Origin of the sequence: Sphingomonas sp. CCH15-F11 (genome assembly GCF_001557005.1) — a bacterium.
GTDB lineage: Bacteria > Pseudomonadota > Alphaproteobacteria > Sphingomonadales > Sphingomonadaceae > Sphingomonas.
Map to the genome: position 1 here is coordinate 55,093 of NZ_LSKG01000069.1, position 55,004 is coordinate 110,096.

Genomic DNA, 55,004 nt, shown 5'->3' on the forward strand with positions numbered 1-55,004 from the left:
TGCAAAGCCGATCGCGGCGACGGCCAGCAGCGCCAGCAACGCGAACCGCCACACGGGTCGCCGCCGCCCCGGCCTGCGCATCCGCCGGATCGGGGGCAGGGTGGGAGCTATGCGGCGTCCTCCGCGTCGCGTTCCAGCCATTGTTCGAGCCACTTGATCGTGTAGTCGCCCGATTTGAACTCGGCGTCCTCGAGCAGCGCCTGATGCAGCGGGATCGTCGTCCTGACCCCTTCGATCACGAATTCCTCGAGCGCGCGCTTCAGCCGCAGGATGCAACCCTCGCGCGTGCGGCCATAAACGATCAGCTTGGCGACCATGCTGTCGTAATAGGGCGGGATCCTGTAACCGGCATACAGCCCGCTATCGACGCGGACATGCATCCCGCCGGGGGCGTGGAAATACTTCACCAGCCCGGGCGACGGCGCAAAGGTGCGCGGGTCCTCGGCATTGATCCTGCATTCGATCGCGTGGCCGCGAAACTCGATCTCTTCCTGGCGCACCGACAGCGGATGGCCTTCCGCCACGCGGATCTGTTCGCGGACCAGGTCGACCCCGGTGATCGCCTCGGTCACCGGATGCTCGACCTGCAGGCGGGTGTTCATTTCGATGAAGTAGAACTCGCCATTTTCCCACAGGAACTCGATCGTGCCCGCGCCGCGATAGCCCATGTCGGCCATGGCGCGCGCGACGATGCCGCCCATCCGCTCGCGCTCGGCATGGCTCAGCACGGGCGAGGGGGCTTCCTCCAGCACCTTCTGGTGGCGGCGCTGCAGCGAACAGTCGCGCTCGCCCAGATGGATGGCATTGCCGTTGCCGTCGCCAAAGATCTGGAACTCGATATGGCGCGGATTGCCGAGATATTTCTCCATATAGACGGTGTCGTCGCCGAACGCCGCCTTCGCCTCGCTTCCCGCCTGCTGCATCAGCGTTTCGAGCTGGCTCTCGTCGGGCACCACCTTCATGCCGCGCCCGCCGCCACCCGATGCAGCCTTGATCAGCACCGGATAGCCGATTTCGGCGGCAATCCGCTTGGCCTCCGCCAGGTCGCCGATCGCGCCGTCGGATCCGGGCACCAGCGGCAGGCCCAGCGCGCCGGCGGTGCGCTTGGCTTCAACCTTGTCGCCCATGATGCGGATATGTTCGGGCTTGGGCCCGACGAAGACGATGTTGTGCAGCTCGACGATCTCGGCGAACTTCGCGTTCTCGCTGAGGAAGCCGTAGCCGGGATGGATCGCGTCCGCGCCCGAGATTTCGGCGGCCGAGATGATGTTGGGGATGTTGAGATAGCTCTGCGCGGCCGGGGCCGGGCCGATGCAGATCGCCTCGTCGGCCAGCCGGACGTGCATGGCATCGGCATCCGCGGTCGAATGCACCGCCACCGTCTTGATCCCCATTTCATGGCAGGCGCGGTGGATGCGCAGCGCGATTTCACCGCGATTGGCGATCAGCAGCTTCTTGATCTGGGCCATCCGTTACTCGATCACGACCAGCGGTTGATCGAATTCGACCGGCTGGCCATTGTCGACCAGGATCGCGCCGACGGTGCCGGCGGCGGTCGCGGTGATGCGGTTCATCACCTTCATCGCCTCAATAATCACCAGCGTATCGCCGGCGGCGACCTTCTGGCCGGTCGCGATGAACGGCTTGGCCCCCGGCTCGGCCGCGAGATAGACGGTGCCGACCATCGGCGACTTGACCGCATTGGCGGCCGGTGCGGCGGGGGCGGGCGCCGCCGGTGCGGCAGGCGCGGACGACGTGGCCGGGGCCTGCGGCGCGGCGGCGATCGGCGCGGCCATCATCGCCGGTGCGGCGGTAACGGTGCGGGCGACGCGCACCTTGCGCTCGCCGTCCTGCACCTCGATTTCGGTCAGCTGCGTTTCGTCGAGTACGCCGGCCAGCTGGCGCACGAGGTCGACATCGACCCGCATCGCCCCGCCGCCGCTCGACGAGTCACCCTGTTTTTCGGTCATTCGACCCTCTGTTCGTTATGATCAAGTGCGGCGCTTTGTCAGATGCGCGCCGCCGCTTCAAGCGCGAGCACATAGGATTGCGCGCCGAAACCGGCGATCGTTCCGTGCACGCCCCGCCCGATCAGGCTGCGGTGGCGAAAGGATTCGCGCGCGTGCGGGTTGGACAGGTGCACCTCGATCACCGGCGTCGTCACCGACTTGATCGCATCAAGCAGCGCGACCGACGTATGGGTAAAGCCGCCGGGGTTGAGGATCACCGCGCGCGCGCCCGTCGCCTGCGCCTCGTGGATCCAGTCGATCAGATGGCCTTCATGATTCGACTGGCGCATGTCGATCGCCAGGTCGAGCACGCGGGCGCGATCCTCCAGCATCCCCGCGATGTCGTCCAGCGTGTCGGCCCCGTAGACGTCGGGCTCGCGCGTGCCGAGCAGGTTGAGGTTGGGGCCGTTCAGGACGAACACCGTTTCGGGCATGATCGGGCTTTCGGTTGCGATGCGTTGGGCCAGGCCTATATCCGCCCCTGTCGGGTTTACCAAAACCGTTCGTGTCGAGCGCAGTCGGGACACGGCCTTCAAGTTCAGCGTCCCTCGACCGCGCTCGGGACGACCGGAGATATAGCGTCTTGGCTCACTTGGACGGCACCGTCACCATTACCGTCAATGGCGAGCACCGCCGGGTGCGCGCCGGCACGACCATCGCCGCGCTGACGCGCGAGCTGGGGCTCGTCCCCGAAAAGGTCGCGGTCGAGCGCAACCTGGAGATCGTGCCGCGATCGACGCTGGCCGATGTCGTGATCGACGACGGCGACGAGCTGGAGATCGTCCATTTCGTGGGCGGCGGCGATCATGGCACACGGGTGGAGGAGGACAGCTGGACGGTCGCGGGCCGGACGTTCCAATCTCGGCTGATCGTCGGCACCGGCAAGTACAAGGATTTCGCCCAGAACGCCGCCGCGGTCGAGGCATCGGGGGCAGAGATCGTCACCGTCGCGGTGCGCCGGGTCAATGTCAGTGACCCCAATGCGCCGATGCTGACCGACTATATCGACCCTAAAAAGGTCACCTATCTGCCCAACACTGCCGGCTGCTTCGACGCCGACAGCGCAGTGCGCACGCTGCGGCTGGCGCGCGAGGCGGGGGGATGGGACCTGGTCAAGCTGGAGGTGCTGGGCGAGGCGCGGACACTCTATCCCGACATGCGCGAAACGCTGAAGGCGACCGAAGTGCTCGTGCGCGAAGGCTTCAAGCCGATGGTCTATTGCACCGACGATCCGATCGCGGCGAAGCAGCTGGAGGAAGCCGGTGCGGTCGCGATCATGCCGCTGGGCGCGCCGATCGGGTCGGGGCTGGGCATCCAGAACCGGGTGACGATCCGCCTGATCGTCGAGGGCGCGAAGGTGCCGGTGCTGGTCGACGCGGGCGTCGGCACGGCGTCGGACGCGGCGGTGGCGATGGAACTGGGCTGCGACGGCGTGTTGATGAACACCGCGATCGCCGAGGCCAAGGACCCGGTGCTGATGGCGCGGGCAATGCGCCTCGCCGTCGAGAGCGGCCGATTCGCGTATCGCGCCGGCCGGATGGCGCAGCGGCGCTATGCCGACCCGTCCAGCCCGCTCGCCGGGCTGATTTGACCCCCAATCGACGCGGTTTCGGTCCAATCAACCCATTTTTGGGCGTTCTGACCAGTGGACGCTGTTGCGGATCGCAATTACACGGGCACGGCAATTTGCACAGAAGGGCTAGAATCTATGAATAATGCCGATCTCGCCGACCGTCTTGCCGGTGATCATGGTCTGACCAAGACCGACGCCAAGAAGCTGGTCGATGGCGTGTTCGCCGCCATTGCCGATGCGGCCGCCAAGGGCGAGGAAATCTCGCTCAACGGCTTTGGCAAGTTCAAGGTCAAGGAAAGCGCGGCGCGCGAAGGTCGCAACCCGTCGACCGGCGCGACGATCCAGATCGCAGCGTCGAAGAAGCTGACCTTTGCGCCGGCCAAGGCGGTCAAGGACAAGCTGAACGGCTGATCCTTGTCGATCCCGGCATGACCGGGTCCAATTCGCCGCCCCCGGTACCCGACGGTGCCGGGGGCGGTGTCATTTCCGGAGAGCGCCGCGTCCATGGTCCCGCGTGAATTGATCGGTACCGCCGACGTGCCCGGCGGCGAACCGCTCCGGCTGTTCCGGCGCGGCGACGACTATATGATCGTGCTCGACCGCAACGAATTGATGAGCACGCGGATGCGCGGGTCGGAGATCGCGCTGGCGACGATGACCTGCGCGCGGCTGCGCGACCGGGCCGCGGCGCGGCTGCTGATCGGCGGTTATGGCATGGGCTTCACGCTGCGCGCCGCGCTCGCCGAACTGGGGGCGGGCGCGCGGGTCGATGTCGCCGAGCTGGTGCCCGGCATCATCGCATGGGCACGCGGGCCGATGGCGGCGCTGACCGCCGGTTGCCTCGACGATCCGCGCGTGACCCTGATCGACGGCGATGTCGGGCGTGTCATCACGGCGGCGCGCGGAGCCTATGACGCGATCCTGCTCGATGTCGACAACGGCCCCGACGGCCTGACCCGCGCCGCCAATGATTCGCTCTATTCGATGCGCGGACTGGCGTCGGCGCGCGCGGCGCTGGCGCCGGGCGGGGTGCTCGCAATCTGGTCGGCGGCGCCCGACAATGTCTTTGCCCGCCGGCTCACCGACAGCGGGTTTGCGGTCGACGAACAGGCGGTGCGCGCGCGGGAGAATGGCAAGGGCCCGCGCCACGTCATCTGGTTCGCAACCCGGCGGTGATCCGTTCTCTGCCGCGCTGGCCCAATGACCTAGTGGATTCGCGCGCGAATTGGCCTATGTTCGCGCCATCGTGATCCACGCGCTCGCCAATCCTGCCCGTTTCCTGAAGATCGCGCGGCCGCTGACTCCCCTGCTCGTCTGGGCGGGGCTGGCGCTCACCCTGTTCGGCGTGTGGGCCGGATTGACCCGGACGCCGCCCGACTATCTGCAGGGCGAAACGGTTCGAATCCTCTATATCCACGTTCCCGCCGCCTGGCTGGGCATGGCCGGATGGTCGGGAATCGCGGTGTCGAGCATCGCCTATCTGATCTGGCGCCACCCGCTGGCGACGGTGTCGGCCCGGGCGTGCGCGGTGCCGGGCGCGCTGTTCGCCGCGATCTGCCTTGCCACCGGATCGATCTGGGGACGGCCGACCTGGGGGACTTGGTGGCAATGGGACGGGCGGCTGACGTCGATGCTGCTGCTGTTCTTCATCTACCTTGCCTATATCGCGCTTGCCCGCGCCGATCAGGACCGCGGCGGCGACGGGCGCATCCCCGCGCTGTTCGGGATCGCCGGTTCGGCGCTGCTGCCCGTCATCCGTTACTCGGTGGTGTGGTGGAACACGCTGCACCAGGGCCAGAGCCTGACGCTGACGAAGAACACGATCGCGAGCGAGATCCTGTGGCCGCTTGGCTTCACGCTCTCGGGCTTCACCCTGTTGTTCGCGGGCATCGTCTTGATGCGGATGCGCGCCATCCTGGCGACCGGCCGGGTCGAGGCGCGGATGCGGCGGATGGCCGCGGCATGAGGCGGGCGGCATCGAAATGAATCAATGGGCCTTCGTGATCGCGGCCTATGCCGTGACCTTTGGCGGGGCTGGCGCGATCCTGCTGCTCAGCTATGTGACGATGCGCCGCGCCGAACGCGCGGCCGATGAGGTGAAGACGCGGCGATGAAGGCGAAGCATCAACGGCTGGTCCTGGTCGCGCTGGGCGTGACGGCGGTAATGGGGGCGAGCGCGCTGGCGCTTTCCGCGCTCAAGGACGAGGCCGCGTTCTTCTATGCCCCCGGCGACGTCGTCGGCAAATCGCCGCCGGTCGGTCGCGCGGTGCGGCTGGGCGGGATGGTCGAGGCGGGATCGATCCGCCGCCAGCCCGACGGCGTGTCGATCGCTTTTACCGTCACCGACGGCAAGGCGCGGGTGCCCGTCACCTTCAGCGGCATCGCCCCCGACCTGTTCAAGGAGAAATCGGGCGTGGTCGCCGAGGGTCAGTTCCGCCCCGACGGCAGCTTTGCCGCCGACAATCTGCTCGCCAAGCATGACGAGCGTTACATGCCCCCGGAAATGGCGGGCAAGATGGCCGCCGCCGAGACGCTGAAGCAATGATCGCCGAAGCCGGTCTGGCGGCGCTGTGGCTCGCCGCAGCCCTGGCGCTGCTGCAATTCGTGCTCAGCGTGCTCGGGCTTCGCCTCGCGCACATTGCCGGCGACCGCGACGACCGGCGCGAAACCGCGGCGCAGCTGATCGCGGGCGTGCGCCCGGTCGCCATCGTCCAGGGCGCGCTGGCGGCGCTTGCCTTCGTGCTGCTCATCACGCTGTTCGTGCGCTCCGACATGTCGGTGCTGCTGGTCGCGACCAACAGCCATTCGGCCAAGCCGCTTATCTACAAGATCGCGGGCGCGTGGGGGAACCACGAAGGCTCGATGCTGCTGTGGGTGACGGTGCTGGCGCTCGCGGGGGCGGGCATCGCGCTCATCGAACGGCGGCTCGGCGAAGCGACGCTGGTCGCGACGATCGGCGCGCAGGCGTTCATCGCGCTCGGCTTCTACGCGTTCCTGCTGATCGCCTCCAACCCCTTTGCACGGCTCAACCCGGCGGCGCCCGAGGGGCAGGGGCTGAACCCGCTGCTCCAGGACCCCGGCCTCGCCTTTCACCCGCCGACGCTCTATTTCGGCTATGTCGGCCTGTCGGTCGCCTTTTCCTTCGCGGTCGGCGCGCTGGTAATGCGCGATGTCGGCCCGGCCTTTGCGCGCGCGATGCGCCCGTGGGTGCTTGGCGCGTGGATTTTCCTGACGCTCGGCATCACCGCGGGCAGCTACTGGGCCTATTACGAGCTCGGCTGGGGCGGCTGGTGGTTCTGGGACCCGGTCGAGAACGCGTCGCTGATGCCTTGGCTGGCCGCAACCGCATTGCTCCATTCGGTCAATGTGCTGGCCGCGCGCGACGGTCTCAGGTCGTGGACGATCATGCTCGCGGTCATCGCCTTTTCGATGTCGATGATCGGCACCTTCCTGGTGCGATCGGGCATCCTGACCAGTGTCCACGCCTTTGCCGTCGACCCCGAGCGCGGCAGCTTCATCCTCGCGCTGCTCGCCATCTATATCGGCGGCGCGCTCGCCTTGTTCGGCCTGCGCATCGGCAGCGTGCGCCAGGGCGCGACGTTCGAGCTGGTCAGCCGCGAAGGCGGGCTGGTCTTCAACAACCTGTTGCTCTCGGTCATCCTGGGCATCGTGCTGATCGGCACGCTCTATCCGATCGTGGCGCAGGCGATGGGTACGCAATTGTCGGTCGGTCCGCCCTTCTTCAACAAGACGACCGGGCCGATCGCGCTCGCGCTGATGGTAGGCATGGCGGTCGGGCCGATGCTGCGCTGGCGGCGCGACGATGGCGGCGCGGCGCTGCGCCGGGTGGTCATCCCCGCCGGGGTCGCGGCGGTGGCGGGCGTCGTGCTGCTGATCGCCGCGCCGGGTGCCGGGCCGTTCCCGATCCTGGGGCTGGCGCTCGCGGCCGGGCTGGCGGTGGCGAGCGTGCTGCCGCTGTTCCGCCGCGACCTGGCCCGCGTGCCGCTGTTCACCTATGGCATGATCCTGGCCCATCTGGGGGTCGCGGTGTCGATCGCGGGCATGGCGAGCGAGCGCGCCTTCACCGTCGAGCGGCTGGTCGCAGTGCGCCCGGGCGAGACGACCCGGGTCGGGCCCTATGCGGTCACGCTGATCGGCATCGCGCCGGCGATCGGCCCCAACTGGTCGGCACTGGAGGGGCGTCTGCGTGTCCAGCGCGGCGACGGCACCCCGTTCGTGATGGGGCCGCAGAGCCGGTTCTTCTCTGCCCCGCCGACGGTGACGAGCGAGGCCGCGATCCTGACCGTCGCCGACGGCCAGCTCTATACCGTGCTCGGCCAGCTCGACGGTGCGGGCCGCGTGCAGCTCCGGCTATGGTGGAAACCGTATGTGACGCTCATCTGGCTGGGCGGCGCGATGATCGGGCTGGGCGGCCTGCTCGCCCTGATCGGCCGCTTGTGGCGCGAGCGGCGCGGCACCCGGCGTCAGGCCCGGCAGGAGGCCTGGGCGTGAGGCGGCTGCTCATCTGGCTTCCGCTGCTCGTCTTCGTGCTGCTCGTCGCGGTGGCGCTGCGTGGCTTGCTTGCCCCCGCCGACCCGATCGTGCGCTCGGCGATGGTCGGAAAGCCGCTGCCGGCGTTCGACCTGCCCCCGATTGCACCGGGCAAGCCCGGCCTGTCGAGCGCGTCGTTCCGGGGCGGCGAGCCGCGCCTGCTCAACGTGTTCGCCAGCTGGTGCGTGCCCTGCATCGCGGAGGCACCACAGCTGCTGAAGCTTAAACAGGCGGGCGCGCGCATTGACGCGATCGCGATCCGCGACAAGGGACCGGCGATCGCGCGCTTTCTTGCCGAACATGGCGATCCCTATCAACGCATCGGCGACGACCGGGAAAGCAAGGTCCAGCTGTCGCTGGGCTCGTCGGGGGTGCCGGAGACCTTCGTGATCGACGGGCAAGGGGTGATTCGCGCCCAGCATGTCGGCGACATCCGCGACGACGATGTCGGAAAGCTGCTCAAGGCGCTGGAGGAGGCGCGGTGAGGCGGGCGATCATCGCGCTCAGCCTGCTCGTCGCCGGCCCCGCGCTGGCCCAGTCGGACCAGCCGCCCGCGCGCATGGCCGACACGCAGCTCGCCGATCGGGCGAAGGAGCGCGAGGCCAAGGCGCTGATGGAAACGCTGCGCTGCCTGGTCTGCCAGGGCCAGTCGATCGCCGACAGCGACGCGGAAATGGCCGGCGACATGCGCGCGCTGGTCCGCGAGCGGATGCAGCAGGGCGAAAGCGCGGGTCAGGTGCGCGACTGGCTGATCGAACGCTATGGCGACTATGTCAGCTACGATCCGCCGGTGACGGAGGCGACCGCGCCCTTGTGGATCGCGCCGATCCTCTTGCTGATCGCCGGCGTCGCGGTCGCCGCGCGCAGCTTCAAGCGCAAGGCGCGGAAGCGTTGATGACGGGCAAGGCTCCGTTGGTATCGCGCAGGGTCTGCCGCTGATGGGCTGGGTGGCGCTGGCGGTTCTGGCACTGGCGGCGGGCGCGCTGCTGTGGCTGTGCGGTGCGCCGCGTGCGCTGACGATGATCCTGGCCGCGGCGCTCGTGCTCGGCGCCGCGGGCTACGCGTGGCAGGGGCGACCGACATTGGCGGACAGCCCGCGTACGGCCCAGGCGCGGCAGCTGGAGATGGAACCGGGGCTTGTGGCCTTTCGCGCCGCCATTCTCGGCACGCGCAATCGCGGCGCGTTCAGCACCGCCGATGCCGCAATCCTGGCGGGCCGGCCGGACGAGGCGGTCGCGGTGCTGATCCGCGCCGTCCAGCGCGCGCCCGACGATTTCGCGGTGTGGACCGCGCTCGGCACCGCCTATGCGATCAACGACAATCAGCAAATGTCGCCCGCCGCCAGCTTCGCCTTCGCCCGCGCGGTCAGGCTGGCCCCGCGCGAGCCGGGACCGCCCTTTTTTCTGGGGCTCGCGCTCGTCAATGCGGGCGAGCTGGAGGCGGCCCGTGCCGCCTGGGCCCGCGCGTTGGCGCTGTCGCCGCGCGATGCGCCCTATCGCCGCGATATCGAGGAACGGGTGCGCCTGCTCGACGGCTTCATCGGCATGATGGCGCGCCCCGCGCCACGATAGGCGACGCGCTGCTGCGCGCGCTAATTTCGGCTTCCGAACCTACAGGGGGCTATCCTACGCGGGGCCGCTGGGCCTATGTCCGGGACATGGCCTTGACCGTTGTCCGCATCGCCCCGTCCGACATCGCTGTCGCCCCGAACGATTGGGTGCGCGGGTGTGAGCATCGGCGCGCACAGCCCGCAACTTCCGCAACTTCGCGCGCATGATCGCGCATCTGACCGGGGTGCTGGCCAGCGCCGGCCTGGACAGCGCGGTGGTCGATGTCGGCGGCGTCGGCTATCTGGTCGGCGCGTCGGCGCGCACGCTGGGGGCGCTGCCGCCCGTGGGGTCGACCGTCACGCTCCACACCGAAATGCTGGTGGGGGAGGATTTCATCCGCCTGGTCGGTTTCGCCGATGCGGGCGAGCGCGACTGGTTCCGACTGCTGACCGGGGTGCAGGGCGTCGGCGCGCGCGTGTCGCTCGCTATCCTGTCGGTGCTGTCGCCCGATGAGCTCAACATCGCCGTCGCGCGTCAGGACAAGGCGATGGTCGCGCGCGCCAACGGGGTCGGGCCGAAGCTTGCCGAACGCATCGTGCGCGAGCTGAAGGACAAGGCCGGCGGGCTGGTGATCGGGCCGGCCGTTGCCGGGGCCGCGGCCGCACCCCCGGCCGGCGCAGCTGCCGATGCCGCGTCCGCGCTGCTCAACCTCGGCTTTAGGCCCGCCGAAGCCGCTGCCGCGGTGCGCGCCGCCGAGGACGAACTGGGTCCCTCTGCGACCCTCGACGCGCTCGTCCGGCTGGCGCTGCGCAAGGCGGCGAAATGAACCTGCACCGCTCACCACGACGTTGGCGCGTCGCGTGTAAGCAGCTATGTTACACGTCATGACCGACTTGACCCTTTCGCTTCCGCCGGCCCTGCAAAGCTGGATCAACGCGCGTGTCGCCGACGGTCTGTATCTTGATGCCGCCGACTACCTACGCGATCTGGTTCGCCGCGATCAGGAGTCGGCGGACGCCGATACGCGCTGGGTGCGCGCCATGATTGAGGAGGGGCTGGCATCTGGTATTGTCGACCAGGATCCTCGGGATATCGTTCGCGAATTGATTGACCAAGATCCTGATCTTCGTGACTAGTTTGCGCACGACGGCGGCGGCACGCGCCGACATTCGGAACATCCGTAGCTACAGCAAGACCGCCTTCGGTCCGCAGCTCGCACGCGACTATCTCGACGGCCTGGCTGCGGCGTTTGACCGCATTGCCGCGAAACCCCAGGTGGGTCATCCAGAAGCGGCGCTGGGAGATCTGATCCGCAGCGTGAAGTATCGGTCGCAACGCATTTATTATCGTGTCGAAGGCGACGGCATCCTCGTGGTGCGCGTCCTGCATCACGCTCGAGACAGGCCGTCGACTGTCGGAAGCAGCCAATGACCGACGACCGTCTGCTCACCGCCGCCCGCCGCCCGGAGGATGTCGACGCCGCGCTGCGGCCGCGCGCGCTCGACGACTTCGTGGGCCAGCAGGGCGCGCGCGACAATCTGCGCGTGTTCATCGCTGCCGCGAAAGCCCGCGGTGAAGCGCTTGACCACGTGTTGTTTTTCGGCCCGCCGGGGCTGGGCAAGACGACGCTGGCGCAGATCATCGCGCGCGAGATGGGTGTCGGGTTCCGCGCCACCTCTGGCCCGGTCATCGCCAAATCGGGCGATCTCGCCGCCTTGCTCACCAATCTCGAGGACGGCGACGTCCTGTTCATCGATGAGATTCACCGCCTCGCGCCGGCGGTCGAGGAAGTGCTGTATCCGGCGATGGAGGACCGCGCGCTCGACCTGATGATCGGCGAGGGGCCGTCGGCGCGGTCGGTGCGGATCGACCTGCCGCGCTTCACCCTGGTCGGGGCGACGACGCGGCAGGGGCTCCTGACCACGCCGCTGCGCGACCGGTTCGGCATCCCGGTGCGGCTCAATTTCTACACGGTCGACGAGCTGGAGCGCGTCGTCACCCGCGCCGCCGGGCTGCTCGGACTCGCCATCGCCGCCGATGGTGCGCGCGAAGTGGCGCGGCGTTCGCGCGGCACGCCTCGCATCGCCGGGCGGCTGCTCCGCCGGGTGCGCGATTTCGCCCACGCCGCCGGGCACGAGGTCGTCGATGCACGCGCCGCCGATGCCGCGCTCAACCGGCTGGAGGTCGATGCGCTCGGCCTCGACGCGATGGACCGGCGCTACCTCACGATGATCGCCGACATTTATCGCGGCGGCCCGGTAGGGGTGGAGACGCTGGCGGCGGGCTTGAGCGAACCGCGCGACACGGTGGAGGAAGTGATCGAGCCCTATCTGATCCAGATCGGCATGATTGCCCGCACCGCGCGCGGGCGCTGCCTCAACGGGCCGGCGTGGAAGCATCTGGGGCTCGATCCGCCGACCGGCGGACAGGACGGGCTGTTCGACTGACGAAACGATCGTGGTCGGGCGGCGATGCCCTGTTCATGCGCCGCCGGCTTGGTTAAGGCCCCGGCATGAATGACGCCTGCGACCTTCAGCCGGTCAGCGGCCGGTTCGTCGGGACCGAGCATCGCTACCCGGTGCGCGTCTATTTCGAGGATACCGACCTGTCGGGCGTGGTCTATCACGCCAATTACCTGCGCTTCATGGAGCGTGCGCGTTCCGACATGCTGCGTCTCGCCGGGGTCGACCAGCGCGCCGCGCATGAGGCGGGCGAGGGCGCCTATGCAGTGCGCGACGTGGCGCTGCGCTTCCACGCGCCCGCGAAACTGGACGACGCGCTGGTCGTTGTCAGCCGGCTGATCCAGCTGCGCGCCGCTTCGGTGGTCATTCATCAGAGAGTCATGCGCGGCGACACGATATTGACCGACGCCTCGGTCGAGGCGGCGTTCGTCGCGCCATCGGGTCGGCCGCGGCGCCAGCCTGCGTCATGGGTGGCGGCGTTCGAGCCGCTGGTCTGGAAGGGGAATTGATGGATTTCGCGTTGAATGCCGACCCGGCGACGCTGTCGCCACTTGCGTTGTTCCTTCAGGCCGACTGGGTGGTGAAGGCGGTGATGCTGGGCCTGCTCGCCGCCAGCATCTGGACATGGGGGATCATCATCGCCTTTCTGACCCGGCTGGGGGGCGTGCGCAAATCGATCGCGCGCTTCGACGCGGACTTCGACCGGGCGGAGGACATCGACGCCTTCTACCGCATTCATTCAAAGGGCGAGACCGCGATCGAGCGCGTTTTCGTCGCCGGCGTCGATGAATGGCGACGATCGACCAGCGGCAAGGTGATCGACCGCGAAGGCACGCGCGAGCGCCTCGCCACCGCGATGGGATCGCGCGTCGCCGCCGAAATCGACGCGCTGGCGGATCGCTTGAACGTGCTGGCGACGGTCGGTTCGGTCGCGCCGTTCGTCGGCCTGTTCGGCACGGTGTGGGGGATCATGCGCAGCTTCACCGCGATCGCGCAGGAACAGAGCTCGTCGCTCGCGGTCGTCGCACCGGGGATCGCCGAGGCGCTGTTCGCGACCGCGATCGGCCTGTTCGCAGCCATCCCGGCGGTGATCGCGTACAATCGTTTCGCCCACCGCATCAACGGCGTCGAGGCACGGCTGAGCCGTTTCGCCGACAAGTTCCACGCCCAGCTCAGCCGCGCGCTGGAGGGGTAGGGCGATGGCGATGAACCTGCCGTCATCCAAGGCGAAGGGGCGGCGCGCGCCGATGGCCGACATCAACGTCACCCCGCTGGTCGACGTGATGCTGGTGCTGCTCATCATCTTCATGGTCACCGCGCCGCTGCTCACCGCGGGGGTGCCGGTCAACCTGCCCGACAGCCGGGCCAAGGCGCTCGACCAGGACCAGCAGCCGGTCCAGGTCGCGATCGACGCGGACGGCCGCATCTTCGTCGACAAGGACGAGGTGACTGAGGCGATCCTGCCCGACGTGCTGGCGCGAATTGCCGCGCGCGGCGGCCCCGATGGGCAGCCGCCCCAGGTCTATCTGCGCGCCGACCGCTCGCTCGGCTATGGCCGGGTGATCGGGGTGATGGGCGAGCTCAACCGCGCCGGGCTCAATCGCGTGGCGCTGGTCAGCGCGAGCCGGGACGGGCGGTGAGCGCGGCGACGGCAGGTCCCGGGCGCGCGGAATGGGCGGGGATCGCGGTCGCCGCGATTGCCCATGTCGCGCTGTTCGGCCTGTTGTCGCTCGGCTTCCTCGAAACCCCCAATCCGCTCAATCTGAAGTCCAAGGCGATCGACGTATCGCTGATCGACGATGTGGCGCTGGAGGCCGCCGCCCCGGTCACCGCGGACGCGCCCGCAACTTCGATCGCGCCCGATGCCGGCCCGCCCGAGGATGCCGCGCCCGCCGAGCCGGTGCGGCCACTGCCCGAGCCCGAGCCGGTTGCCCCGCCCGCACCCAAGGCCGCGCCGCCGCCCCGGCCCGAGCCTGCGGCCAGCCCCAAGCCGCCGACCCCCGCCAGGGCGGAGCGCAAGCCGGTGCCGGCCAAGGCGGAGGCGAAGCCCGCACCCAAGACGACGACCGCCAAGGCGTCGGGCAGCGATCCGGCAGCAAAGCGCCCGCGACCGACCGGGGCCCGGCTGGGCAGCGATTTCCTGAAAGGGATCGTCGATCGGCCGTCGGCGGGCAAGGCACAGACGCCGCGCGCGGCCAATGTCGGTGCCCAGGCGGTCGCGGGCCTGGCCGACGCGATTGCGCGCCAGGTCCAGCCCTGCGCCAACCGCATCCCCAATCCGGGCCCCGGCGCCAACCTGATCCGGTCGCGCATCCGGCTCCAGATGAAGCCCGACGGGACGATGGCGGTGCGCCCCGAGCTGCGCGGCCAGACCGGGGTCAATGACGGCAACCAGCGTTATGCCCAGCGCGTCGCCGAACTCGCGATCGCCGCGTTCATCCAGTGCGCGCCCTACACGCTGCCGGCGGAGCTTTACGAAGGCGGCTGGGAAGACATCATTATCAATTACCGGCTTCCCGAATGATGCCGATGCGAAACGAACTTGGATCACGACCGTTCAACGCCCTAACGACGGCGACGAAGAGGATGAGGACCCCGATGCGTAATTCGATCGCCCTTGCGCTTGCTTTGTTCGGTGTGGTCGTTGCCACGCCAGCCTTTGCCCAGGTAGAGGTCGACATCGTCGGTGGCATCAGCGCACCGATGCCGATCGCGATCCCGCCGATGCCGACGCCCAGCGTCGCCTCGACCGCCGCCGGCTCGACCGACGCGCTCGGCCGCGAAGTGGCGCAGGTGGTGACCAACGACCTGCGCAATTCCGGCCTGTTCCGCCCGCTCGGCCCCAATGTCCTGCGCAACGTGACGATGGCGGAGGTGACCGCGCCCGATTACGGCTATTGGGGATCGACGGGTGCACAGGCGCTGATCGAGGGGTTCGTGCGCGCCAATGGCGACGGCACGCTGACCGTCGGCTGCTATCTCTACGACGTATTCGCCCGCACCGAACTGACCCGCCAGGGCTTCGTCGTCCAGCCTGCCGAATGGCGGCGCGCCGCGCACAAATGTGCCGACGCGGTCTATACCCGCCTGTCGGGCGAGGGACCCTATTTCGACAGCCGCATCGTCTATGTCTCGGAAACGGGGCCGAAGAACAAGCGGATCAAACGGCTGGCCATGATGGACCAGGACGGGGCCAACCACCGTTTCCTGACCAACGGCCAGTCGATCGTGCTCAACCCGCGCTTCTCGCCGTCGGGCGACACCCTTGTGTTCATGAGCTACGAGAATGACCGGCCGACGATCTATAGCTACAATCTCGCCACCCGAGCTCAGAGCGCGCTGGTGACCAATGTCAGCCTGGCCTTCGCGCCCAAATTCTCGCCCGACGGCCGCTATGTGCTGTTCTCGATGGCGCGGGCGGGCAATACCGACCTGTACCGCGTGCCCGCCGGCGGCGGCACGCCGCAGCGGCTGACCACCGCGCCCGGAATCGACACGTCGGGCACCTATTCGCCGGACGGGTCAAAGATCGTGTTCGAAAGCGACCGTTCGGGCGGCCAGCAGCTTTACGTGATGAACGCCGACGGGTCGAACCAGCAGCGCATCAGCTTTGGCGGCGGGCGCTATGCGACGCCGGCATGGAGCCCGCGCGGCGACCTGATCGCGTTTACGCGCGTCGGTGGCGGCAAATTCTCGATCGGGGTGATGAGCCCGTCGGGCGGCAACGAACAGATCCTGACCGACGCTTGGGGCGACGAGGGACCGAGCTGGTCACCCAATGGCCGCGTCCTCACCTATCTGCGCACCGCGCAGGGGTCGGGCCGCGCCGAAGTTTGGTCGGTCGACCTGACCGGGGTCAATGAGCGGCGCATTCCGACCCCGCTCGATGGATCGGACCCCGACTGGGGACCGTTACGCAAATGAGCCTGCGGGCGCGACGCAACCTATCTCACAAGGAGAAACGATCATGGCCAAGACGATGACCAAGCTGGTGCTGCTGGCGGCACTCGCCGCGACCGCCGGATGCGCGAAGAAGCGTCCCGACGTGCTGCCGCCCGCCGCGGGCGAGGCACCCGCCCAGACCACGCCGGAAACCACCGGCCCGGTCGGCAACGCCGTCGTCCCCGGGTCGGCGGAGGATTTCCGCCAGACTGTGCGCAGCGACACGGTCAATTTTGCGCTCGACCAGTATGAGATCGACGCGACCGCCGGCGGCATCCTCGACAGCCAGGCGGCGTGGCTGTCGCGCTATCCCAATGTCCGCGTGACGATTGAAGGTCATGCCGACGAACGCGGCACGCGCGAATACAACCTCGCGCTCGGCGACCGCCGCGCGAATGCGGTCGCGACCTACCTCGCCAATCGCGGGATCGCGGCCACGCGAATCACCACGATCAGCTATGGCAAGGAACGCCCGCTGGCACTCGGCTCGGACGAAGCGAGCTGGGCGCAGAACCGCCGTGCGGTGACCGTCGTCGTCGAGTAAGCCAGACGCGGCGCAGCGGGAAACGACGCTGCGCCGCGCTTTTTCATCGCGGTCAAAACGCGTTCCAGTTCGCGAGACACTGTTAACACCCTTCATCATCTCTTTACACTAAGTCATTAACTTGACTGGGCAATATGGGATGGTGGTTCCGATGCTCTTTCGTCTTACATCGACTGCATTTGCGGCGGTTTCGCTGGCGGTAGCGACCCCGGTTCTGGCGCAGTCGCGCTCCACGACGATGGCGGTTACCGCCACCGTGCTGGAGAATTGCAATATCGCGGCGACGCCGATGGCGTTCGGGACGCTGGGTGGCGTCGGCGGCACCGATAGCGACACGACCGCATTGGTCACGCTGACCTGTACGCCCAACGCGGATTTCGAGGTCGCGATGGACAACGGCCAGAACGCCCAGGCGTCGCAGCGCCGCCTGCGCAGCGTGCTGGGCACCGAATATCTGCCGTACCAGATCTATCGCGACGCGGGACGCACCCAGGCGTGGGGCAGCACGAGCGGGCTCAACACCCAGCCCGGCACCGCACCGCTGGGTCTGGCGACCTTCACCGCTTATGGGCGCATTCCCGCGAGCGCGACCCCGGTCACCGCGGGCGTCTATACCGACACGGTCACCGTGACGGTCAATTTCTGAACATGCGATGGGAACGCGTCGCCCCTTGACGATTGCCTGCGGTGCCCCGCCGCGGGTCGATCACGGGTCTGCCGGATCACGCCGGCGCGGTTCCGGCCGGCCGCGGCGCATCCGGACGGCGGCGGCGATCGGGCTGGCACTGCTCACGGTTGCGACCGCAACCCGCGCCGCGTTGCCGGGGGGCCTGGAGATGAGCCCGTTGCGGATCGACCTGACCCCGGAAATCCCGGCACAGCGGCTGACGCTGCGCAACGGCGGCGATCGGCCGGTCGCGGTGCAGCTTCGCGCGTTCGAGTGGCAGCAGGACGGGCAGGGCGACGTCTATTCGCGCACCGATCGCCTGAGCGTGACGCCCGCGATCGTCGAGATCGCGCCAGGCGCGACGCAGCTGTTCCGGGTTGCGCCGCGCGCCGCCGCCGATGTGCCCGAGCAGCGGTATCGCGTCGTCGTCGACGAGTTGCCCGCCCCCGAGGCCACGCCGGTCGCAGGCATGGCAACCCGGTTGCGGATCACCGTGCCGGTGTTCGTGGCTGCCCCGGCGGCACGCGACAGTCGCCTGCGCTGGACCCTGTCCGCAGCGGGGCTGCGCGTTGCCAACCTGGGCGACCGAAGCGCGCGCCTCTATCCCGGCAGCATCGTGAACGCGGCCGGGCAGACCGTCGCGACAATGGCCGCGCCGCCGCGTTACCTGCTGGGCGGCAGCGCGTTACCGGTCATGCTCGACCGGGTGCCGAGTTGCGCGGCGGGGGAGCTGACGCTCGTTCGCGCCAACGCGGACGGCTCCTCCGATGCACCCCAGCCGATCCTGTGCGGCTAAGCTTGCGCACGCCCTGTCCCCGGTGTCGCTACTGGTGGGCTTTGCGGCGGCGTGGCCGGCGGCGGCCGCCGACCGGGACGATCCGTTCAGGCTCAATCCGCTCGAACTGAAACGCGGATCGACCGGAGCGACCGAGTGGCTGGTCGAGGTCGAGATCGACGGCGACCGCACCGACACCCTGGTCGCGTGCCGGGTGACGCCCGAGGGGCTGCTCCTCGCCGCGGAGGATGCCCGGCGCATCGGGGTGTCGGGCATAACGATTCCCGGCGGGGTACTGTTGCGCGCGGGCGCGCCGGGGTGGCGGCTGGATCGTGCGAACGGGGTGCTGATCGTTACGACCGCCGATCGCGTCCAGCAGATCGACCTGAGCGCGCCGGCGCAACCGCAGGCGACGGGGCGGGCGCGGGCGGTGGTCGCGGTGATTGCCGACTATGATCTCAACCTGATCGCCGACCGCGACGGCGTTCGCCCAGCAGGTCTGGTCGCCGGAAGGCTGGCGCGCGGGCCGAGCGCGCTCGACACCGGATGGGCGATCACGGCGGGTCCGGGCGGCGGCACGCGGCTGGCGCGGCTCGACACCAGTTTCTCGACCTTCTGGCCCGATCGCACGCTGGGCATCCGGATCGGCGACTTCATTTCGCGGCCAGGCCCGGCGACCCGCGCGCTGCGGCTGGCGGGCGTCCAGTTCGGGACGCGGTTCAACGTCGCGCCCGATCTGATCACCCGGCCGGTGGCCGAGCTGTCGGGATCGGTCGCGGTCGCCTCCACGCTCGACCTGCTGCTCAACGATCGGCGGGTACGCCGCGACCAGGTGAGCGGGAATTACGCGCTCAGCCGCGTTCCCCTGGTGCCCGGGCGCAACCGGATCGACGTCGCGCTGACCGACGTGACCGGGCGACAGGTGATCCAGACGCAGCGGGTCTACAGCCTGAGCGACGCGCTGGCCGCGGGGCGCACCGACTTTTCGATCGAGGCCGGCCTGATCCGCAGAGGATATGGCTTCCGCAATCCGCGCTATCGGGGTGCCGCCGCCAACATGGTCGTGCGCCACGGCCTGAGCGATCGCATCACCGGCGAGATCAACGCACAGCTTGCCGGTGACTTCGCCTCGATCGGCGGGGTCGGTCACCTCACGATCGGGGGGCTCGGCGCGCTCAGCCTGGGGACGCAGGCGAGCCGGTCGGCGCGCGGGGGCCGGACGCAATCGGGCGCGGCGTTCAGCGCGGCGTTCGAATCGATCGGCCCCGTGGTGTCGGGGCGGATCGCGGCGCGACACACATCGGGCGACTATGCCGACCTTGCGCGATCGGCGGGTGACCCGCGACCCGAAGCCTTTGTCGTCGGGACCGTCGATTTCGACCTGGGTCGCCTGGGCGCGATCGACCTTCAGGTGGCGGAGCGGAGCGGGCCGGGAATCCGCCGGCTTGACGATGCGCCGCCGCGCAACAGCCGGGGTGTTTCGATCGGGTATCGCCAGACGCTGGCGCGCCGGATGAGCCTGTATGTGCGGGCAGACGGGCGGCGCGACGCCGGGTGGCGCTTTTCGGCGATGGCTGGGCTGTCGGCGGCTTTCGGGCCGCGCACGACCGTGTCCGCATCGGTCCTGGCCGCGCAGGGCGGGACGCTCGCCACCGCCGGCGTCTATCAGGGCGACACCGCTCCGGGCGAATGGGGGTATGCCGTCCAGGCCGTGACGGGTGGCGTCGATGCGGCCGAGGTCGCCGTCGCCCGGCGCTGGCACGGCGTGCGCGGCGAGGCCGGACTGCGCCTGGTCGAGGGGACGGCCCAGGGTCGCGTGAACGCACGCGGCACCGTCGTGTTCGCCGATGGCAGCGCATTCGCGACGGCATCCAGCCATGGCGGCATCGCCATCCTGCGGACCGGTTCGCCGACCGCGGTGCGGGTGATGCATGAAGGGCGTCCCGCCGGTGAGGCGAGCGCGCGGCGTCCCGCCATGATCGCCAACGTTCCCGCCTTCGTTCGCTCACGGTTCGAGATCGACCCGGTGAGCATTCCGCCCGATGCAGTGGTGCGTCAGGCCGGTGTGGTGGCGTCGGTGCCCGACCGCGGCGTGATCGCGGTCGACCTGGCGGTCGAGCGCTATGTGGCGGCGCGGCTGGTCCTGCGCGATGCGGACGGCAACCCGATCCCGCCGGGCACCGCGCTTTACGCCTTTCCCTCAGGCGCACGCTACCGGGTGGGTTTCGATGGCGAGCTGGAGATCAACGCGGCGCTCGCGGATGCTGAACTGCGCGTCCGCTATGGTCCGTCGACTTGCTTCGTCGCGCTCGACGGCCGCGCGAATCCTGTCGCCGACACGCCGGCGGTGCGGACATGCCATCCCCGGATCGCGGACACGCGCGGTTCGGGTCCGCGCTAGCCGAAATGGCTTGCCCGCCACCGATGCATGATATAAAAGTGATATCACATTAACGGGAGGCAAAAGCATGAATACGGCGAACGACCGCGCGCTGCGCATGACGTCGGAACGCGAAATCACGACGCGAAGCGGCTATGGCATGCTGGCGGTGGCACTGGTCTTGAGCGTCGCCAGCGTCGGGGCGACGACGATGGTGCGCGCCGCGCCGGCGCCGGCGGTGACGGTCATGGTGATCGCCGGGCTGCTTACGATCTTCGTCCTGGCGGGCTTCTACCTGCTCCAGCCCAATCAGGCGGCGGCGATCCTGCTGTTCGGCGATTATCAGGGGACCGATCGCACCACCGGGCTGCGCTGGACCTGGCCGTGGCTGTCCAAGAAGAAGGTGTCGGTGCGCATCCACAACATCACGTCGGAAAAGCTGAAGGTGAACGACCTGCGCGGCAATCCGGTCGAAATCGCGTCGAACGTGGTGTGGCGTGTGGCGGACACCGCCCAGGCGCTGTTCGACGTCGACGATTATCGCGAGTTCATCAACATCCAGATCGAGAGCGCGGTGCGCGCGATCGGGTCGCGCTATCCCTATGACGATTTCGATGCGGACAGCGTGACGCTGCGCGGCGACGGCGATCATGTCGCCAACGAACTGCGCCGCGAGCTGCAGGAACGCGTCGAGATGGCGGGCATCCAGATCGACGAGTGCCGGCTGACCCACCTCGCCTATGCGCAGGAAATCGCGCAGGCGATGCTGCGCCGGCAACAGGCCGAAGCGGTCATCGCCGCGCGCGCCAAGCTGGTCGAGGGCGCGGTGTCGATGGTCGAACATGCGCTGGAACAGCTGTCGAGCAAGCAGGTGGTCGAACTGGACGACGAACGCCGCGCGGCGATGGTGTCCAACCTGATGGTCGTGCTGTGTTCGGAGCGCGACACCCAGCCGGTGGTGAACGCGGGTTCGCTGTACCAGTAAGCATCGAAAGGTGGCCGTTCCCCCCAAAAAGGCGTTTCCGCTCAGGCTCGACCCCGCATTGTTCGCGGCGATCGAGCGGTCGGCGGCGGGCGACCTGCGCAGCGTCAACGCGCAGGTCGAGTGCCTGCTGCGCGAGGCGCTGGCGCGGCGCGGCGTGCGGCTGGCTCCGCCCGAGCGCGCCCGGCGGGGGCGGCCCCCCAAGGAGAGTGAATGATGCGCGGAAATTCGTGTTTCAAGTGCGGCGGCTCGATGACGGAGGGGTTCACCTTTCGCACCAATCACAGCGGCCAGCATGCCGTGGCGGAATGGATCGAGGGCGCGCCGCAGAAAAGCTTCTGGAACGGGCTCAAGCTCTCCGGTCGCAAGCGGATCGACATCCAGACCTATCGCTGCAGCCGCTGCGGCCTGCTGGAATCATATGCCCGCAGCTGAGGACCCCAAGCTTGCGATGATGCGAACGTGCCGGCGACTTGGGTCGCCGGGCAAACCGGGAAGGGGACGGACGATGCGATCGAGACTGACGGGCCTGACCAGCGCCTTGCTGGCGATGGCGACACCCTGCGCGGCCCAAGGGGCTGATCCGGCCGCGCCGGTCGAGATCGCGACCGCCGGCCCCCGGGGGCCGCTGGCCGGCACGCTGATCCTGCCGGCGCCCGATCGGCCGGTGGTGCTGATCCTGCCCGGATCAGGTCCGACCGACCGCGACGGCAACAGCCCGCTGGGTATCCGGGCGAGCAGCTACCGCCTGCTCGCCGAGGCGCTGGCACGGCGCGGCATCGGCAGCGTGCGCGCCGACAAGCGCGGCCTGTTCGGCAGCAAGGACGCGGTCGCCGACCCCAATGCGGTCACCGTCGCCGACTATGCCCGCGACGCGGGCGGCTGGATCGACACGATCAGGAAACGGACGGGGCGGCCCTGCGTCTGGCTCGCCGGTCATAGCGAGGGCGGGCTGATCGCGCTGGTGACGGCACAGGGGCGCAGCGATATTTGCGGGGTGGTGCTGATCGCCGCGCCGGGCCGCAAGCTGGGCGACGTGTTGCGCGAACAATTGCGCGCCAACCCCGCCAATGCGCCGCTGCTGCCCGCGGCGATGGCAGCGATCGACACGCTGGAGGCCGGCGGATCGGTCGACGCGGCGACGTTGCCGCCGCCGTTGCTGGCGCTGTTCAATCCGGCCGTGCAGCCGTTCCTGCGCGACCTGATGGCGCAGTCGCCGACCGCACTTGCGGCGGCGTTGAAGGTGCCGCTGCTGGTCATCGCCGCCGAGCGCGACATTCAGGTGCCGCCTACCGACGGTGAGGCGCTGGCGGGCGCGAAGCCCGGCGCGGTGCTGGTCCGCGTGGCCGATGCCAACCACGTGTTGAAACGCGTGACGTCGGACGACCGTGCGGCCAACCTGGCGACCTATGCCGACCCGTCGCTGCCGGTGGTGCCGGAGATCGTCGATGCGATCGTCGCATTTGTCGGCAAGGATTTGGGTTCGGCCCGCTAACGGATCTGCGTATGTCGCAAGGCCTGTCCGTCGAACCCGATTGGATCGTCGCCCCGGCCTCGTGCCGGGGTCCACTGCGCCACATCGCGGCCGCTGCGCCGGTCTGAGCCGCCTCAACGGCGTAAGGTCACGTATCCTTGCGTGCGGTCAGAGGCCTGTGCCGGCTGCGTGGTCGACCCCGGCACGAGGCCGGGGTTACGGCGTGCGGGATGACACCCTCCGCGATCGGCCGACCTCTAACGCTGCCGCCGCCGCTCCGCGCGCGAGTCGTACGCGTTGGCGGGGTCGAACGCCTCGTCGAGCAGGCGGGCGAGGCGCAGGCCGGCGCGCTCGACCTGAAGGCGCTGGGGATCGACCGAGCGGTTGATCGAGTCGTTGCTGAGTTTCACCGACGACTGGGGCGGGCCGCACGGGTCGCCGCCCTGCGCTTCGGCATAGGCGACGTCGCGCGCCACCTGCCACGCCTGCTGCGCCCAGTCGGCGGTGGTGCCGGCGGTGATCGCCGACTTTTCATCGGCGGTATAGCTGCGGACGAGGCTGGGCGGCGTCGAGATCGCGCGTTCGGCCAGTGCGCCGTCCCAGATCGAATGCAGGTTCAGACGCTCGCTTTCATAATCGCCATAGGCCGCCTTGACCGCATTGCCGCCGCGATCCTGGCGATTGCCCGAATGGAGCGGCATGTGCATGTCGCCGACGAAGTGGATGAGGAAGGCGAGCGCGGCCACCTTCTCGCGCATCGGGATCGAGCTGTCCTGCAGCAGCTTCACGTCGCGGTCGATCTGTGCCGAGACGCAATTGCCGTTTGCGCACGCGCTTTCCAGATCGAACGGCTTGCAGATGTCGATCGTCTGGTAATGCCAGGGTGCCGAATAGTTGAAACGCAGCCCCATGCCGCGGATGCAGTCGGGCCAGACGCTTGCGTCCTCGGGCGTCGCCGCGCGGCACGTCGGCGTTTCCAGCAGCGCCGATTTCGCCAGCATCGCGCGCACCTTGGCGCGGGTGGCGGGGCTCACATTGGCCATCGCGATATCGGCAATCGTCGCGTGCGCGTAACGGCCATAGGCGTTCGCCGTCGACGGCAGGAGGAGGCTGGCGATGGCGAGCGCGGCGAGGAGATGTCTGAGCATGAATGGCCTGCCTGAAGATGGATTTCAGTTACGCAACCCGCTCATCCTGAGTAGCCGCTGAGCGAAGCCAAAGCGGCGTATCGAAGGACGAGCGCGCGGTCTCTGTCCTCCGATAGCGGCCTTCGACTTTGCTAAGTCCCTACTCAGGATGACCGGGTTGGGTGTGTGGCTGGCCGCTACCGGCCGATTGCGACGATTGAAAGACGGTCGCGGGGCCGACTTTCCGATTATTCCTCATCCCCGTAAATCGCGACCTTGCGCGTCCCGCCGGCGATGGCGCGGCCGCGATACATGCCCGGCGTGTTGAAGCTCCATGCTGCTTCCCCGGTCGGGCCGGTGACGATGACGCCGCCGTCACCGCCCAGGTCGGCGGTTTCCTTCATTACGGCGTCGGCGGCCTGTTGCAGCGTTTCGCCCTTGAAGCGCACGCGCGCGCAGATTTCGTGCGCGACGCCCTCGCGGATGAAGAACTCGCCCGCGCCGGTGGCGGAAACCGCGCAGGCGCGGTCGTCGGCGTAGGTGCCCGCCCCGATCACCGGCGCGTCACCGATCCGGCCCCAGCGCTTGCCGGTCAGCCCGCCGGTCGAGGTCGCGGCGGCGACATGTCCTGCCTTGTCGAGCGCGACGGCGCCGACGGTGCCGTATTTCAGGTCGATATCGAACCAGCCCGCCGAACGCGACTTGAGCTCGTCGAGCTGGCGACGGCGCTCGGGCGTGGCGAACCAGCTGGGGTCGACCGTCTCGACGCCGTTGTCGCGCGCGAACTCCTCCGCCCCCGCGCCCGACAGCATCACGTGCGGGCCCTTCTCCATCACCTTGCGCGCCAGCGTGACCGGGTTCTTGATCGTCGACACGCCGGTGACGGCCCCGGCGCCACGCGTCGCGCCGTCCATGATCGCGCTGTCGAGTTCATTGGTGCCGTTCCAGGTGAACACCGCGCCGCGCCCGGCGTTGAAATGGGGGTCGTCCTCCAGGATCCGGACCGCGGCCTCGACCGCATCGAGCGCGCTGCCGCCGCGTTCGAGCACCGCCGATCCCGCGACCAGCGCCTGGTCGAGCGCGGCGCGCACCGCCTTGTCCTGTTCGGGCGTGATCCGTTCGCGTTCGATCACGCCCGCGCCGCCATGAATGACGAGCGTCCATTGCGGGCGATCCTGGGCGTGGGCGGGCAGGGACATCAGCAGGGCTCCGATCAACAGGGGAAGACGCATCAGATGGGTTCCTTCACGACTGGGTCGCGACCCTAGCAGGCATCGCGCGCGGTTCCAGCCGGGGACGCAGGCCGATCAGTGGCCGCAGCCAGCCGATGCGCCGCCCGGCGAGATAGAAAGCCCAGCAGCCCGCGACCGTTGCCGCCAGCGTGATTGCGAACTCGATCGGCGCCGAGGGGGCAAATCGACGCAGCGCCCACACCACCGCGACGATGATCGTCTGGTGGATGAGGTAGAAGGGAAAGACCGCCTCGGTCAGCATCGTGCGGCGCGGATGGTCGCGGTCGAGGAAGCGATCGGCAAGCCCGATCAGCGCGACGATCGCCCCCCATTGCTGGACGCTGTGCGCGGACAGATAGACCGGCAGAAAGTCGCGCGCGATCGGGATCGCACCGGGCCAGTTGAGCTCGGCCGCCGCCTTGACGCCATAGCCCGCGATCGCGGCCAGTCCGGCGACTTTCCACCACCGGCGGATCGCCGCCATCGCCGCCGCCGATCCGGCCAGTCCGAAGCCGAACAGGAAGGCGGGCAGATAGATGGCATGGGCGACCGGATCGTCGAACAGCGCGTGCGTCTCGCCGCGCATCGGGAACCAGCGCAGATGGACCGCGAGCAGCCAGGCGAGCGGCAGCACGAGCACGCCGACGCCGCCGAAGGCGCGGTCGAACACGCGCTGGAGCCACGGTGTGCGCACCAGTGCGATCAGCACCGCCAGCGCCATGGTATAGACCCACAGATAACCGACGAACCACAGATGGTTCCAGGTCGGCAGGACGAGCCCGTCGAGCGTGCCGAAGCGGAAATAGTCGTGGATCCAGAAATGCGGCAGCCCGAAGCCGTAGCCATGCTTGGTGACGAGCTCGATCCAGGGCTGGGGCGGCACGACGACGATGACGCCGAACAGGAGCGGCACGACCAGCCGCACGGTGCGGTTGCGCGCGAAGGCCGTCACGCCGCCGGCGCGGCGCAGCAGTGCGCGCGTGGCGTAGCCCGAGACGACGAACAATAGCGCCAGCCGCCACGCGTTGAGCGCCAGCATCGGCACCACCACCCAATCGGCGACGTGCGGCGACTTCACGTGGAAGTTCCAGGGCGCATAGACGAGGCCGATATGATAGAGGATCAGCAGCGCGAACGCCGCGATCCGCAGCCAGTCCATCCCGTAATGCCGCGCGATCGGCGGGGCCGCGTCCGGGCGGGGGGCGGTCGCCGTGTGCGTCATCGCTTCGCTTTAGGGGGAAACCGACCGCGACGATAGCGGGGTCGGCGCGTATCGCCTTCCGCTGTCGCGGCGGGGCGGCTATACCGGCCGCATCATCGGCTCTTCAGCGGGAAACCCCATGTCTGTTCGTCCCTGGCGCGATATCATCCGCCGCAAGTCCCGCCAGATCATGGTCGGCAACGTGCCGGTCGGCGGCGATGCGCCCGTCACGGTGCAGACGATGACCAATACCGAAACCCATGACGTCCGCGGCACGATCGACCAGATCCGCCGTTGCGAGGAAGCGGGTGCCGACATCGTCCGCGTGTCCTGCCCCGATGTCGAAAGCACCGCGGCGCTCAAGCAGATCGTCCGCGCCGCCCGCGTGCCGATCGTCGCCGACATCCATTTCCACTACAAGCGCGCGCTCGAGGCCGCGGATGCGGGCGCGGCATGCCTGCGCATCAACCCCGGCAATATCGGTTCGGCCGACCGGGTGCGCGAAGTGGTCAACGCCGCCAAGGCCAATGGCTGCGCGATCCGTATCGGCGTGAATGCCGGCAGCCTGGAAAAGGACCTGCTCGAAAAATATGGCGAGCCGTGCCCGGAGGCGCTGGTCGAAAGCGCGCTCGACCATATCAAGCTGCTGCAGGACCATGATTTCCACGAATTCAAGGTGGCGGTGAAGGCATCCGACATCTTCCTGGCGGTCGCCGCCTATCAGCAGCTCGCGGAAGCCGTGGATTGCCCGCTGCACCTGGGCATCACCGAAGCCGGCGGGTTCGTCGGTGGCACCGTCAAGTCGGCGATCGGCATCGGCAGCCTGCTCTGGTACGGTATCGGCGACACGATCCGCGTCAGCCTGTCCGCCGAGCCCGAGGAGGAGGTGCGCGTCGGCTTCGAAATCCTCAAGAGCCTGGGGATCCGCAACCGCGGTGTGCGCGTCGTGTCGTGCCCCAGCTGCGCGCGCCAGGGCTTCGACGTGATCCGCACCGTCCAGACGCTCGAGGAGCGGCTCCAGCATATCCGCACGCCCTTGTCGCTCAGTGTGTTGGGCTGCGTCGTTAACGGCCCGGGTGAGGCGCGTGAGACCGATATCGGGCTGACCGGCGGCGGTGCGGGCAAGCATATGGTCTATCTGTCGGGCGTGACCGACCACACGGTCGAGGACGCCGACATGGTCGATCACATCGTCCGGCTGGTCGAGGCCAAGGCCGCCGAGATCGAGGCCGCGAACGAGGCGAAAGCGGCCTGATCGACTGGACCGAGCCGCGGTTCAGCCCGCGTCGGGTTCCGGCCCCGACGGCGTGTTGGGTGCGACATCCTCCGCGCGGAAGCCCAGCGTCACGTGGCGCTTCACCTCGCCCGCGACATCGCTGACGAGATAGAGCGGCCGCCGCTTGGCCTCGACATAAAGGCGGCCGAGATATTCGCCGATCATGCCCAGCACGAACATCTGCACCGCGCCCAGCACGACCACGACCAGCATCAGCGACGTCCAGCCCGGCAGCGCGTGGCCCATCGCGAACGCGCCCAGGATATAGATGACGAGCAGCACCGACGCCGCCGTCAGCCACAGTCCGACATGGCTGGCGAAACGCAAGGGCGCGGTCGAGAAGCCGGTAACCGCATCGAGCGCGAATCGGATCATCTTGGCGAGCGGATATTTGCTCTCGCCTGCGATGCGTTCGGCGCGGTCATAGGCGAGCGGCACCTGGCGGAAACCGATCCACGCGACCATGCCCCGCACGAAGCGCGCCTGTTCGGGCAGCGCCAGCAGCGCATCAAGCGCGCGGCGGCTCATCAGGCGGAAATCGCCGGTGTCGAGCGGGATCGGCGTGTCGGTCACGCGGTCGAGCACGCGATAGAAGGCGGCGGCGGTCAGCTTCTTGAAAAAGGTCTCGCCCTCGCGCTTGCGGCGCACGGCATAGACGACGTCGGCCTCCTCCGCCGCCATCACGCGGCGCATTTCGCTCAACAGCTCGGGCGGATCCTGAAGGTCGGCATCGATGATCAGGATCTGGTCGCCCGCGCACAGATCGAGCCCGGCGGTCAGCGCCAGCTGGTGCCCGTGATTGCGAGAGAGGTTGATCGCGACGACGTGGCGGTCGCCCGCCGCCAGCCGCTGCATGACCGGCCAGCTGGCGTCGCGCGACCCGTCATTGACCAGAACGACCTCGTAATCCTCGCCCACCGCCGCGCGCGCCGCCGCCCGATACACGCGCGTGCAGGGCGTCGAGGCACGCTTCCTCATTGTAGCAGGGGATGACGATCGAGAGCGCGGGGCGAATCATGGCCGCGCGGTCTACGCCTTTTCGCTGCCGAGTCGAGGGGGCGGGGGCGGAGCGCTACCGCGACATCGTTGCTGTCCTTCTCAGAGGCTGACCGGGAAAGGGGATGATCGCAAGACCCCGCCACTCCTTCCTCGTCACCCCGGCCTCGTGCCGGGGTTCACCGCGCAACCCGCACGGGTCCATCATCAGCGCGCTTCCCGTGCCCAGCGCATTGGCTCGGCTCCAACTGGCGCGCAACGGTGCTTTGCGGCGCGGTGGACCCCGGCACAGGGCCGGGGTGACGGGTTCTGGTGGTGGGAAGCGCGCGCGGGCCTGGCTCAGCGATGGCGCTATGTTCGCGGCTCCCGCCTCAGGCGGCCACCGTCACGAAGCTGTCCATCACCCGCTTGCGTCCGGCCTGCTCGAAATCGATCTCCAGCTTGTTGCCCTCGATCTCCGCGATCGCGCCATAGCCGAATTTCTGGTGGAAGACGCGCATTCCGACCGCGATGTCCTTGCGCGCCGGGGCGCCGACGCTGACCGCCGACGCGCGCCCCTCGAACACGCGCGGGCTTTCGCGCACGAAGGTGGAGGCGGGCGACGCCGCGCGCTGCCATCCGGGCCCACGCCCGGTGCCGCGCGCGACGTCGGCGAACGGATCGCTGCGTTCGGACCAGTTGGCGCGCCACAGGCTTTCGCCGCCGCTCATCGTCGTCTCGCTCTCGATATGCTCGGGTGGCAGTTCACCGACGAAACGGCTGGGGATGCTGCTCGTCCACTGGCCATAGATGCGGCGATTGGCCGCGTGAAGGATCACCGCGCGCCGCCGCGCCCGGGTGATCGCGACATAGGCGAGCCGGCGCTCCTCCTCCAGGCTGGCGAGGCCGCCTTCGTCGATCGCGCGTTGCGAGGGGAAGACGCCTTCCTCCCACCCGACCAGGAACACCGTGTCGAACTCCAGCCCCTTGGCGGCGTGGATCGTCATGATCGTCACCTGCGGCTCATCGCGCCCGCCGTCATTGTCCATGACCAGGCTGACATGCTCCAGGAACGCGCCGAGGCTTTCATATTCCTCCATCGCGCGGACGAGTTCGTTCAGATTCTCGAGCCTCCCCGCCGCCTCGGCGGTCTTGTCCGCCTGCCACATCGCGGTGTAGCCGCTTTCGTCGAGCAATTGCCGGGCGAGCTCAGGGTGCGGCAGGTCGCGCGCCATGTCGCGCCAACGGCTGATGTCGCCGATCAGGCTGCCGAGCGCGCGGCGCGCCTGCGGCGTCAGCTCGTCGGTGTCGAGGATGCGCGCGGCGGCGTGGAGCAGCGGCAGGCCCTGCGCGCGCGCCAGCTGATGCACCTTGGCCACCGCCTTGTCGCCCAGACCTCGTTTGGGCACGTTGACGATGCGCTCGAACGCTAGGTCGTCGGCGGGCTGGTTGACGATGCGCAGATAGGCGAGCGCGTCGCGGATTTCCTGCCGCTCATAGAAGCGGAAGCCGCCGACGATGCGATAGGGCATACCGATCGCGATGAAGCGGTCCTCGAACTCGCGGGTCTGGTGCTGGGCGCGGACCAGGATCGCGAACCGGTCGAGCGACTGGCCATCGCGCTGGCCGCGCTCGATCTCCTCGCCGACGCGGCGGGCTTCTTCGGGGCCGTCCCAGACGCCGACGACCCGGACCTTCTCGCCCGCATCCAGCTCGGTCCACAGCGTCTTGCCGAGCCTTCCGCCATTATGCGCGATCACGCCGGCGGCTGCGCCCAATATGTGCGGGGTCGACCGGTAATTCTGTTCCAGCCGGATGACCTTGGCACCCGGGAAGTCGCGCTCGAAGCGCAGGATATTTTCGACCTGTGCGCCGCGCCACGAATAGATCGACTGGTCGTCATCGCCGACACAGGCGATGTTGCGCCGCTCCTGCGCGAGCAGCCGCAGCCACAGATACTGGACGCTGTTGGTGTCCTGATACTCGTCGACCATGATGTAGCGGAAGCGCTGCTGATAGCTGCTCAGCACCTCGCGGTCAGTTTTCAGGATCGTCAGCACGTGGAGCAGCAGGTCGCCGAAATCGCAGGCGTTGAGGGCGCGCAGCCGGTCCTGATAGGCGCGGTACATTTCCTGACCGCGGCCATTGGCGTAGAGCTCGTTCTCGCCCGCATCGAGATCGGCAGGGGTCAGCCCCTTGTTCTTCCACCCGTCGATCAGCCCGCCCAGCTGGCGCGCCGGCCAGCGTTTCTCGTCCAGGTCGGCGGCGGCGATCAGCTGCTTGAGCAGGCGCAGCTGGTCGTCGGTATCGAGGATGGTGAAGTTGGGTTGCAGTCCGACCAGTTCGGCGTGGCGGCGCAGCATCTTGGCCCCGATCGCGTGGAAGGTGCCGAGCCACGGCATCCCCTCGACCAGGTCGCCGACCATGCGCCCGACCCGCTCGCGCATCTCGCGCGCGGCCTTGTTGGTGAAGGTGACCGACAGGATCTCGCTCGGATAGGCGCGGCGCGTGTAGAGCAGATGCGCGAGCCGGGCGGTCAGTGCCGCGGTCTTGCCCGTGCCGGCGCCCGCCAGCATCAAGACCGGCCCGTCAGTGGTCAGCACCGCCTCGCGCTGCGGCGGATTGAGCCCGCGCAGATAAGGGGGATCATCGGGGGCGGACGCGGGAAGACTCATCGGTGAACAGTTAGGGAACGCGCAGGCCTGGGGCAACCCGGTTCGCGGGTTCAGGCGCGGCGGAGCAGTGTCAGCTTGGCCTTGCCGTGCACCCGCTCGGCGTCGATCGCAAAGCCGGCGGCAACGACATCCTCGTCGCGCGCGGTTTCGACGCTGATCCAGGTCGCGGGGCCGATCCAGCCGAGCCGCGCCAGCTTGTCGAGCGCGACATTGCCCGCGCCGCTGCGATAGGGCGGATCGACCAGCATCAGGTCGACCGGCTGGCTGACCGGGCCCAGTGCGAGCACCGACTGCGCGCGCACATCGGTGCCGGTCGCGCCGAGTCGGGCGATATTCGCCTTCAGCGCCTCAAGGGCGGCGCGGTCCTGTTCGACGAACAGGCAGGCAGCAGCGCCGCGCGACAGCGCCTCCAGGCCCAGCGCGCCCGATCCGGCGAACAGGTCGGCGACGCGCAGCCCGTCGAAGCTGCCGACCCGACTGGTCAGCATCGAAAACAACGCCTCGCGCGTGCGGTCGGCGGTGGGGCGGGTGGCGTCCCCTTTGGGCGCGATCAGCGGCCGTCCGCGCCATGTGCCGGCGATGATCCGCATCTATCGCGCTTTCTTCGTGGTACCGCCGGGGTCGCGCTTGCGCCGGGGCGGACCCGGTTTGGCCTTTTTCTTCGCCCAGCCTGCGGGCTTCTTGGCCGGTCGCGGCGCGCGTTCGGGCTCCGGTGCCGGCGACTCGCGCGCGGTCCGTTCCGCCGGTGCCGCCTTCACGCGCCGCGGCTTTGCCTCTTTGGCGGGCTTTGGCCGGGGCTTGGCCTCACCGGCTGGCCGCGCATGCGACCTGGTCTTCGGCGGCGAGTCCGGCTCGCCCCTGCGCTCCGGCCTGGGTCGCCTTTCGGCCGCGGCCGCGACCGGAATCGTCACGCGGACCGGAGCCATCGCGTTCATGTCCTTGCGGAACGCGACGACGTCGTGCTGGCGGATTTCGTCGACCGCGCCGATGCCCAGCCCGTCGAGCAGGAACGGGCCATAACGCGTGCGGATCAACCGGGAGACCTGGAGCCCGAGATGTTCGAGCACGCGGCGAACCTCGCGGTTTTTGCCCTCGGTCAGCGTCAGCTCGATCCACATGTTCGCGCCCGTGCGCCGCTCCAGATTCGCGTTGATCGAGCCGTAGCGCACGCCATCGATCTCGACGCCGAGCATCAGATCCTCGAGCTGCGCCTGGCTGACCTGGCCATAGGCGCGCGCGCGATAGCTGCGCTCGACCCCTGATTTGGGCAGTTCGAGCTGGCGCTTCAGTTCACCGTCGGTGGTGAGCAGCAACAGGCCCTCGGTATTGAGGTCGAGCCGCCCGACCGGCATCACGCGCGGCAGGTCGCGCGGCAGGCGGTCGTAAATCGTCGCGCGGCCCCGCGGATCGCGCTCGGTGGTCAGCACGCCGCTGGGCTTGTGAAAGCGGAACAGCCGGGCCGGGGCAGGGGCCTTTACCGCCTGCCCGTCGACCGTCACGCCCCTGAGCGATGTGAGCACGGTCGCAGCGGTCTCCAAAGGCTTGCCGTCGAGCGCGATGCGACGCTCGTCGATCATGCGCTCGATCTCGCGGCGCGACGCGATGCCGGCGCGCGACAGCAATTTCGCGATGCGCTGCGGTTCTTTCGGTTTGGACGGCCCCATGGCGACGGTGATATAGACACTGCTGGCCGACCGACAAAAAAACTTTGCTGCCGGGCGGCGATTTCGTCGGCAGGACGTTGTGCGGAAGGGGCCGCGCAGACGGTCGCTTCAGGGACGAGCGAATACGACAAGATGCTGTTTACCCGCAAAACCCGGCGCATCACGCGCATCATGGTGGTCGAGGACGAGCCGCTCGTCGCGTTCGACACCGAATATCATCTGACCGAATCCGGCTTCGAAATCGCCGCGACGGTCGATTCGGTCGCGGATGCGCTGGCGGTGATCGCGCGTGACGAGCCGCTGGACCTGGCGCTGGTCGACCTGACGCTGGCGGACGGTTCGGGAATCGATGTCGCGCGCGCGGCGGTGGCGCGCGGCGTCATGGTGCTGTTCGTTACCGGCAATTGTCCGGGCGACGCCCGCGCGCTCGCGGCGGGCTGCCTGTCGAAACCCTATGGTCCGCGTGACCTGACCGGGGCGATCGAAGCCATCGAAGCCGTGCGCGACGGCCACGCGCCGAAAAAGCTGCCCGGCGGGTTCAGCCTGTTCCTGGAGCGCGCGGCCTGAGGCGGTCCTCGATCCGGTTGAACCGGATCGCCGCGCTCGGTCATTTGCACCACGTCACTGGCTGTCGCCCGTCCCCAGGCGCGCGGCGGCGCGTTCGACCGCGCGGGCGATCTGGTCGGCAAGCTCGGGATCGTCGACGGCGCGGGCGATCGACACGCCGCCCGCCAGCATCGCCAGCAGGGCGATCGCCGCCTCCTGGTCGCCATCCAGCGCAGCAGCCGCGACGACCTCACGAAACTCGGTGGTGAAGGCATGGCGGGCCGCATCGTCAGAGCGGGCGACGTCACCGGTCAGGCTTTGCAGCGCGCAGCTTTGCGCCAGGTCACAGGTGCGGCGGTCGCTCATGTAAAAGCTGATGAAACGCGTGCGCCAGTCTGCGCCATGATCGGCGCGCATCCGCTCGATACCGTCGCGCAGGTCGCGCAGCCCCTCGGTCACGGCGGCGCGGAACGCTTCCGCCTTCGACTTGAAATGCGCATAGAACGCGCCTGAGGTCACGCCGGCACCGCGCGCGAGCCCGTCAACGCCGAGCGCCCCATAGCCCTGGCTGCGAAAGCCGCGCCCGGCGCTCGCCAGGATGCGCGCCCGGCTTTCTTCTTTCTTGCCCACAGGATGCGACATATCGGCTCTCCACGTAACGAACGCTATTTTGTCGTTGACAGCATAACGACCGTTATCTAGCTACCACATAGCGATCGTTATGGCACGGTCGCCCCGCACTGCGCAAGGGCGCAGGCATATAGGAGGCAGATTATGGGCAAGGCGTTTGTATATACCGAACTTCAGAACACCGTCCCCTTCGACGCCGCGCCCTGGCGCGAGCTTAACCCGGTGCTGCTCGAACAGCCGGGTTTCGTGAACAAGACCTGGTTGTCGGGCGCAGTGACCAACTCGGTCGGCGGCTTCTACGAGTTCAACTCGATCGATGCGGCGCTGCAATTCGTCACCGGCTATTTCCCAAACGAAGCCAAGCGCTTCGGCGTCCCGCAGACGACGCGCGTGTTCAACGGCGAGGTGGTCGAGGAAGCGAGCCGCGCGCTCAACTCGGTGCATTTCGGCGGCGTCGTGAGCCAAGTTCCCGGCGCGTTCGTCTATACCGAAGCCCAGATTTCCGCCCCGTTCGATCAGGCCCCCTGGCGTGAGATGAACCCGATCCTGAAAGCGCAGCCGGGATTGCTGCACAAGACCTGGCTGAGCGGCATCAACACGCTGTCGGTCGGCGGCTTCTATGCTTTCGACACGCTCGAAAATGCGTCGCGCTTCGTCACCGACTATTTCCCGACCGAGACGCGCGCGCTCAACGTTGCTTACACGACCCGGCTGTTCGACGCTGCCCCGGTCGCCGAGGCGAGCCGCGCGCTGCATTCGGCCTTCTTCATCTGAACCCAGCCCCCCGGTCAGCTCGGCCGGGGGGTGTTTTGCCGCCGCTGGCCGGAGTTGCCCAGATGTCGCTATCCGAACACGCCGCGCAGCTGCGGCTGCTCCACACCATGATCCGGGTCGCCGATCTCGACCGCTCGCTGACCTTCTATTGCGACCGGCTGGGGATGCGCCTGTTGCGTCTTCAGGATTTTCCCGAAGGCAAGTTCACGCTCGCCTTTATCGGTTATGGCAGCGAAGCGGAGGCGACAGTGATCGAGCTGACCCACAACTGGGACGGCGCGCCGGTCGATCCGGGCCGCGGCTTTGGCCATCTGGCGATCGGCGTGCCGGAAATTCACGCCGCCGCGACCGCGCTGGCCCAGGCGGGCGTGCCGGTGGTCCGCGCCGCCGGCCCGCTCAAGGGCGATCCCGAACAGGTTATCGCGTTCGTCGAGGATCCGGACGGCTACCGGATCGAGCTGATCCAGATCGATGCCGCCTCACCGATCTGGGGCAGGCCGCACGTCGCCGATGCCCCCGTGATCGGCCGCGCCTGAGCTGTCACGACGCTAGCATCCCCTCCACCGCGTCGTGGAAGTGCCGGATGCCGCGTTCGAGCTGGCCGAGCGTCAGCCGGTCGATCGCGCCGCTGGCCAAGCCCTGCTGACCGAGCTCGGCGGCGCGGAAATCCTCTGCGGCGAACACGCCCTGGTCGAGCAGCTGCCAGCTGCGTTCCCAATGGTCGCGCGCCTTGTCGGTCGCCGGGGCTTCGGGGATCAGCATGAAATCCTCGACCAGGACGCGGTCGTGCGCCTGCGGCATCAGGATCATCAGGTTGATGTAATCGGGGCTGACGATGATGACCGTGCCCGGAAACAGTTGATAGGTATAGGTGATCGCGCGGCGCAGCACCGCCCAGTCGCCCGACGACAGCGCGTCGGCCTCTGCCGCGCGGCCGACCGCCGAACGCTGGTGCGCGCCGATCGTGTCGGCGGTGGACACGCCGTCCTGGAAGAACGGCGCGATCGTGCCGGCGTGAAGCCGTTGCACGTGATACGCCTCCAGAAATGCATCCATGATCAGCTTCCAGTTGGCGCGCACCTCATGGGTGCGGCGGCGGAACAGGTGCTGTCCGGCCAGGTCGAACGCTGCGAAGTCACGCGCCAGGGTGTCGGCATCGGCGAAGTCCGCATCCGCATCGAAACTGAACCAGATCAGGCCGCCCGCTTCATGCGTCGGCAGGCGCTTCAGGCCGAACTCGCCCTTGTCGAGCCCAGGAAAGGTTTCGGGCCGCGGCAACCCGGTCAGCCGGCCGTCGAGCGCATAGGTCCAGGCGTGATAGGGGCAGACGAGGCGCGGCGATTTTATCGCAGCACAGCCCTCCACCAGACGCGTGCCGCGATGGCGGCAGACGTTGAGGAAGACATGCGCCCGCCCGTCACCGTCGCGCGCAACCAGTAGCGGCTTGCCGAAGCCGTCATGCGGCACCGCCATGTTGCGATCGGGCAGCAACGCCGATGGGGCGATGACCAGCGGCACGCGGTTGAAGATCCGCGCCTGTTCGGCGTCATGCCGCGCCGCACGGGTATAGGCGTCCGCCGCGACGTGCGCGATGCCGTCGTCGCGCGCGGTGCCGCCGCGGCCAAGTTCCGCCGCCAGGGCGAGCTGGCCCGGCGTCGGGGTGAGCGCGTTCATGGCTATTCTTCCCTCTCGTTTTGGCTAGTGTTGCGCCTTTGGGACAAGGGTTCAAGGTGACGGACAGGGTGAAGGGGGTGGCGCTGCTGCGCGCGGCGCTGCGCAATCGCAAGACATCGGCGATGCTGGTGCTGGGCTTTGCCTCCGGCCTGCCGTTCGTGCTGCTGATCGGGACGCTCAACGCGTGGCTGGGCGAGCTGAAGGTCAGCCTAGCGACGATCGGGGTCGTGTCGTGGATCGGTCTGGCCTATGCCTTCAAGTTCCTGTGGTCGCCGCTGGTCGATCGCGCGCAGTTGCCGCTGCTTGGCCGGTTGGGTCGCAGGCGATCGTGGCTGGTGCTGTGCCAGGGGGGGCTGGCGCTGCTCCTCGTCGCGCTGGCGCTGACCGATCCGGTGACCGCGATCGGCAGCTTTGCCGTGCTCGCGGTGATCGCGGCCTTCCTGTCGGCGACGCAGGACGTGGTGATCGACGCCTGGCGCATCGAGGTGGCGGACGAGACCGCGACCGTCGATCTGCTTTCCGCCATCTATCAGCTCGGCAACCGGCTGGCGGCACTGACCGGCGGCGCGCTGGCGCTCGTGCTGGCGGCGCGTATCGGCTGGCCGGCAGTCTATATCGGCTTTGGCGGCGCCATGATCGGTGCGCTCGTTATGACGCTGTTCACGCCGGAGCGGCCGCGCGACCGGATGGACGAGCGCGCGCCGCTCGCCGGGCATGTCGTCCCCGAGCCGCGTGAACGCGCCATCGCGCTGGGCATCGTCGCGGTCTGCTGGCTCTGGGCGATCGCGGTGCTGGGCAGCTTCATGGCCGCGGCGCTCAGTCCGGTGCCGCCGGGCGAGACCGCGCCATCGGCGGGGAACTTCACCCGCGACTGGGGGCCGTGGATCATCGTCGCGACCGTCATCATTCCCGCGATGGTGTCGGCGTGGACCAACCGGCTGCCCCGCCGCATCGAGGATGCGGCGGGGCAGGGCGGGCTTCAGGCGACCGCCAACCATTGCTATCGCGCGCTCATCCTGCCGCTGGCCGAGATCGTCGGGCGGCTGCGCTGGGGCGCGATTCTCGTCCTCGCGGTCATCCTGCTCTATCGCATCGCCGATTCGATCTGGGCGCCGTTCGCCTTTCCCTTCTACCTCGATTTCCTGGGCTACACGAATGACGAGGTCGCGTTCGCGTCCAAGCTGTTCGGGGTGATCATGACGATCGCCGGGGTCGCGATCGGCGGGGTGATGCTGGCGACGCTGGGGCGGATGCCGACGCTGCTGCTTGGCGGGATCGTCGCGGCGTTGTCCAACCTGCTCTATGCCGATCTCGCCAATGGCGGCGCGGGAATTGACGGCTTTGCCGGGCTGCTGTTCCTCGACCAGATCGGGGTCGACCCCCGGATGCTGCGGCTGATGGTCGCGATTTCGGGCGAGAATATCGCGGGCGGTTTGGCGGGTACCGCCTTCGTCGCCTATATCAGCGCGATGACGTCGCGCGATTTCAGCGCGGTGCAGTTCGCGCTGTTGTCCTCCATGACCTTCCTGGTCGGCGCGCTCGGCCGCGCCGCGATCGGCGAGGCGCTCGAGCTTTACGGCTATGCCAACATCTTCCTGCTGACCGCCGCGCTGGGCGGCGTCGCGGTGGTCCTGGTGCTCGCCGACTGGTGGCGCCAGCGGGCGAGCGCGTCGGGGGTCGAGGGCGAGGCGGTGGCGACCGCGGCTTGAGACCGGTATTCAAAAACTTGGCGCAGTTTCCGTTCGTTTCGAGCGAAGTCGAGAAACGTATCTCGACTCCGCTCGATACGAACGGGTGAGCGTAGCTCGACGAGAAGCGTGGTCCGTTTACGCCAGCGCCAGCCCGGCTTCGGCAAAACTCTGCGCCAATAGCTGCGCGGTCGCGATCGGCACCGCGCGCTGCGGCGCGCCGAGCACGTCCGCCAGCAGGATCAGTGCGCGCTCCGGCCGGTCGGGCGCGGCGGTCAGCGCAGCGATGATCCCCGCTTCGTCGCGAGTCATGCGTTGGCAGCACCACGGCGCGATCTGGATCGGGCGGGACGATACCGACGACATGTCGCTCATCAGCGCGCGGAGCAGCACCAGCGGGCGGCGAAAGCGGCGGCCGAACGCGGTGACGAAGGCATTGGCGACGGCCGCGTCATGCAGGCCCTGCGCGCCGGTCTGGCGGATCGCGAACAGCAACAGGCGCACCGCCGGCGCATCGGGTGCGCGATGGGGCAGGGCGGTGGCGATCGGGTTGGCAGGCGACATAGGACGTTCCTCTCGACAAGGACGCCAGGCTATCAAACCGCTATTGATAGTCAATCGCAAAAAGGATGGATCAGTCGGGCAGCTCCTCGTTTGCGGCGAGTACGCGTCCGGCGAGGTAGAGCGATCCCAGTACCAGCACGGTGACCGGCGACCGCGTTGCTGACGCGATCGCATCGAGGGCGTCGGGAACATCGGCGGCGGTGTCCGTCACGCCGATCCCCAGCGCCTTGCCCAGCGTGGCGAGGGCTTCGGGCACGTGATGCGCGTGGCCGGGAACCGGCACGGCGACAAGCCGGTCGGTCATCGCTGCGAACGGGGCAAGCAACCCGTCCGGATCCTTGTTGGCGAGCATGCCGAGCACGATCGCGATCGGGCGGCTTTCAGCCACCCCGGCGAGGGCGTCGCGCACGGCCTGAGCTGCGGCGGGATTGTGCCCGCCATCCAGCCACAGCGTCGACCCGGCGGGCAGCCGGCGGGTCAGCGGCCCGTCCGACAGGCGCTGCATCCGCGCCGGCCAACGCGCTCCACTGGGCATCGCGGCGATCGCAGCGTCGGGGATTTGCAGGGCGCGCTGATGTCGCAGCATCGCGGTCGCCAGCGCGCAGTTTGCCGCCTGGTGCGAACCGGCCAGCGTGGGCAGGTCGAGCGTGCGTTCGCCCCCACCATCGCGATAGGCGAGGCGGCCGTCGGTGATGTCCCAGTGCCAGTCGGCGCCGGCGCGCAGCACCGGTGCGCGGCGCGTATGGGCGGCGGCTGCGACGACGTCGCGTATCGCGGGCGGATAGTCGAAGGTGACGAGCGGCACGCCGGGCTTCGCGATCCCGGCCTTTTCGGCGGCGATTGCCTCGATCGTGTCGCCGAGGAACGCCTGGTGATCGAGCCCGAGCTGGGCGATGCCGCACACCGCGGGATGGTCGATCACGTTGGTCGCATCCAGCCGCCCGCCCAGCCCGACCTCGATCACGCAGGCGTCCGCCGGCGTCCGCGCGAATGCGAGAAACGCGACCGCCGTCGTCACCTCGAAGAAGCTTGCGCCGATATCGCTGCCCGCGTCGAGCACTTCGGCGAGCAGCGGGGCAAGCGCCGCATCCCCGATCAGCTGGCCCGCGACCCGGATTCGCTCGTTGAAGCGTACCAGATGCGGGCTGGTATAGACATGGACGCGATGGCCCGCCGCCTCCAGACCCGCGCGCAGATAGGCGCAGGTTGATCCTTTGCCGTTGGTGCCCGCGACATGGAACACCGGCGGCAGGTGGCGATGCGGGTTGCCGACCCGGTCGAGCAGCCGGGTGATGCGGTCGAGCCCCAATATGTCCGCGCCCGGCCCGAGCAGGCTCAGCCGGTCGAGCTGGCGCTGCACCGCCGGATCGGTCGAGGTCGCGAAATCGGGCATGATCGGCGGGGGTAGCGCGTCAGGCGGCCTGGCGCTCCCCGCACAGATAGCCGATCACCTGCGCCAGCGTATCGCGCAGCGCCTTGCGCTCGACGACCATGTCGATCAGGCCATGGTCGCGATAATATTCTGCGGTCTGGAAATCGTCGGGCAGCTTTTCGCGGATCGTCTGCTCGATCACGCGCCGCCCGGTGAACGCCAGCGTCGCCTTGGGCTCGGCGATGTGGATGTCGCCCAGCATCGCATAGGCAGCCATCACCCCGCCCGAGGTCGGATCGGTCAGCACGACGATATAGGGCAGGCCCGCCTCGCGAAGCATCTCGATCGCGACGGTGGTGCGTGGCATCTGCATCAGGCTCAAAATGCCTTCCTGCATCCGCGCGCCGCCCGATGCGGTGAAGACGATGAACGGAGCCTTGGCGGCGATCGCGGCCTCGGCGCCCGCGATGAACGCCTCGCCCACCGCCTGGCCCATCGATCCGCCCATGAAGGCGAAGTTCTGCACGCCGATCACCGCACGGTGCCCGTGGATCGTGCCGCGCGCGTTGACGAAGGCATCCGGATCGCCGGTTTCGACGCGTGCGGCCTTGAGCCGGTCGACATAACGCTTGGAGTCGCGGAACTTGAGCGGGTCTTCGGGCACGCGCGGCGCGGGCAGCAGCTTCATCGATCCTTCGTCGAACAACTGCGCGAACCGCTCCTTCGGGCCGATGCGCTCATGATGGCCGCAGGACGGACAGACGTGCAGATTTTCCTCGAACTCGCGGGTGAAGATCAGCTGCTGGCATTTGGGGCATTTATGCCAGAGATTGTCGGGCGTTTCCTTGGTCGCGACGACGGAGGCGATCGCGTTGCGAACGCGGTTGAGCCAGCTCATGCAGGTTCCTTCTGCGCCGCGTCGATCGCGGCGCGTAGTGATTGGACATAGGCGGTGACGGCGGCGGGCGCGTCGGCACCGTTCGCGGCGATCAGCTCGACGATCGCCGATCCGACGACCACGCCGTCGGCGACGCGGGCGATGGCCGCCGCCTGTTCGGGCGTGCGCACGCCAAAGCCGACCGCGATCGGCAGGTCGGTCGCGGGCTTGAGCCGGGCGACTGCCGTTTCGATCGAGGCCTGCGCGGCCTGTTGCAGCCCGGTGATTCCGGCGACCGAGACATAGTAGAGAAAGCCCGATGCGCCATCGAGCACCGCGGGCAGGCGCGCGGTATCGGTGGTGGGGGTGGCGAGCCGGATCGGCGCGATGCCCGCGGTGCGCAGCGCCGGGCCGAGCTGATCGTCCTCCTCGGGCGGGATGTCGACGCAGATGACGCCGTCGATACCGGCCGTCGCGCATTGCTCGGCGAACCACTCCGCCCCGCGCCGGAGCATCGGGTTGGCATAGCCCATCAGGACGAGCGGGACGCTGGGATGGCGGGCGCGAAAATCTGCAGCGATCGCCAGGATATCGCGCGTCGTGGTACCGACGGCGAGGCTGCGCAGATTTGCCGCCTGGATGGCCGGGCCATCCGCCATCGGGTCGGTGAACGGCATTCCCAGCTCGATCACGTCCGCCCCGCCCGCGACCAGCGCGTCGAGGATGGCGCGGGTGGGGCCATCGCCGGCAGTGACGAAGGTGACGAGCGCGGCGCGATCAGCCGGGAAAGCAGCGGAAAGGCGGGTCATATAGCCCTCTCGCCTGACGTGGAGTAGCTCCGATTCACATCGCCACTCCCAGCGCCTCGGCGACGGTGAAGATATCCTTGTCGCCGCGTCCGCACAGGTTCGCGAGGATGACCTGGTCGGCGCGCATCGTCGGCGCGACCTTGGCGACGGCGGCGATGGCATGGCTCGGTTCGAGCGCAGGGATGATCCCCTCGGTCCGGCAGAGCAGCTGGAACGCATCGAGCGCCTCCGCGTCGGTGATCGAGGTATAGTCGACCCGGCCAATGTCCTTCAGCCACGCGTGTTCCGGCCCGATGCCTGGATAATCGAGGCCGGCCGAAATCGAATGCGCCTCGGTGATCTGGCCGTCCTCGTCCTGGAGCAGATAGGTCTTGTTGCCGTGCAGGATGCCGGGGAAGCCCCCCGCCAGCGACGCGGCGTGTTCCTTGTCGAGCCCATGCCCGGCCGCCTCGACGCCGAGCATCCTGACGTCCGCGTCGTCGAGAAAGGGGTGAAACAGCCCGATCGCGTTCGATCCGCCACCGATCGCCGCGACCAGCAGATCGGGCAGGCGGCCGGTGCGGCTGAGCATCTGCGCGCGCGCTTCACGCCCAATCACGCTCTGAAAATCGCGGACGAGCTCGGGATAGGGGTGCGGCCCGGCGGCGGTGCCGATGATGTAGAAGGTGTCGTGGACGTTCGCGACCCAGTCGCGCAGCCCCTCGTTCATCGCATCCTTGAGCGTCGCAGCCCCGCTCGTCACCGGGCGGACCTCTGCGCCCAGCAGCTTCATGCGGAACACATTGGGCTGCTGCCGCTCGATGTCGCGTGCGCCCATGTAGATGACGCACGGCAGGCCGAAGCGCGCGCAGACCGTGGCGGTCGCGACGCCATGCTGGCCGGCCCCCGTCTCCGCGATGATCCGCGTCTTGCCCATGCGGCGCGCGAGCAGGATCTGGCCGATGCAGTTGTTGATCTTGTGTGCGCCGGTGTGGTTGAGTTCGTCGCGCTTGAACCAGATTTCCGCGCCCATGCCGTCGGGGGCACCCGCGCGCAGCGCCTCGGTCAGCCGCGGCGCATAATAGAGCGGGCTCGGGCGGCCGACATAATGTTCGAGCAGGTCGTCGAACTCGGCGTGAAACGCCGGATCGGCCTGCGCCGCGCGATATTCGCGCTCCAGGTCGAGGATCAGCGGCATCAGCGTTTCGGCGACATAGCGGCCGCCATAATCGCCGAAATGCCCGCGCTCGTCGGGTTGTGCCCGGAAACTGTTGGGTGCGTTCATGATGCGGGTGCGTTTAGCACCTGCAGGCCCCAAGTCGATACGGCATCGCCTATCCGTGCACCGCCTTCAGGAACGCGGCGATCTTCGCCGGGTCCTTCGTGCCCGGTGCGCGCTCGACGCCGGACGAGACATCGACCAGGGTCGCGCCGGTGCGCCGGATTGCTTCGGCGACATTGCCCGCGTCGAGCCCGCCGGACAGCGCCCAGGGCAGCGGGTGCCGGAACCCGTCGAGCAGCGCCCAGTCGAAGCGCACGCCCATGCCGCCGGGCAGCGTCGCGCCCTCCGGCGTCTTGGCGTCATAAAGGATGCGGTCGGCCGCGCCCGCGAAATCGCGCACCTGGTCAAGATCGCGCGCGGTCTTGATCGCCACCGCCGCCCAGGTCTCAAGCCGGGTGCGCGCGCCGATCGCCGCGACGCGTCCGGGCGCGGTCTTGTGAAGCTGCAAGGCATCGAGCCTGCCCGCCGCAACCGCCGCGTCGATCAGGGTGTCGTCGGGATCGACGAAGACGCCGACCCGCGCGACCCGATCGGGCACGCGCGCCGCGAGCGCCATCGCCTGTTCGAGGGCGAGGTTGCGCGGGCTTGGCGCGAAGAAGACGAACCCGACATGGCTCGCGCCGCCGCCGATCGCGGCATCGAGCGTGTCGGCGGTCGACAGGCCGCAAATCTTGACCGTGGCGGGCATCGCGCCGCCATAGAAGCCTCGGCGGCGCGCGCAAGCCCCGGCAGTCAGGCGCCGGTGGTCAGGCGGGCGCCAGCACCTGCTTCACTGCGTGCGCCCAGCCCGCCAGCCGGCGCGCGCGCAGGTCCGGGTCGATCGACGGGGTGAATTCGCGCACCGGTCCGCGCATCGCCGCCGCCGCCTCCAGCGAGGCGAAGCGGCCGCAGCCCAGCCCGGCAAGCATGGCGGCACCCATCGCGGTGGTCTCCGCAAAATCCGGGCGTTCGACCGTCACGTCGAGCATGTCGGCCAGATCCTGGGCCATCCAGTCGTTGGCGACCATACCGCCGTCGATGCGCAGCCGCGCCCAGTCGGCACCATCGGCGGCGAAGGCGGTCTTAAGGTCATGCGCCTGGTGCGCCATCGCCTCCAGCGCGGCGCGGACGATGTGCGCGCGGGTACTGGAAAAGCTGAGGCCGGAAATCGCGGCGCGGGCGTCGGGTTGCCACCACGGCGCGCCGATGCCGCTCAGCGCCGGGACCAGATAGACGCCGCCATTGTCGGCGACGCTGCGGGCCAGATCCTCGGTTTCCTGCGCGGTTCCGATCAGGCCGACCTGGTCGCGCAGCCATTTGATCAGGCTGCCGGCGACGAACACCGACCCTTCGATCGCATAGGCGCGCCGCCCGTCGATCTGCCACGCCAGCGTCGCCAGCAGCCGGTGGCGCGACACCGGCGGCGTTGCGCCGGTATGGGTCAGCACGAATGCGCCCGTGCCGAACGTCGCCTTGGTCTCGCCGGGATTGAGGCACGCCTGGCCGATCGACGCGGCCTGCTGGTCGCCGGCCATGCCGGTGATCGGGATGGGATGGCCGAACAGGGTCGTCTCGCCGAACGATCCGGCGCAATCGACGATCGCGGGCAACGCCGCGCGCGGCGCGCCGAACAGCTCGATCAGCCCGTCGTCCCAGCTGCCGCTGCCCAGCGCCATCAGCAAGGTGCGCGATGCGTTGGTCGCATCGGTGACATGCACCCCGCCGGTCAGTTTCCACACGAGCCAGCTTTCGACGGTACCGATTGCCAGCCGGTCGGCTTGCGCCGCCGCGGCGACCTCGGGCCAGTTCGTCATCGCCCAGGCGACCTTGCTGCCCGAAAAATAGGGATCGAGCCGGAGCCCCGTGCGCGCCTGCACCCCGGGTTCCTCGCCCGCGTCGCGCCACGCGGCGCACAGATCGGCCGTGCGGCGGTCCTGCCACACGATCGCCGGGGCGAGCGGCTCGCCCGTTGCCCGGTCCCAGAACACGACGGTTTCGCGCTGGTTGGTGATGCCGATCGCGGCGATCCGGTCGGCGCCGCCGGCACGCGCGACCATCGCGTGTGCGCACGCCAGCGATTCGCGCCAGATTTCGCCGGCGTCATGTTCGACCCAGCCGGGGCGTGGGTAATGCTGCGTGATCGGCCGGCCTTCGTGGGCGACATGGCCGCGGTCGGGGTCGAACAGCATCGCGCGGGTGGAGGTGGTGCCCGCGTCGAGCACCAGGATCAGCTTTTCCATCGCATCAGCATAGGCCGGACGACCGGCGGGGGGAATTCCCCTTGCCCGCTGGCTGTTCTACACAGGCAGCATGAACCAGCACAACGTCACCGGGCCGGGCGAGCATGATCCCGAACGCCTGACCGGCGATACCCATCATGACGAGGAACTGCGCCGCGACCGCCTGCTCGCCGGGCTGACCCTGATCGCGGGCGTCGGACTGGTGCTCGCGCTGCCCTTCGCGCTCCAGGCCGGATACCGCTTCTTCCTGCCGCTGACCGCGGCGATCGTCGTCGCGATCGCGCTGGTGCCGTTGCTGGAATGGCTGGAACGGCGGCGGCTGCCGTCGCCGCTCGCGGCGTTCCTGTGCGTGTTCGTGTTCCTGGCGATCGCCAACATCGCGCTCGCCTCGATCGTCGTGCCGGCGTGGAGCTGGGTCCAGGTGCTGCCCGAGCGGATCGCCCGCATCCAGACGAACATCGCCCCGCTCATCGATTTCTATTCGAGCTTCGAGAAGTTCGTGAACCGCCTGATCAGCGAGGTGGCGAGCGCGCCCGCCCGCCGCAACGAAGCCGTCGTGGAGCCGCCCCGTTCGCTGCTCGACCTGGTCGGGACGTCGGCCCCGTCGGCGCTCATCGAAATGTTCTTCGTCATCCTGGTCATCTATTTCTTCCTGTCGGGGTGGACGCGGCTGCGCCAGTCGGCGATCACCAGCCGATCGAGCTTCGGCGGGGCGCTGGCGACGGCGCGGGTGATCCAGGACGTCGTCGACGACACGTCGGCCTATCTGGGCACGATCACGCTGATCAACCTGTCGCTCGGCCTGGTCGTCGCGGGCGGCGTCTATCTGATCGGGATGCCGACGCCGCTGATGTGGGGCGGGATCGTCGCGCTGCTCAACTACATCCCCTATTTCGGGCCGATCCTGGCGGCGGCGCTGCTGGCGCTGGGCGGCCTGATGACCTTCGACCAGCTGTGGTGGGCGCTGATGCCTGCCTTCATCATGATCGTCGCGCATCTGGTCGAGGCGAACCTGTTCACGCCGCTGGTCATCGGTCACCGGCTGACGATCAATCCGCTGTCGATCCTGATCGCGCTCAGCTTCTGGGGCTGGGTATGGGGAACGGCCGGCGCGCTGCTCGCGGTGCCGCTGCTGATCATCTTTCAGCGGGTGCTGCGCGCGGCAGGACGTCCCGATATCGCGGGCTTCCTGTTCGAGCATGGGACGCTGGTGAACGAGCCGCCGCGCGAGCATGCGCCGAAGCGCGAAACATCGCCCGCCGGGGGTGTTGACAGCCCCGAGGCCGTCCTCTAGGTGCCGCGCTCTCGCAAGGATATGCGGGTGTAGCTCAGTTGGTTAGAGCGCCGGCCTGTCACGCCGGAGGTCGCGGGTTCGAGCCCCGTCACTCGCGCCATTGCCCGCGCAGCGGCGCGCGTTCGGCCGCGCCGAAATTTCTCGAAAATCGTTGAACTTAACCCGGACACGGGGCGTTCCCTTCCTGTCGCCGCCGCCAAGGAGCGGCGACCAGTATGGAGGGTAACCATGGACATCGACTCACGCGAAACCATTGATCTGATCGCTTCGGACAAGGTCGAGGGCACGGCGGTCTACGGCGCCGACGGCGACCGGCTCGGCACGATCGAGCGGTTCATGGTCGGCAAGATGTCGGGCCAGGTCGAATATGCGGTCATGTCGTTCGGCGGCCTGTTCGGCATGGGCCACAGCCACTATCCGCTGCCGTGGCAGACGCTGACCTATGACACCGACAAGGGCGGCTATGTCGTCAGCCTGACCAAGGAGCAGCTGGAGAACGCACCGCGCTACGATCAGGACGAGCCGACCTATGACCGCGCCTATGGCGAGCAGGTCCATGGGTATTATGGCCTGAACTACGCCTGATCATCCAGAAACGGGCTCCGGCGCCGCCGTCATGCGACGGCGGATGCCGGCGTCGGCAATTGCACGTCTGCGGGCAGATAGCGCTCGAACAGCGTGCGCACGTTCACCCGCGCGCGCAGTCGGGTAGCCAGCAGATACATGCCGCCGATCTTGCGCTGGATGAACAGCGTGTCGACCGGGGGCAGGAACCACTGGCTGCGATCGGCGGCCAGTTCGACGCCCTCCGCTCGCATCTCCGCAAGCATGTCGCGCGCGCCGAAATCGAACATCGCGTCGCCACGCAGTGGCGCGAGGCCGCGATCCAGCATCGCAATCACCTTTTCCTGCCGCCAGCGCGGCGCGTCCACATTGATGAAGCCCGCCGCCGCCGCAACCTCCCGCGCGCGGTCCAGATCGCCGTCAAGTGCGGCGTTCAGCAGGCGCGCATACCCCGCCGCGGTTTCCGGCGCGATTTCGCGCGCGGCCCCGAAATCGAGCAGCGCGATCCGCTTGGTCGCGGGATCGTAGAGATAGTTGGCGAAATTTGGATCGGTCTGCATCAGCCCGAATTCAAACAGCTCGCGCAGCACCAGTTCGAGCAGCAGCGTGACGACGCGGTCGCGCTCGGCTTGCGGCGCATCGACAAGCGACTCGACCGGAACGCCCGTCACGAAATCCATGGCGAGGATGGTCGGGCGGGTAAGGTCGGCGTGCGAGTCGGGCACGACGAATTCCGGCCGATCGGCGAGCAAGGTCTTGAACCGCGCCAGATAAGCGCCCTCGCGCGCATAATCGGCTTCGTCGTGCAGCTGCCGCTTCGCCTCCGCCAGCAGGGGCGCGACGTCGATCTGTTTGGGGACGAGGCCCGATACGCGGAGCAGCGCGGTGACGTTGTCGACATCGCTGTCGATGCTGCGGGCGACGCCCGGATACTGGATCTTGATCGCCAGATCGCGGCCGTCGCGCGTGCGCGCACGGTGCACCTGGCCGATCGACGCGGCGGCGATCGGGCGCTGACCGAACTCGGCGAACTGCCGGCGCCAGTCGCGGCCCCATGCCTGGCCGAGGACCGTGTTGAGCTGACCCGGCGGCATGTGATCGGCGTCGGCGCGCAGCCGGGCGAGGATGTCGGTCAACTCGCGCGGCAGCAGCTCGCCCGCATCCATCGACAGCAACTGCCCCATCTTCATCGCCGCGCCGCGCAGCTGCGCGAGCTGCGCCGTCACCCGCATCGCATTGGCAGGGGTCAGCAACAGGTCGCCGACGTTCGGCCGCTTGCCGGCGGCGAATTGTCGCGCCCCGTCGACCAGCATGCCGCCGGCCACGCCCGAGGCAAGGCCGCCGAACCTGGCCAATCGCGCGAACCGTCCGGTGGGCACTGCGGTGCCGTGCCGGCGATCGGGGGGAAGGGCCATTTGGACATGCTCCGGTGAAAGGCTTTATTCCACGCAGGTAAGGCGCGGCGGTCGCGCTTCAATGCGGGCTATGGGGCAGGGGGCGTTTCCGCATTCGTCAATGGTTCCGGCCTCCGCCGGGGCGACGCGCGCAACCTTCGTCCCAGATCGGGCGCTATCGCCAGTGCCCGGTTTCCATCCAGCGCAGCAACGGCTTCATCGGCGCGATCCAGATCACGCCGGTCACCGCGTAGACCAGCGCCTGCACCGCCCAGTGCAAACCCCCGATCGTCGCCGAAAAGCTCGCGACGAGGCCGATCCACACGAAGGCGGCGACCAAAATCGCCAGCATGCCGACGGGCTTGCGCCAATTGGGTTCCATTACCAGTCTCCGGTCATGAACAGGCCGCGTTCGGTGATCACGGCGTGCAGCGGCACGTCCCACGGGTCGACCGGCACGGCGGGCACCTCCTGCACCGACCATGCGACGCCGATGCGTAGCGCATCGGGGAAGCGGGCAAAGGCGCGGTCGTAATAAGCTGCGCCCTGGCCGAGCCGGTTGAGCGCATCGTCAAAACCGATCAGCGGCGTCAGGATGATGTCGGGGACGAGCTCGGTTGCGCTGGCGGCGGGCTGCTTCAGGCGCATCGGCCCGTCGACCAGCGGCTGGCCCGGCGACCAGGCGAGGAAGCGCATCGGCACCGCACGCGAGGCCGCGACATGCGGAAGCGCGATCGCCGCGCCCAGCATCCGGGCATCGCGCTCGATCCCCGACGGATCGGCTTCGCTGCCGACCGCCCAGTAGCTGGCAACGACGGTGCCCGGCGCGATCCGCGCGCGCAGCCATCCCGGCATGACGAAGGCGGCTTCCTTGTCCGTGGCAAAGCCATCGCGGCGCGCGCGCAATTCGGCGCGCAGGGCGGATTTGTCGGTGTCCATCGTCATTTCTGGGCCTGTCTGCATGTGGACAGATCTCTAAACCCGCTCATCCTGAGTAGCCATTGAGCTTGTCGAAATGGCCTATCGAAGAACGAGAGCGCGCGTGAGTCCTTCGATACGGGTCCCTTCGACTGCCTGCCAAGGCAGGCGCTCAGGACAGGCTTCGGCTTCGGCAAAGCCGAAGTTTATCCTGAGCGACGCCGCAGGCGGCCTCGAAGGGCTCAGCCCCTACTCAGGATGAGCGGTATGTGACGCGATGGAACATCTTTACGACCACCCGTGGGCGATCTGATCGTCGTCCCATCAACTTTCGCAAACGGGGGTGGCGGGGACCACCATGGGTCGGTTGCTGGAATATCCTCTGACGCCGGTAACGTCAGGTGGGGGCCATGTGCTTCGGACCAGGGTCCGGGCAGGGACAGCTCCCTTGGATGATTTTATCGCCTCAGGGATTTTCGCTAAAGCTCGTACCGGGCAGTTCCCGCCGCCCCCTATTTAGGAGGTCGGCGCGTCTTCCTCAAGCACCGCCGCGATTGCTTCGAGTCGTTCGGCCAGGTTGGAAAGCAGATGGTCCGCAACCCCCGATGGCGGATTGGCCTGGGCATCGGCCAGTTCGTCGGCGATCATCAGCGCGACGAAAAGCATCGCGCGCTCGCCGGGCACGCCGCCGGCGACCTTGATCGCGGCGTCCGAATGGCGATCGAGCAGGGCGGCCAGCCGTTCGAGCCGCGCCTCGTCGCCGGGACGGCACGCGACCTGATGCTGGCGCCCGGCGACGGTGAGCAGGACGTGGCTCATGCGTCCTCGGTCCCCCGCGCCTCTTGCGCGGCGATCAGCGTGTCGAGCGCGTCGAGCGCGTCGGTCATGCGTGCACGCAGCAGCTGGTGGCGTCGCGTAAGCGCGGCGGTAGCGGCAACGCGCGCAGCGGACGCCCGCTCGATACGCGCCACGGCGCGTTCGATTCGCGCGAGGGCAGGGTTGGTCATGTCGTCGGAAGCAAGGTCGGCCATCGCATGACGATTACGCCGCCCGGCACGCACGGGCAAGCGCGGCTGGCCGGTTGACGAAGGCGCGTCGCCGCCGCAAAGGGGCGGGCCATCAGCATTATGGCCGCGGCCGATCCCGGCACCGTGGCGCGATGGGCCAGGCGATCCGGCTGGCCGAACAAGGAGCAGCATGGCCGCGACCGACACCCAACTCGCCAACGCGATCCGGGCGCTTGCCATGGATGCGGTCGAAGCCGCCAATTCCGGCCATCCGGGGATGCCGATGGGGATGGCGGACGCCGCGACCGTCCTGTTCACCCGGTTCCTGAAGCACGATCCCGCCGACCCGCGCTGGCCCGACCGCGATCGTTTCGTGTTGTCGGCCGGGCATGGCTCGATGCTGATCTATGCGCTGCTGCACCTGACCGGCTATGCGCGCCCGACGATCGACGACATCCGCAATTTCCGCCAGCTCGGCAGCCCGTGTGCGGGGCACCCGGAGAATTTCGAGCTGCCCGGGGTGGAGACGACGACCGGGCCGCTGGGCCAGGGCTTTGCCACCGCGGTCGGCATGGCGATCGCCGAGCGTCATTTGAACGCGGTGTTCGGCGACGCGCTGGTCGACCATCGCACCTGGGTAATCGCCGGCGACGGCTGCCTGATGGAAGGCATCAACCATGAGGCGGTGGGGCTGGCCGGGCATCTGAAGCTCGGGCGGTTGAACGTGCTGTGGGACGACAACCGCATCACCATCGACGGCGCGGTCGCGCTGTCGTCGAGCGAGGATATCCCCGCGCGCTATCGCGCATCGGGCTGGCACGTCGTCGAATGCGACGGGCATGACTTCGCCGATGTCGAGCGCGCGCTGACCGAAGCCCGTGACTCGGACCTGCCGTCGCTGATCCGCTGCCGCACGACGATCGGCAAGGGCGCGCCCAACAAGGGCGGCACCTCGGGCGTCCACGGATCGCCGCTCGGTGCCGCCGAAGTCGCCGCAGCGCGCGAGGCGCTGGGCTGGACCGCGCCGCCGTTCGAGGTACCGCAGGACATTCGCGATGCGTGGCTGGCGGCGGGCAAGGCGCGCGCCGGTCTTCACACCGAATGGCAGCAGCGCCTGGCAAGCCATCAAGATAAAGACGAATTTCTGCGACGGATGTCGGGCGAGCTATCCGCCGATTTCAGCCTCGCCGCGCATGTTGACGGACTGATCGCGGCCCCGCAGAAGGTCGCGACGCGCAAGGCGTCCGAACTGGCGCTGGGCGCGATCAATGCCCTGCTGCCCGAGACGATCGGCGGTTCGGCCGATCTGACCGGCTCCAACAATACGCGGACGAAGGATCAGGCACCGCTGACGGCCGACGATTATTCGGGCCGCTATCTCAGCTATGGCATCCGCGAATTCGGCATGGCAGCGGCGATGAACGGGATGGCGCTGCATGGTGGCGTCATCCCCTATGGCGGCACGTTCCTGGTCTTCGCCGATTATTGCCGCGCGGCGATCCGTCTGTCGGCGCTCCAGCAGGCGCGCGTCATCTATGTGCTCACGCACGATTCGATCGGGCTGGGCGAGGACGGGCCGACCCACCAGCCGGTCGAGCACCTGACCAGCCTGCGGTTGATCCCCAATCTGGAGGTCTATCGGCCCTGCGATGCGGTCGAGACCGCAGAATGCTGGGAACTCGCGCTGCGGCGCGCCGACGGCCCGGCGGTGCTGGCGCTCACCCGCCAGAACCTGCCCCAGCTGCGCACCGAAGCGGCGGGCGAGAACCGCTCCGCGCGCGGCGCTTATCGCCTGCAGGCGGCCAGCGCGCCGCGCCGCGTGGTGCTGATCGCCACCGGTTCCGAGGTCGAGATCGCGGTCGCGGTGCGCGCGGCGCTGGAGGAGCGCGGCATCGGTGCCGACGTCGTGTCGATGCCGTGCTGGGAACGGTTCGACGCGCAGGACGCGGGTTATCGTGCCGACCTGTTGCCCGTCGACGCGCTGCGCGTGTCGATCGAGGCGGGAACGACGCTGGGCTGGGAACGCTATACCGGGACGGACGGGCTGCGCTTCGGGATCGACAGCTTCGGTGCGTCGGCACCGGCGCCTGCGCTCTACCAGCATTTCGGGCTGACCGCGGATGCGATCACGCCGCGGATCATCGAACGACTCTAACGGCTTCACGGGAGTAAGCACGACATGACGAAGGTTGCGATCAACGGCTTTGGGCGCATCGGCCGCCTCGTGGCGCGCGCGATCCTGGAGCGTCCGGATTGCGGGCTCGAGCTGGTGACGATCAACGATCTTGCCGATGCCAAGTCGAATGCGTGGCTGTTCAGCCGCGATTCGGTGCACGGCAAGTATCCGGGCAGCGTCGCCGCCGACGGTACCGACCTGGTGATCGACGGCAAGCGCATCGCCGTCACCGCCGAGCGCGATCCCGCCAACCTGCCGCACGCCAAGCACGGCGTCGACATCGTGCTGGAATGCACGGGCTTCTTCACCGACCGCGCGTCGGCGCAGAAGCATATCGATGCAGGTGCCAAGAAGGTGCTGATTTCCGCCCCCGGCAAGAATGTCGACCTGACGGTCGTCTATGGCGTCAACCACGACAAGCTGGAGGCCGCGCACACCATCGTGTCCAACGCGTCGTGCACGACCAACTGCCTGGCCCCGGTTGCCAAGGTGATGAATGACGCGATCGGGATCGAGCGCGGGCTGATGACCACCGTCCACGCCTATACCAACGACCAGAAGATCCTGGATCAGATCCATCCCGACCTGCGCCGCGCGCGGGCGGCCGCGATGTCGATCATCCCGACCACCACCGGTGCTGCGCGCGCGGTGGGCGAGGTGCTGCCCGAGCTGAAGGGCAAGCTCGACGGTTCGGCGATCCGGGTGCCGGTGCCGGACGTCAGCCTGGTTGACCTGACCTTCACGCCCGCGCGCGAAACGACGAAGGACGAGGTCAACGCGATCCTGAAGGCCGCGTCGGAAAGCGGGCCGCTTGCCGGCATCCTCGACTATTCGGACGAGCCTCTGGTCTCGATCGATCTGATGCACAATCAGGCGTCCTCGACAATCGACAGCCTGGAGACCGCGGTGATCGACGGTAAGCTGGTGCGCGTCGTCAGCTGGTACGACAATGAATGGGGCTTCTCCAACCGCATGGTCGATACCGCCAGCGCGATGGCGAAGCTGGGCTGAGCCAGGACGATGACCGGTCGCCTCGCCGGGATCGCCCGACATGCCCGGCCCCGCGCGCCGATCGAGGTGGTCGATGCGGTGGCGGTCAGCATCGACGGTGGCCTGCACGGTGATTTTCGCGGGGCGATCAAGCCCGGCGGTCGCGGCCGCCGCCAGGTGACGCTGATCGAGGCGGGCGACTGGGCACAGGCGATGGCGGAGGTCGGCCACACGCTGCCGTGGTGGCACCGGCGCGCCAACCTGCTGGTCGAGGGGCTCGACCTCCCGCAGCAGCCGGACATGCTGCTGCGCATCGGTGCGGAGGTTGTGCTGCGCGTCACGGTCGAATGCGAACCGTGCAGCCGCATGGAGGAAGTCGCGCCCGGACTGCGTGCCGCGCTGACCCCGGACTGGCGGGGCGGGGCATGTACGAAGGTCGTCACCGGCGGGACCATCCGCATCGGCGACGCAATAAGGATCGAAGCATGAGCCGCAATTTCAAGACCCTCGACGATATCGGTGACGTCACCGGCAAGCGCGTGCTGGTGCGCGAGGATTTGAACGTGCCGATGGCCGACGGCGCGGTGACCGACGACACGCGGCTGCGCGCCGCGGTGTCGACGATCACCGAACTGGCCGATCGTGGCGCGATCGTCCTGATCCTGGCGCATTTCGGCCGGCCCAAGGTGCCGTCGCCCGAACATTCGACGGCCCAGATCACGCGCCCCCTGTCCGACGTGCTCGGTCGTGCGGTGCGATATATCGACTGGGAGGGCGCGGCGGAATCGGTCGCGACGCTCCAGCCCGGCGATATCGGGCTGCTCGAGAATACCCGATTCTTCGGCGGTGAGGAAAAGAACGATCCGGCGGTGGTCGAACGCTTCGCGGCGCTGGGCGACCTCTATGTCAACGATGCCTTCTCGGCCGCGCATCGCGCGCATGCCTCGACCGAGGGTCTGGCGCGTCGCCTGCCGGCCTTTGCCGGGCGTCAGATGGAGGCCGAGCTCGATGCGCTCGACAAGGCGCTGGGCAATCCCGAGCATCCCGTCGCCGCGGTGGTCGGCGGGGCGAAGGTGTCGACCAAGCTCGACGTGCTCAGGCATCTGGTCGCGCGCGTCGATCATCTGATCATCGGCGGCGGCATGGCCAACACCTTCCTCGCCGCGCGCGGCGTCGATGTCGGCAAAA

The 55,004-nt window shown here is 68.5% G+C and carries 62 protein-coding genes, 1 tRNA gene, 1 other RNA gene and 1 pseudogene (2 of these 65 only partly in view); 39 read left to right on the top strand and 26 right to left on the bottom strand.

Going from position 1 to position 55,004, the window contains the following annotated elements; translation table 11 throughout:
* The 4 genes in view from AX709_RS06690 to aroQ are tightly spaced (at most 53 nt apart) and all read right to left on the bottom strand, a layout consistent with a single transcriptional unit that may run on beyond the window.
* Positions 1–54: the 5' end (the start) of an alpha/beta fold hydrolase gene (locus tag AX709_RS06690; protein ID WP_231727445.1), read on the bottom strand. 909 nt of this gene lie to the left of the window's left edge; only the first 54 of its 963 coding nucleotides appear in the window; its start codon is at positions 52–54; its stop codon lies beyond the left edge, outside the window.
* A 53-nt stretch (positions 55–107) separates the two neighbouring features.
* Positions 108–1,469, bottom strand: a complete 1,362-nt coding sequence (accC, locus tag AX709_RS06695; protein WP_066476514.1) for an acetyl-CoA carboxylase biotin carboxylase subunit — start codon at positions 1,467–1,469, stop codon at positions 108–110.
* A 3-nt stretch (positions 1,470–1,472) separates the two neighbouring features.
* Positions 1,473–1,970: an acetyl-CoA carboxylase biotin carboxyl carrier protein gene (accB, locus tag AX709_RS06700; protein WP_066476511.1), complete on the bottom strand. Its 498-nt coding sequence runs from the start codon at positions 1,968–1,970 to the stop codon at positions 1,473–1,475.
* A gap of 38 nt (positions 1,971–2,008) precedes the next feature.
* Positions 2,009–2,443 (bottom strand): type II 3-dehydroquinate dehydratase, encoded by a 435-nt coding sequence (gene aroQ / locus AX709_RS06705; RefSeq protein ID WP_066548060.1) that lies wholly within the window; start codon positions 2,441–2,443, stop codon positions 2,009–2,011.
* 149 nt (positions 2,444–2,592) lie between these two features.
* On the opposite strand from aroQ, the gene thiS reads away from it, so the two are divergent.
* The 27 genes from thiS (at position 2,593) to AX709_RS06835 (ending at position 22,930) form a co-directional block, all read left to right on the top strand.
* A complete protein-coding gene (thiS, locus tag AX709_RS06710; RefSeq protein ID WP_082731660.1) occupies positions 2,593–3,600 on the top strand; it encodes a sulfur carrier protein ThiS in 1,008 nt (335 codons plus the stop codon).
* A 117-nt stretch (positions 3,601–3,717) separates the two neighbouring features.
* Positions 3,718–3,993, top strand: a complete 276-nt coding sequence (locus AX709_RS06715; protein WP_066476499.1) for an HU family DNA-binding protein — start codon at positions 3,718–3,720, stop codon at positions 3,991–3,993.
* A 93-nt stretch (positions 3,994–4,086) separates the two neighbouring features.
* Positions 4,087–4,758, top strand: a complete 672-nt coding sequence (locus AX709_RS06720) for a spermidine synthase (protein WP_066476498.1) — start codon at positions 4,087–4,089, stop codon at positions 4,756–4,758.
* A gap of 49 nt (positions 4,759–4,807) precedes the next feature.
* On the top strand, positions 4,808–5,548 hold the full coding sequence (gene ccmC, locus AX709_RS06725; RefSeq protein WP_231726179.1) for a heme ABC transporter permease CcmC: 741 nt from the start codon (positions 4,808–4,810) through the stop codon (positions 5,546–5,548).
* A 16-nt stretch (positions 5,549–5,564) separates the two neighbouring features.
* Complete coding sequence (locus AX709_RS19300; RefSeq protein WP_269450176.1) at positions 5,565–5,696, top strand: hypothetical protein; 132 nt, start codon at positions 5,565–5,567, stop codon at positions 5,694–5,696.
* Positions 5,693–6,127, top strand: coding sequence for a cytochrome c maturation protein CcmE (gene ccmE, locus AX709_RS06730; RefSeq protein WP_066476496.1), 435 nt, complete (start codon positions 5,693–5,695; stop codon positions 6,125–6,127). Before AX709_RS19300 ends, ccmE begins: the two co-directional genes overlap by 4 nt.
* Positions 6,124–8,094 (top strand): heme lyase CcmF/NrfE family subunit, encoded by a 1,971-nt coding sequence (locus AX709_RS06735; protein ID WP_066548063.1) that lies wholly within the window; start codon positions 6,124–6,126, stop codon positions 8,092–8,094. The genes ccmE and AX709_RS06735 overlap by 4 nt, the downstream gene beginning before the upstream one ends.
* Entirely contained in the window at positions 8,091–8,618 is a 528-nt protein-coding gene (locus AX709_RS06740) for a DsbE family thiol:disulfide interchange protein (RefSeq protein WP_066476617.1), read from the top strand. Before AX709_RS06735 ends, AX709_RS06740 begins: the two co-directional genes overlap by 4 nt.
* Entirely contained in the window at positions 8,615–9,028 is a 414-nt protein-coding gene (locus tag AX709_RS06745) for a cytochrome c-type biogenesis protein (RefSeq protein WP_066548065.1), read from the top strand. Before AX709_RS06740 ends, AX709_RS06745 begins: the two co-directional genes overlap by 4 nt.
* Positions 9,029–9,071: 43 nt before the next feature.
* A complete protein-coding gene (locus AX709_RS06750; RefSeq protein WP_066548068.1) occupies positions 9,072–9,704 on the top strand; it encodes a tetratricopeptide repeat protein in 633 nt (210 codons plus the stop codon).
* Positions 9,705–9,906: 202 nt separating this feature from the next.
* Positions 9,907–10,509: a Holliday junction branch migration protein RuvA gene (ruvA, locus tag AX709_RS06755; RefSeq protein WP_066548070.1), complete on the top strand. Its 603-nt coding sequence runs from the start codon at positions 9,907–9,909 to the stop codon at positions 10,507–10,509.
* 58 nt (positions 10,510–10,567) lie between these two features.
* Positions 10,568–10,819, top strand: a complete 252-nt coding sequence (locus tag AX709_RS06760) for a ribbon-helix-helix domain-containing protein (RefSeq protein WP_231726181.1) — start codon at positions 10,568–10,570, stop codon at positions 10,817–10,819.
* Complete coding sequence (locus AX709_RS06765; protein WP_082731661.1) at positions 10,791–11,114, top strand: type II toxin-antitoxin system RelE/ParE family toxin; 324 nt, start codon at positions 10,791–10,793, stop codon at positions 11,112–11,114. The genes AX709_RS06760 and AX709_RS06765 overlap by 29 nt, the downstream gene beginning before the upstream one ends.
* A complete protein-coding gene (gene ruvB, locus AX709_RS06770) occupies positions 11,111–12,130 on the top strand; it encodes a Holliday junction branch migration DNA helicase RuvB (RefSeq protein WP_066476477.1) in 1,020 nt (339 codons plus the stop codon). Before AX709_RS06765 ends, ruvB begins: the two co-directional genes overlap by 4 nt.
* A gap of 65 nt (positions 12,131–12,195) precedes the next feature.
* A complete protein-coding gene (gene ybgC, locus AX709_RS06775) occupies positions 12,196–12,654 on the top strand; it encodes a tol-pal system-associated acyl-CoA thioesterase (RefSeq protein WP_066548079.1) in 459 nt (152 codons plus the stop codon).
* Positions 12,654–13,340: a protein TolQ gene (tolQ, locus tag AX709_RS06780; protein WP_066476473.1), complete on the top strand. Its 687-nt coding sequence runs from the start codon at positions 12,654–12,656 to the stop codon at positions 13,338–13,340. The genes ybgC and tolQ overlap by 1 nt, the downstream gene beginning before the upstream one ends.
* Positions 13,341–13,344: 4 nt before the next feature.
* Positions 13,345–13,785, top strand: a complete 441-nt coding sequence (gene tolR / locus AX709_RS06785) for a protein TolR (protein ID WP_066476471.1) — start codon at positions 13,345–13,347, stop codon at positions 13,783–13,785.
* A complete protein-coding gene (locus AX709_RS06790; protein ID WP_066476468.1) occupies positions 13,782–14,669 on the top strand; it encodes a hypothetical protein in 888 nt (295 codons plus the stop codon). Before tolR ends, AX709_RS06790 begins: the two co-directional genes overlap by 4 nt.
* A 104-nt stretch (positions 14,670–14,773) precedes the next feature.
* Complete coding sequence (tolB, locus tag AX709_RS06795; RefSeq protein ID WP_443026189.1) at positions 14,774–16,069, top strand: Tol-Pal system beta propeller repeat protein TolB; 1,296 nt, start codon at positions 14,774–14,776, stop codon at positions 16,067–16,069.
* A gap of 43 nt (positions 16,070–16,112) precedes the next feature.
* Complete coding sequence (pal, locus tag AX709_RS06800) at positions 16,113–16,631, top strand: peptidoglycan-associated lipoprotein Pal (RefSeq protein ID WP_066476463.1); 519 nt, start codon at positions 16,113–16,115, stop codon at positions 16,629–16,631.
* Between the two features lie 151 nt (positions 16,632–16,782).
* On the top strand, positions 16,783–17,277 hold the full coding sequence (locus AX709_RS06805; protein WP_197417154.1) for a Csu type fimbrial protein: 495 nt from the start codon (positions 16,783–16,785) through the stop codon (positions 17,275–17,277).
* Between the two features lie 190 nt (positions 17,278–17,467).
* Complete coding sequence (locus AX709_RS06810) at positions 17,468–18,094, top strand: fimbrial biogenesis chaperone (protein WP_066673164.1); 627 nt, start codon at positions 17,468–17,470, stop codon at positions 18,092–18,094.
* Between the two features lie 22 nt (positions 18,095–18,116).
* Positions 18,117–20,474, top strand: a complete 2,358-nt coding sequence (locus tag AX709_RS06815) for a fimbrial biogenesis outer membrane usher protein (protein ID WP_066685200.1) — start codon at positions 18,117–18,119, stop codon at positions 20,472–20,474.
* 67 nt (positions 20,475–20,541) lie between these two features.
* Entirely contained in the window at positions 20,542–21,438 is an 897-nt protein-coding gene (locus tag AX709_RS06820; protein WP_066548090.1) for an SPFH domain-containing protein, read from the top strand.
* Between the two features lie 10 nt (positions 21,439–21,448).
* Positions 21,449–21,652: a hypothetical protein gene (locus AX709_RS06825; RefSeq protein ID WP_066476446.1), complete on the top strand. Its 204-nt coding sequence runs from the start codon at positions 21,449–21,451 to the stop codon at positions 21,650–21,652.
* Positions 21,649–21,870: a hypothetical protein gene (locus AX709_RS06830; RefSeq protein WP_156454182.1), complete on the top strand. Its 222-nt coding sequence runs from the start codon at positions 21,649–21,651 to the stop codon at positions 21,868–21,870. Before AX709_RS06825 ends, AX709_RS06830 begins: the two co-directional genes overlap by 4 nt.
* A gap of 73 nt (positions 21,871–21,943) precedes the next feature.
* Entirely contained in the window at positions 21,944–22,930 is a 987-nt protein-coding gene (locus AX709_RS06835) for an alpha/beta hydrolase (protein WP_066548095.1), read from the top strand.
* Positions 22,931–23,166: 236 nt separating this feature from the next.
* Here the strand turns inward: AX709_RS06835 and AX709_RS06840 are convergent, their stop codons facing one another.
* The 3 genes from AX709_RS06840 to AX709_RS06850 all read right to left on the bottom strand — a co-directional run bounded on the left by AX709_RS06840 (position 23,167) and on the right by AX709_RS06850 (position 26,490).
* Positions 23,167–24,057, bottom strand: a complete 891-nt coding sequence (locus tag AX709_RS06840; RefSeq protein WP_066548098.1) for a S1/P1 nuclease — start codon at positions 24,055–24,057, stop codon at positions 23,167–23,169.
* Positions 24,058–24,284: 227 nt separating this feature from the next.
* Positions 24,285–25,235 carry an isoaspartyl peptidase/L-asparaginase family protein gene (locus tag AX709_RS06845; protein WP_066548209.1) on the bottom strand — a complete coding sequence of 317 codons (951 nt, stop codon included), beginning with the start codon at positions 25,233–25,235 and terminating at the stop codon, positions 24,285–24,287.
* Between the two features lie 46 nt (positions 25,236–25,281).
* A complete protein-coding gene (locus AX709_RS06850) occupies positions 25,282–26,490 on the bottom strand; it encodes an acyltransferase family protein (protein ID WP_231727446.1) in 1,209 nt (402 codons plus the stop codon).
* Positions 26,491–26,608: 118 nt separating this feature from the next.
* On the opposite strand from AX709_RS06850, the gene ispG reads away from it, so the two are divergent.
* Complete coding sequence (gene ispG / locus AX709_RS06855; RefSeq protein ID WP_066476435.1) at positions 26,609–27,724, top strand: flavodoxin-dependent (E)-4-hydroxy-3-methylbut-2-enyl-diphosphate synthase; 1,116 nt, start codon at positions 26,609–26,611, stop codon at positions 27,722–27,724.
* 21 nt (positions 27,725–27,745) lie between these two features.
* On the opposite strand, the pseudogene AX709_RS06860 reads toward ispG, so the two are convergent.
* The 4 genes and pseudogenes from AX709_RS06860 to AX709_RS06875 all read right to left on the bottom strand — a co-directional run bounded on the left by AX709_RS06860 (position 27,746) and on the right by AX709_RS06875 (position 33,017).
* Positions 27,746–28,763: pseudogene (locus AX709_RS06860) on the bottom strand (glycosyltransferase family 2 protein).
* A 349-nt stretch (positions 28,764–29,112) separates the two neighbouring features.
* Entirely contained in the window at positions 29,113–31,395 is a 2,283-nt protein-coding gene (locus AX709_RS06865) for an ATP-dependent helicase (RefSeq protein WP_066548100.1), read from the bottom strand.
* Positions 31,396–31,445: 50 nt separating this feature from the next.
* Positions 31,446–31,985: a 16S rRNA (guanine(966)-N(2))-methyltransferase RsmD gene (gene rsmD / locus AX709_RS06870; protein ID WP_066548102.1), complete on the bottom strand. Its 540-nt coding sequence runs from the start codon at positions 31,983–31,985 to the stop codon at positions 31,446–31,448.
* Positions 31,986–33,017 carry a pseudouridine synthase gene (locus AX709_RS06875; protein ID WP_231727447.1) on the bottom strand — a complete coding sequence of 344 codons (1,032 nt, stop codon included), beginning with the start codon at positions 33,015–33,017 and terminating at the stop codon, positions 31,986–31,988.
* Positions 33,018–33,191: 174 nt separating this feature from the next.
* Between AX709_RS06875 and AX709_RS06880 the strand changes: the two genes are divergently transcribed.
* A complete protein-coding gene (locus AX709_RS06880) occupies positions 33,192–33,626 on the top strand; it encodes a response regulator (RefSeq protein ID WP_066548106.1) in 435 nt (144 codons plus the stop codon).
* Positions 33,627–33,680: 54 nt separating this feature from the next.
* Here the strand turns inward: AX709_RS06880 and AX709_RS06885 are convergent, their stop codons facing one another.
* Complete coding sequence (locus AX709_RS06885; RefSeq protein ID WP_066548109.1) at positions 33,681–34,247, bottom strand: TetR/AcrR family transcriptional regulator; 567 nt, start codon at positions 34,245–34,247, stop codon at positions 33,681–33,683.
* Positions 34,248–34,379: 132 nt separating this feature from the next.
* Here AX709_RS06885 and AX709_RS06890 point away from each other — a divergent pair, with 132 nt between their 5' ends.
* Together AX709_RS06890 and gloA are read left to right on the top strand one after the other, a co-directional pair.
* Positions 34,380–35,009, top strand: a complete 630-nt coding sequence (locus AX709_RS06890) for a hypothetical protein (RefSeq protein ID WP_066548112.1) — start codon at positions 34,380–34,382, stop codon at positions 35,007–35,009.
* Between the two features lie 62 nt (positions 35,010–35,071).
* Positions 35,072–35,545, top strand: a complete 474-nt coding sequence (gene gloA, locus AX709_RS06895) for a lactoylglutathione lyase (protein WP_082731663.1) — start codon at positions 35,072–35,074, stop codon at positions 35,543–35,545.
* A gap of 4 nt (positions 35,546–35,549) precedes the next feature.
* Here the strand turns inward: gloA and AX709_RS06900 are convergent, their stop codons facing one another.
* Complete coding sequence (locus AX709_RS06900) at positions 35,550–36,683, bottom strand: aromatic ring-hydroxylating oxygenase subunit alpha (RefSeq protein ID WP_066548114.1); 1,134 nt, start codon at positions 36,681–36,683, stop codon at positions 35,550–35,552.
* Positions 36,684–36,739: 56 nt separating this feature from the next.
* Between AX709_RS06900 and AX709_RS06905 the strand changes: the two genes are divergently transcribed.
* Positions 36,740–38,392 (top strand): AmpG family muropeptide MFS transporter, encoded by a 1,653-nt coding sequence (locus AX709_RS06905; RefSeq protein ID WP_066548212.1) that lies wholly within the window; start codon positions 36,740–36,742, stop codon positions 38,390–38,392.
* A gap of 117 nt (positions 38,393–38,509) precedes the next feature.
* On the opposite strand, the gene AX709_RS06910 is transcribed toward AX709_RS06905, so the two are convergent.
* The 7 genes from AX709_RS06910 to glpK form a co-directional block, all read right to left on the bottom strand.
* The gene (locus AX709_RS06910) at positions 38,510–38,935 is read right to left on the bottom strand and encodes a DUF6628 family protein (RefSeq protein ID WP_066476408.1); all 426 of its coding nucleotides are present in this window, start codon (positions 38,933–38,935) and stop codon (positions 38,510–38,512) included.
* 70 nt (positions 38,936–39,005) lie between these two features.
* Positions 39,006–40,328: a bifunctional folylpolyglutamate synthase/dihydrofolate synthase gene (locus tag AX709_RS06915; RefSeq protein ID WP_066548116.1), complete on the bottom strand. Its 1,323-nt coding sequence runs from the start codon at positions 40,326–40,328 to the stop codon at positions 39,006–39,008.
* 19 nt (positions 40,329–40,347) lie between these two features.
* A complete protein-coding gene (accD, locus tag AX709_RS06920; RefSeq protein ID WP_066548118.1) occupies positions 40,348–41,205 on the bottom strand; it encodes an acetyl-CoA carboxylase, carboxyltransferase subunit beta in 858 nt (285 codons plus the stop codon).
* On the bottom strand, positions 41,202–41,993 hold the full coding sequence (gene trpA / locus AX709_RS06925) for a tryptophan synthase subunit alpha (RefSeq protein WP_066548121.1): 792 nt from the start codon (positions 41,991–41,993) through the stop codon (positions 41,202–41,204). The genes accD and trpA overlap by 4 nt, the downstream gene beginning before the upstream one ends.
* A 34-nt stretch (positions 41,994–42,027) precedes the next feature.
* Entirely contained in the window at positions 42,028–43,257 is a 1,230-nt protein-coding gene (gene trpB / locus AX709_RS06930; RefSeq protein ID WP_066548124.1) for a tryptophan synthase subunit beta, read from the bottom strand.
* A 49-nt stretch (positions 43,258–43,306) separates the two neighbouring features.
* Positions 43,307–43,942: a phosphoribosylanthranilate isomerase gene (locus tag AX709_RS06935; protein WP_066476395.1), complete on the bottom strand. Its 636-nt coding sequence runs from the start codon at positions 43,940–43,942 to the stop codon at positions 43,307–43,309.
* A 58-nt stretch (positions 43,943–44,000) separates the two neighbouring features.
* Positions 44,001–45,473: a glycerol kinase GlpK gene (gene glpK / locus AX709_RS06940; protein WP_066548127.1), complete on the bottom strand. Its 1,473-nt coding sequence runs from the start codon at positions 45,471–45,473 to the stop codon at positions 44,001–44,003.
* Between the two features lie 70 nt (positions 45,474–45,543).
* Between glpK and AX709_RS06945 the strand changes: the two genes are divergently transcribed.
* The 3 genes from AX709_RS06945 to AX709_RS06955 all read left to right on the top strand — a co-directional run bounded on the left by AX709_RS06945 (position 45,544) and on the right by AX709_RS06955 (position 47,352).
* On the top strand, positions 45,544–46,767 hold the full coding sequence (locus AX709_RS06945) for an AI-2E family transporter (protein WP_082731664.1): 1,224 nt from the start codon (positions 45,544–45,546) through the stop codon (positions 46,765–46,767).
* Positions 46,768–46,790: 23 nt separating this feature from the next.
* Positions 46,791–46,867 (top strand) — tRNA-Asp (locus AX709_RS06950).
* Positions 46,868–46,995: 128 nt separating this feature from the next.
* Positions 46,996–47,352: a PRC-barrel domain-containing protein gene (locus tag AX709_RS06955; protein WP_066476393.1), complete on the top strand. Its 357-nt coding sequence runs from the start codon at positions 46,996–46,998 to the stop codon at positions 47,350–47,352.
* 29 nt (positions 47,353–47,381) lie between these two features.
* Here the strand turns inward: AX709_RS06955 and AX709_RS06960 are convergent, their stop codons facing one another.
* The 6 genes from AX709_RS06960 to AX709_RS06980 form a co-directional block, all read right to left on the bottom strand.
* On the bottom strand, positions 47,382–48,746 hold the full coding sequence (locus AX709_RS06960) for an ABC1 kinase family protein (RefSeq protein ID WP_066548130.1): 1,365 nt from the start codon (positions 48,744–48,746) through the stop codon (positions 47,382–47,384).
* 154 nt (positions 48,747–48,900) lie between these two features.
* Positions 48,901–49,107 carry a DUF2842 domain-containing protein gene (locus tag AX709_RS06965; RefSeq protein ID WP_066548133.1) on the bottom strand — a complete coding sequence of 69 codons (207 nt, stop codon included), beginning with the start codon at positions 49,105–49,107 and terminating at the stop codon, positions 48,901–48,903.
* The gene (locus AX709_RS06970; RefSeq protein ID WP_066548134.1) at positions 49,107–49,670 is read right to left on the bottom strand and encodes a 5-formyltetrahydrofolate cyclo-ligase; all 564 of its coding nucleotides are present in this window, start codon (positions 49,668–49,670) and stop codon (positions 49,107–49,109) included. Before AX709_RS06970 ends, AX709_RS06965 begins: the two co-directional genes overlap by 1 nt.
* Before the next feature lie 319 nt (positions 49,671–49,989).
* A non-coding RNA gene (gene ssrS / locus AX709_RS19555) (6S RNA) lies at positions 49,990–50,148 on the bottom strand.
* Positions 50,149–50,159: 11 nt separating this feature from the next.
* Complete coding sequence (locus AX709_RS06975) at positions 50,160–50,462, bottom strand: cell division protein ZapA (protein ID WP_066548135.1); 303 nt, start codon at positions 50,460–50,462, stop codon at positions 50,160–50,162.
* Complete coding sequence (locus AX709_RS06980; protein WP_066548141.1) at positions 50,459–50,674, bottom strand: hypothetical protein; 216 nt, start codon at positions 50,672–50,674, stop codon at positions 50,459–50,461. Before AX709_RS06980 ends, AX709_RS06975 begins: the two co-directional genes overlap by 4 nt.
* Positions 50,675–50,840: 166 nt before the next feature.
* Here AX709_RS06980 and tkt point away from each other — a divergent pair, with 166 nt between their 5' ends.
* The 4 genes in view from tkt to AX709_RS07000 are tightly spaced (at most 24 nt apart) and all read left to right on the top strand, a layout consistent with a single transcriptional unit that may run on beyond the window.
* Positions 50,841–52,805, top strand: a complete 1,965-nt coding sequence (tkt, locus tag AX709_RS06985) for a transketolase (RefSeq protein ID WP_066548143.1) — start codon at positions 50,841–50,843, stop codon at positions 52,803–52,805.
* Between the two features lie 24 nt (positions 52,806–52,829).
* A complete protein-coding gene (gene gap, locus AX709_RS06990; RefSeq protein WP_066476370.1) occupies positions 52,830–53,837 on the top strand; it encodes a type I glyceraldehyde-3-phosphate dehydrogenase in 1,008 nt (335 codons plus the stop codon).
* 9 nt (positions 53,838–53,846) lie between these two features.
* Entirely contained in the window at positions 53,847–54,305 is a 459-nt protein-coding gene (locus tag AX709_RS06995) for an MOSC domain-containing protein (RefSeq protein ID WP_066548145.1), read from the top strand.
* Positions 54,302–55,004 carry the 5' portion of a phosphoglycerate kinase gene (locus tag AX709_RS07000; RefSeq protein WP_066476368.1) on the top strand. Its footprint extends 488 nt past the window's final position, so 703 of the gene's 1,191 nt are visible here — the first part of the coding sequence; its start codon is at positions 54,302–54,304; its stop codon lies off the right edge, out of view. The genes AX709_RS06995 and AX709_RS07000 overlap by 4 nt, the downstream gene beginning before the upstream one ends.

Coding starts and splice junctions, on each gene's coding strand:
- gap (WP_066476370.1), top strand. CDS start 52,830: ATGACGAAGGTTGCGATCAACGGCTTTGGGCGCATCGGCCGCCTCGTG.
- accC (WP_066476514.1), bottom strand. CDS start 1,469: ATGGCCCAGATCAAGAAGCTGCTGATCGCCAATCGCGGTGAAATCGCG.
- ispG (WP_066476435.1), top strand. CDS start 26,609: ATGTCTGTTCGTCCCTGGCGCGATATCATCCGCCGCAAGTCCCGCCAG.
- AX709_RS06750 (WP_066548068.1), top strand. CDS start 9,072: ATGGGCTGGGTGGCGCTGGCGGTTCTGGCACTGGCGGCGGGCGCGCTG.
- accB (WP_066476511.1), bottom strand. CDS start 1,970: ATGACCGAAAAACAGGGTGACTCGTCGAGCGGCGGCGGGGCGATGCGG.
- AX709_RS06970 (WP_066548134.1), bottom strand. CDS start 49,670: ATGACGATGGACACCGACAAATCCGCCCTGCGCGCCGAATTGCGCGCG.
- AX709_RS06890 (WP_066548112.1), top strand. CDS start 34,380: ATGGGCAAGGCGTTTGTATATACCGAACTTCAGAACACCGTCCCCTTC.
- AX709_RS06720 (WP_066476498.1), top strand. CDS start 4,087: ATGGTCCCGCGTGAATTGATCGGTACCGCCGACGTGCCCGGCGGCGAA.
- AX709_RS06975 (WP_066548135.1), bottom strand. CDS start 50,462: ATGAGCCACGTCCTGCTCACCGTCGCCGGGCGCCAGCATCAGGTCGCG.
- rsmD (WP_066548102.1), bottom strand. CDS start 31,985: ATGCGGATCATCGCCGGCACATGGCGCGGACGGCCGCTGATCGCGCCC.
- ruvB (WP_066476477.1), top strand. CDS start 11,111: ATGACCGACGACCGTCTGCTCACCGCCGCCCGCCGCCCGGAGGATGTC.
- aroQ (WP_066548060.1), bottom strand. CDS start 2,443: ATGCCCGAAACGGTGTTCGTCCTGAACGGCCCCAACCTCAACCTGCTC.
- AX709_RS06865 (WP_066548100.1), bottom strand. CDS start 31,395: ATGAGTCTTCCCGCGTCCGCCCCCGATGATCCCCCTTATCTGCGCGGG.
- AX709_RS06915 (WP_066548116.1), bottom strand. CDS start 40,328: ATGCCCGATTTCGCGACCTCGACCGATCCGGCGGTGCAGCGCCAGCTC.
- AX709_RS06955 (WP_066476393.1), top strand. CDS start 46,996: ATGGACATCGACTCACGCGAAACCATTGATCTGATCGCTTCGGACAAG.
- AX709_RS06715 (WP_066476499.1), top strand. CDS start 3,718: ATGAATAATGCCGATCTCGCCGACCGTCTTGCCGGTGATCATGGTCTG.
- AX709_RS06805 (WP_197417154.1), top strand. CDS start 16,783: ATGCTCTTTCGTCTTACATCGACTGCATTTGCGGCGGTTTCGCTGGCG.
- trpB (WP_066548124.1), bottom strand. CDS start 43,257: ATGAACGCACCCAACAGTTTCCGGGCACAACCCGACGAGCGCGGGCAT.
- AX709_RS06850 (WP_231727446.1), bottom strand. CDS start 26,490: ATGACGCACACGGCGACCGCCCCCCGCCCGGACGCGGCCCCGCCGATC.
- AX709_RS06880 (WP_066548106.1), top strand. CDS start 33,192: ATGCTGTTTACCCGCAAAACCCGGCGCATCACGCGCATCATGGTGGTC.
- AX709_RS06840 (WP_066548098.1), bottom strand. CDS start 24,057: ATGCTCAGACATCTCCTCGCCGCGCTCGCCATCGCCAGCCTCCTCCTG.
- AX709_RS06900 (WP_066548114.1), bottom strand. CDS start 36,683: ATGAACGCGCTCACCCCGACGCCGGGCCAGCTCGCCCTGGCGGCGGAA.
- ruvA (WP_066548070.1), top strand. CDS start 9,907: ATGATCGCGCATCTGACCGGGGTGCTGGCCAGCGCCGGCCTGGACAGC.
- AX709_RS06960 (WP_066548130.1), bottom strand. CDS start 48,746: ATGGCCCTTCCCCCCGATCGCCGGCACGGCACCGCAGTGCCCACCGGA.
- AX709_RS06845 (WP_066548209.1), bottom strand. CDS start 25,235: ATGTCCCTGCCCGCCCACGCCCAGGATCGCCCGCAATGGACGCTCGTC.
- trpA (WP_066548121.1), bottom strand. CDS start 41,993: ATGACCCGCCTTTCCGCTGCTTTCCCGGCTGATCGCGCCGCGCTCGTC.
- AX709_RS06835 (WP_066548095.1), top strand. CDS start 21,944: ATGCGATCGAGACTGACGGGCCTGACCAGCGCCTTGCTGGCGATGGCG.
- AX709_RS06965 (WP_066548133.1), bottom strand. CDS start 49,107: ATGGAACCCAATTGGCGCAAGCCCGTCGGCATGCTGGCGATTTTGGTC.
- AX709_RS06760 (WP_231726181.1), top strand. CDS start 10,568: ATGACCGACTTGACCCTTTCGCTTCCGCCGGCCCTGCAAAGCTGGATC.
- AX709_RS06980 (WP_066548141.1), bottom strand. CDS start 50,674: ATGGCCGACCTTGCTTCCGACGACATGACCAACCCTGCCCTCGCGCGA.
- accD (WP_066548118.1), bottom strand. CDS start 41,205: ATGAGCTGGCTCAACCGCGTTCGCAACGCGATCGCCTCCGTCGTCGCG.
- AX709_RS06945 (WP_082731664.1), top strand. CDS start 45,544: ATGAACCAGCACAACGTCACCGGGCCGGGCGAGCATGATCCCGAACGC.
- tkt (WP_066548143.1), top strand. CDS start 50,841: ATGGCCGCGACCGACACCCAACTCGCCAACGCGATCCGGGCGCTTGCC.
- AX709_RS06810 (WP_066673164.1), top strand. CDS start 17,468: ATGAGCCCGTTGCGGATCGACCTGACCCCGGAAATCCCGGCACAGCGG.
- AX709_RS06820 (WP_066548090.1), top strand. CDS start 20,542: ATGAATACGGCGAACGACCGCGCGCTGCGCATGACGTCGGAACGCGAA.
- tolR (WP_066476471.1), top strand. CDS start 13,345: ATGGCGATGAACCTGCCGTCATCCAAGGCGAAGGGGCGGCGCGCGCCG.
- AX709_RS06885 (WP_066548109.1), bottom strand. CDS start 34,247: ATGTCGCATCCTGTGGGCAAGAAAGAAGAAAGCCGGGCGCGCATCCTG.
- AX709_RS19300 (WP_269450176.1), top strand. CDS start 5,565: ATGAATCAATGGGCCTTCGTGATCGCGGCCTATGCCGTGACCTTTGGC.
- ccmE (WP_066476496.1), top strand. CDS start 5,693: ATGAAGGCGAAGCATCAACGGCTGGTCCTGGTCGCGCTGGGCGTGACG.
- AX709_RS06830 (WP_156454182.1), top strand. CDS start 21,649: ATGATGCGCGGAAATTCGTGTTTCAAGTGCGGCGGCTCGATGACGGAG.
- AX709_RS06735 (WP_066548063.1), top strand. CDS start 6,124: ATGATCGCCGAAGCCGGTCTGGCGGCGCTGTGGCTCGCCGCAGCCCTG.
- gloA (WP_082731663.1), top strand. CDS start 35,072: ATGTCGCTATCCGAACACGCCGCGCAGCTGCGGCTGCTCCACACCATG.
- tolQ (WP_066476473.1), top strand. CDS start 12,654: ATGGATTTCGCGTTGAATGCCGACCCGGCGACGCTGTCGCCACTTGCG.
- AX709_RS06995 (WP_066548145.1), top strand. CDS start 53,847: ATGACCGGTCGCCTCGCCGGGATCGCCCGACATGCCCGGCCCCGCGCG.
- ybgC (WP_066548079.1), top strand. CDS start 12,196: ATGAATGACGCCTGCGACCTTCAGCCGGTCAGCGGCCGGTTCGTCGGG.
- AX709_RS06910 (WP_066476408.1), bottom strand. CDS start 38,935: ATGTCGCCTGCCAACCCGATCGCCACCGCCCTGCCCCATCGCGCACCC.
- pal (WP_066476463.1), top strand. CDS start 16,113: ATGGCCAAGACGATGACCAAGCTGGTGCTGCTGGCGGCACTCGCCGCG.
- AX709_RS06935 (WP_066476395.1), bottom strand. CDS start 43,942: ATGCCCGCCACGGTCAAGATTTGCGGCCTGTCGACCGCCGACACGCTC.
- glpK (WP_066548127.1), bottom strand. CDS start 45,473: ATGGAAAAGCTGATCCTGGTGCTCGACGCGGGCACCACCTCCACCCGC.